48 protein-coding genes (1 of these 48 running past the window's edge) are annotated in these 57,671 nt (G+C 46.1%); 28 read left to right on the top strand and 20 right to left on the bottom strand.

Annotation, left to right across the window (positions count from 1 at the left end; genetic code table 11):
• Positions 1–480 precede the first annotated feature (480 nt).
• Entirely contained in the window at positions 481–2,706 is a 2,226-nt protein-coding gene (locus ACJJII_RS18550) for a S46 family peptidase (protein WP_444917274.1), read from the top strand.
• Between the two features lie 51 nt (positions 2,707–2,757).
• Here the strand turns inward: ACJJII_RS18550 and ACJJII_RS18545 are convergent, their stop codons facing one another.
• On the bottom strand, positions 2,758–3,381 hold the full coding sequence (locus ACJJII_RS18545; protein WP_444917273.1) for a DUF3299 domain-containing protein: 624 nt from the start codon (positions 3,379–3,381) through the stop codon (positions 2,758–2,760).
• Between the two features lie 86 nt (positions 3,382–3,467).
• On the opposite strand from ACJJII_RS18545, the gene ACJJII_RS18540 reads away from it, so the two are divergent.
• The 4 genes from ACJJII_RS18540 (at position 3,468) to ACJJII_RS18525 (ending at position 7,607) form a co-directional block, all read left to right on the top strand.
• Complete coding sequence (locus ACJJII_RS18540; protein WP_444908153.1) at positions 3,468–4,205, top strand: ABC transporter ATP-binding protein; 738 nt, start codon at positions 3,468–3,470, stop codon at positions 4,203–4,205.
• The gene (locus ACJJII_RS18535) at positions 4,195–5,403 is read left to right on the top strand and encodes an ABC transporter permease (RefSeq protein ID WP_444917272.1); all 1,209 of its coding nucleotides are present in this window, start codon (positions 4,195–4,197) and stop codon (positions 5,401–5,403) included. The genes ACJJII_RS18540 and ACJJII_RS18535 overlap by 11 nt, the downstream gene beginning before the upstream one ends.
• Before the next feature lie 257 nt (positions 5,404–5,660).
• Positions 5,661–6,965 carry a S8/S53 family peptidase gene (locus ACJJII_RS18530; RefSeq protein WP_444917271.1) on the top strand — a complete coding sequence of 435 codons (1,305 nt, stop codon included), beginning with the start codon at positions 5,661–5,663 and terminating at the stop codon, positions 6,963–6,965.
• A gap of 120 nt (positions 6,966–7,085) precedes the next feature.
• The gene (locus ACJJII_RS18525; RefSeq protein WP_444897474.1) at positions 7,086–7,607 is read left to right on the top strand and encodes a DUF4166 domain-containing protein; all 522 of its coding nucleotides are present in this window, start codon (positions 7,086–7,088) and stop codon (positions 7,605–7,607) included.
• 68 nt (positions 7,608–7,675) lie between these two features.
• Here the strand turns inward: ACJJII_RS18525 and biuH are convergent, their stop codons facing one another.
• Positions 7,676–8,398: a biuret amidohydrolase gene (biuH, locus tag ACJJII_RS18520; RefSeq protein WP_444917270.1), complete on the bottom strand. Its 723-nt coding sequence runs from the start codon at positions 8,396–8,398 to the stop codon at positions 7,676–7,678.
• Between the two features lie 603 nt (positions 8,399–9,001).
• Here biuH and ACJJII_RS18515 point away from each other — a divergent pair.
• The 3 genes from ACJJII_RS18515 (at position 9,002) to ACJJII_RS18505 (ending at position 11,931) form a co-directional block, all read left to right on the top strand.
• Positions 9,002–9,904 (top strand): prohibitin family protein, encoded by a 903-nt coding sequence (locus ACJJII_RS18515; protein ID WP_413662147.1) that lies wholly within the window; start codon positions 9,002–9,004, stop codon positions 9,902–9,904.
• 290 nt (positions 9,905–10,194) lie between these two features.
• Positions 10,195–10,986: a penicillin-binding transpeptidase domain-containing protein gene (locus tag ACJJII_RS18510; RefSeq protein WP_444917269.1), complete on the top strand. Its 792-nt coding sequence runs from the start codon at positions 10,195–10,197 to the stop codon at positions 10,984–10,986.
• 117 nt (positions 10,987–11,103) lie between these two features.
• Positions 11,104–11,931 (top strand): DUF2059 domain-containing protein, encoded by an 828-nt coding sequence (locus ACJJII_RS18505; protein WP_444917268.1) that lies wholly within the window; start codon positions 11,104–11,106, stop codon positions 11,929–11,931.
• A gap of 195 nt (positions 11,932–12,126) precedes the next feature.
• Here the strand turns inward: ACJJII_RS18505 and ACJJII_RS18500 are convergent, their stop codons facing one another.
• Positions 12,127–14,016: a potassium transporter Kup gene (locus tag ACJJII_RS18500; RefSeq protein WP_413662144.1), complete on the bottom strand. Its 1,890-nt coding sequence runs from the start codon at positions 14,014–14,016 to the stop codon at positions 12,127–12,129.
• A gap of 304 nt (positions 14,017–14,320) precedes the next feature.
• On the opposite strand from ACJJII_RS18500, the gene ACJJII_RS18495 reads away from it, so the two are divergent.
• A complete protein-coding gene (locus tag ACJJII_RS18495) occupies positions 14,321–15,961 on the top strand; it encodes an acetolactate synthase large subunit (protein ID WP_413662143.1) in 1,641 nt (546 codons plus the stop codon).
• Positions 15,962–16,013: 52 nt separating this feature from the next.
• Here the strand turns inward: ACJJII_RS18495 and ACJJII_RS18490 are convergent, their stop codons facing one another.
• The 4 genes from ACJJII_RS18490 to ACJJII_RS18475 form a co-directional block, all read right to left on the bottom strand.
• Positions 16,014–17,246 carry a TackOD1 domain-containing metal-binding protein gene (locus ACJJII_RS18490; RefSeq protein ID WP_413662142.1) on the bottom strand — a complete coding sequence of 411 codons (1,233 nt, stop codon included), beginning with the start codon at positions 17,244–17,246 and terminating at the stop codon, positions 16,014–16,016.
• Between the two features lie 304 nt (positions 17,247–17,550).
• Positions 17,551–18,576, bottom strand: a complete 1,026-nt coding sequence (locus ACJJII_RS18485) for an HlyD family secretion protein (protein ID WP_413662141.1) — start codon at positions 18,574–18,576, stop codon at positions 17,551–17,553.
• 5 nt (positions 18,577–18,581) lie between these two features.
• Positions 18,582–19,847 (bottom strand): glycosyltransferase family 2 protein, encoded by a 1,266-nt coding sequence (locus ACJJII_RS18480; protein ID WP_444894014.1) that lies wholly within the window; start codon positions 19,845–19,847, stop codon positions 18,582–18,584.
• Between the two features lie 447 nt (positions 19,848–20,294).
• Positions 20,295–20,546, bottom strand: coding sequence for a hypothetical protein (locus ACJJII_RS18475; protein WP_444894013.1), 252 nt, complete (start codon positions 20,544–20,546; stop codon positions 20,295–20,297).
• Positions 20,547–20,717: 171 nt separating this feature from the next.
• Between ACJJII_RS18475 and norR the strand changes: the two genes are divergently transcribed.
• Together norR and ACJJII_RS18465 are read left to right on the top strand one after the other, a co-directional pair.
• Positions 20,718–22,289 carry a nitric oxide reductase transcriptional regulator NorR gene (gene norR, locus ACJJII_RS18470; RefSeq protein WP_444917267.1) on the top strand — a complete coding sequence of 524 codons (1,572 nt, stop codon included), beginning with the start codon at positions 20,718–20,720 and terminating at the stop codon, positions 22,287–22,289.
• A 23-nt stretch (positions 22,290–22,312) separates the two neighbouring features.
• On the top strand, positions 22,313–22,585 hold the full coding sequence (locus ACJJII_RS18465) for a hypothetical protein (RefSeq protein ID WP_444917266.1): 273 nt from the start codon (positions 22,313–22,315) through the stop codon (positions 22,583–22,585).
• Between the two features lie 96 nt (positions 22,586–22,681).
• Here the strand turns inward: ACJJII_RS18465 and ACJJII_RS18460 are convergent, their stop codons facing one another.
• Together ACJJII_RS18460 and ACJJII_RS18455 are read right to left on the bottom strand one after the other, a co-directional pair.
• Complete coding sequence (locus ACJJII_RS18460; protein WP_444908167.1) at positions 22,682–23,008, bottom strand: energy transducer TonB; 327 nt, start codon at positions 23,006–23,008, stop codon at positions 22,682–22,684.
• 306 nt (positions 23,009–23,314) lie between these two features.
• On the bottom strand, positions 23,315–25,501 hold the full coding sequence (locus tag ACJJII_RS18455) for a heavy metal translocating P-type ATPase (RefSeq protein ID WP_444917265.1): 2,187 nt from the start codon (positions 25,499–25,501) through the stop codon (positions 23,315–23,317).
• 77 nt (positions 25,502–25,578) lie between these two features.
• Between ACJJII_RS18455 and cadR the strand changes: the two genes are divergently transcribed.
• The 3 genes from cadR (at position 25,579) to ACJJII_RS18440 (ending at position 27,380) form a co-directional block, all read left to right on the top strand.
• Positions 25,579–26,013, top strand: coding sequence for a Cd(II)/Pb(II)-responsive transcriptional regulator (gene cadR / locus ACJJII_RS18450; protein WP_444897465.1), 435 nt, complete (start codon positions 25,579–25,581; stop codon positions 26,011–26,013).
• Between the two features lie 21 nt (positions 26,014–26,034).
• A complete protein-coding gene (locus ACJJII_RS18445) occupies positions 26,035–26,871 on the top strand; it encodes a metallophosphoesterase (protein WP_444917264.1) in 837 nt (278 codons plus the stop codon).
• A 104-nt stretch (positions 26,872–26,975) separates the two neighbouring features.
• Positions 26,976–27,380 (top strand): acyl-CoA thioesterase, encoded by a 405-nt coding sequence (locus ACJJII_RS18440; RefSeq protein ID WP_444917263.1) that lies wholly within the window; start codon positions 26,976–26,978, stop codon positions 27,378–27,380.
• Between the two features lie 39 nt (positions 27,381–27,419).
• Here the strand turns inward: ACJJII_RS18440 and ACJJII_RS18435 are convergent, their stop codons facing one another.
• Positions 27,420–27,857 (bottom strand): cupin domain-containing protein, encoded by a 438-nt coding sequence (locus ACJJII_RS18435; RefSeq protein ID WP_444917262.1) that lies wholly within the window; start codon positions 27,855–27,857, stop codon positions 27,420–27,422.
• A gap of 11 nt (positions 27,858–27,868) precedes the next feature.
• Positions 27,869–29,044 carry a thiolase family protein gene (locus tag ACJJII_RS18430; protein WP_444908172.1) on the bottom strand — a complete coding sequence of 392 codons (1,176 nt, stop codon included), beginning with the start codon at positions 29,042–29,044 and terminating at the stop codon, positions 27,869–27,871.
• Between the two features lie 230 nt (positions 29,045–29,274).
• On the opposite strand from ACJJII_RS18430, the gene ACJJII_RS18425 reads away from it, so the two are divergent.
• The 6 genes from ACJJII_RS18425 to ACJJII_RS18400 all read left to right on the top strand — a co-directional run bounded on the left by ACJJII_RS18425 (position 29,275) and on the right by ACJJII_RS18400 (position 36,112).
• Positions 29,275–30,135 (top strand): LysR substrate-binding domain-containing protein, encoded by an 861-nt coding sequence (locus ACJJII_RS18425; protein WP_444913151.1) that lies wholly within the window; start codon positions 29,275–29,277, stop codon positions 30,133–30,135.
• 127 nt (positions 30,136–30,262) lie between these two features.
• Complete coding sequence (locus ACJJII_RS18420; RefSeq protein ID WP_444917261.1) at positions 30,263–31,198, top strand: alpha/beta fold hydrolase; 936 nt, start codon at positions 30,263–30,265, stop codon at positions 31,196–31,198.
• Positions 31,191–32,045 (top strand): alpha/beta hydrolase family protein, encoded by an 855-nt coding sequence (locus ACJJII_RS18415; RefSeq protein ID WP_444917260.1) that lies wholly within the window; start codon positions 31,191–31,193, stop codon positions 32,043–32,045. Before ACJJII_RS18420 ends, ACJJII_RS18415 begins: the two co-directional genes overlap by 8 nt.
• Before the next feature lie 273 nt (positions 32,046–32,318).
• Complete coding sequence (locus tag ACJJII_RS18410) at positions 32,319–33,149, top strand: IQM protein middle domain-containing protein (RefSeq protein WP_444917259.1); 831 nt, start codon at positions 32,319–32,321, stop codon at positions 33,147–33,149.
• A 250-nt stretch (positions 33,150–33,399) separates the two neighbouring features.
• Positions 33,400–34,704, top strand: a complete 1,305-nt coding sequence (locus tag ACJJII_RS18405) for a hypothetical protein (protein WP_444917258.1) — start codon at positions 33,400–33,402, stop codon at positions 34,702–34,704.
• A gap of 526 nt (positions 34,705–35,230) precedes the next feature.
• The gene (locus ACJJII_RS18400; protein ID WP_444913147.1) at positions 35,231–36,112 is read left to right on the top strand and encodes a DMT family transporter; all 882 of its coding nucleotides are present in this window, start codon (positions 35,231–35,233) and stop codon (positions 36,110–36,112) included.
• Positions 36,113–36,240: 128 nt separating this feature from the next.
• Here the strand turns inward: ACJJII_RS18400 and ACJJII_RS18395 are convergent, their stop codons facing one another.
• The 4 genes from ACJJII_RS18395 to ACJJII_RS18380 form a co-directional block, all read right to left on the bottom strand.
• Positions 36,241–37,197, bottom strand: coding sequence for a histone deacetylase family protein (locus tag ACJJII_RS18395; protein WP_444917257.1), 957 nt, complete (start codon positions 37,195–37,197; stop codon positions 36,241–36,243).
• A gap of 855 nt (positions 37,198–38,052) precedes the next feature.
• Positions 38,053–40,248 (bottom strand): hypothetical protein, encoded by a 2,196-nt coding sequence (locus tag ACJJII_RS18390; RefSeq protein ID WP_444917256.1) that lies wholly within the window; start codon positions 40,246–40,248, stop codon positions 38,053–38,055.
• A 712-nt stretch (positions 40,249–40,960) separates the two neighbouring features.
• The gene (gene csrA / locus ACJJII_RS18385) at positions 40,961–41,134 is read right to left on the bottom strand and encodes a carbon storage regulator CsrA (RefSeq protein ID WP_444897449.1); all 174 of its coding nucleotides are present in this window, start codon (positions 41,132–41,134) and stop codon (positions 40,961–40,963) included.
• An 840-nt stretch (positions 41,135–41,974) separates the two neighbouring features.
• The gene (locus tag ACJJII_RS18380; RefSeq protein ID WP_444917255.1) at positions 41,975–42,805 is read right to left on the bottom strand and encodes a sulfite exporter TauE/SafE family protein; all 831 of its coding nucleotides are present in this window, start codon (positions 42,803–42,805) and stop codon (positions 41,975–41,977) included.
• 627 nt (positions 42,806–43,432) lie between these two features.
• Here ACJJII_RS18380 and ACJJII_RS18375 point away from each other — a divergent pair.
• Both ACJJII_RS18375 and ACJJII_RS18370 read left to right on the top strand, forming a co-directional pair.
• Entirely contained in the window at positions 43,433–44,128 is a 696-nt protein-coding gene (locus ACJJII_RS18375) for a YopT-type cysteine protease domain-containing protein (RefSeq protein WP_413662119.1), read from the top strand.
• 852 nt (positions 44,129–44,980) lie between these two features.
• Positions 44,981–46,126 (top strand): hypothetical protein, encoded by a 1,146-nt coding sequence (locus tag ACJJII_RS18370; protein WP_444917254.1) that lies wholly within the window; start codon positions 44,981–44,983, stop codon positions 46,124–46,126.
• Positions 46,127–46,189: 63 nt separating this feature from the next.
• On the opposite strand, the gene ACJJII_RS18365 is transcribed toward ACJJII_RS18370, so the two are convergent.
• Positions 46,190–47,062 carry a glycosyltransferase family 2 protein gene (locus tag ACJJII_RS18365; RefSeq protein WP_444917253.1) on the bottom strand — a complete coding sequence of 291 codons (873 nt, stop codon included), beginning with the start codon at positions 47,060–47,062 and terminating at the stop codon, positions 46,190–46,192.
• A gap of 548 nt (positions 47,063–47,610) precedes the next feature.
• Between ACJJII_RS18365 and ACJJII_RS18360 the strand changes: the two genes are divergently transcribed.
• Together ACJJII_RS18360 and ACJJII_RS18355 are read left to right on the top strand one after the other, a co-directional pair.
• The gene (locus ACJJII_RS18360; RefSeq protein WP_444917252.1) at positions 47,611–48,456 is read left to right on the top strand and encodes an alpha/beta hydrolase family protein; all 846 of its coding nucleotides are present in this window, start codon (positions 47,611–47,613) and stop codon (positions 48,454–48,456) included.
• Positions 48,457–48,530: 74 nt separating this feature from the next.
• Positions 48,531–49,418, top strand: a complete 888-nt coding sequence (locus tag ACJJII_RS18355; protein ID WP_444917251.1) for an SMP-30/gluconolactonase/LRE family protein — start codon at positions 48,531–48,533, stop codon at positions 49,416–49,418.
• 59 nt (positions 49,419–49,477) lie between these two features.
• Here the strand turns inward: ACJJII_RS18355 and ACJJII_RS18350 are convergent, their stop codons facing one another.
• Together ACJJII_RS18350 and ACJJII_RS18345 are read right to left on the bottom strand one after the other, a co-directional pair.
• A complete protein-coding gene (locus tag ACJJII_RS18350) occupies positions 49,478–49,870 on the bottom strand; it encodes an allophanate hydrolase-related protein (RefSeq protein WP_444917250.1) in 393 nt (130 codons plus the stop codon).
• A gap of 34 nt (positions 49,871–49,904) precedes the next feature.
• On the bottom strand, positions 49,905–50,372 hold the full coding sequence (locus ACJJII_RS18345) for an allophanate hydrolase-related protein (RefSeq protein ID WP_444917249.1): 468 nt from the start codon (positions 50,370–50,372) through the stop codon (positions 49,905–49,907).
• Between the two features lie 148 nt (positions 50,373–50,520).
• On the opposite strand from ACJJII_RS18345, the gene ACJJII_RS18340 reads away from it, so the two are divergent.
• The 3 genes from ACJJII_RS18340 (at position 50,521) to ACJJII_RS18330 (ending at position 54,697) form a co-directional block, all read left to right on the top strand.
• Complete coding sequence (locus tag ACJJII_RS18340; RefSeq protein ID WP_444917248.1) at positions 50,521–51,087, top strand: DUF1993 domain-containing protein; 567 nt, start codon at positions 50,521–50,523, stop codon at positions 51,085–51,087.
• A 213-nt stretch (positions 51,088–51,300) separates the two neighbouring features.
• Positions 51,301–53,010, top strand: a complete 1,710-nt coding sequence (locus tag ACJJII_RS18335) for an alkaline phosphatase D family protein (protein WP_444917247.1) — start codon at positions 51,301–51,303, stop codon at positions 53,008–53,010.
• A gap of 253 nt (positions 53,011–53,263) precedes the next feature.
• Entirely contained in the window at positions 53,264–54,697 is a 1,434-nt protein-coding gene (locus tag ACJJII_RS18330) for an aldehyde dehydrogenase family protein (RefSeq protein WP_444917246.1), read from the top strand.
• 72 nt (positions 54,698–54,769) lie between these two features.
• On the opposite strand, the gene fghA is transcribed toward ACJJII_RS18330, so the two are convergent.
• Positions 54,770–55,621: an S-formylglutathione hydrolase gene (fghA, locus tag ACJJII_RS18325; RefSeq protein ID WP_444917245.1), complete on the bottom strand. Its 852-nt coding sequence runs from the start codon at positions 55,619–55,621 to the stop codon at positions 54,770–54,772.
• Positions 55,622–55,677: 56 nt separating this feature from the next.
• Positions 55,678–56,808, bottom strand: a complete 1,131-nt coding sequence (locus ACJJII_RS18320; protein ID WP_444917244.1) for an S-(hydroxymethyl)glutathione dehydrogenase/class III alcohol dehydrogenase — start codon at positions 56,806–56,808, stop codon at positions 55,678–55,680.
• 140 nt (positions 56,809–56,948) lie between these two features.
• Here ACJJII_RS18320 and ACJJII_RS18315 point away from each other — a divergent pair, with 140 nt between their 5' ends.
• Positions 56,949–57,671, top strand: partial view of a LysR family transcriptional regulator gene (locus ACJJII_RS18315; RefSeq protein WP_444917243.1) — the 5' portion only. Its footprint extends 147 nt past the window's final position; 723 of the gene's 870 nt are visible here — the first part of the coding sequence; its start codon is at positions 56,949–56,951; the stop codon falls past the right edge of the window.

Genomic DNA, 57,671 nt, shown 5'->3' with positions numbered 1-57,671 from the left:
TTGAGAATGGTCGGCCTAGGCAACCTCCAACATTGGGGTGAATCAAGCTTGAAGACCGAATTCATCGGGAGTTCTGACAGCTGGAGGGAACCTTGGTGAGGCGTATTGACCACTGCCTGGCGCAAGTAGATTATTCGGCGATGTTCTTTTTAGCAGCAAAACTGTTTATCGCAGATTTCTTTCTTGCTGTCGTCGTAATTCACATTTTGCTCAGATTTGATTGAATCAAAATGATACAGTGTATCAATTGTGTGTTTATGGTTTATCCCACTTGAGTGGAGGAGCCAGGGAAATAATGGCAATGATTGGCAGGATTTAGCTAGGGGTGCAGCTTCGTGCCGGCCTGCAGCTGGGGAGGGTGTGTTACTCTGTCAGCCTGCCGTGTTTATAAGTGAATTTTCGGTGTACCGGAAAAGACAGGGTTAGCGTTGGGAAGTACCCAAAATTAACCTGTTATTTTTTAAATATTGCTGAGTAAATATGAAAATAAATAATTCTATTGTTTACGGGGTTGCAACTGCTGCATTATTTGCTGGAGCGAGTTGCGCCAGCCTCGCCGCAGAGAAAGAGAGTGTTTCGACTGAAGGCATGTGGCAACCTCACCAGTTGCCTGAGTTGTCCAAAGAGCTTCGCACTCATGGCCTGGAGCTGGACCCAGCTAGCATGACCAAGCTTACCGAATTTCCAATGAACGCGGTGATCAGCCTGGGGGGATGTTCCGCTTCCTTTGTCTCTCCCACGGGATTGGTGATTACCAACCACCACTGCGCCTACGGTTCAATTTCATACAATTCAACTGAATCCAAGGATTTACTGGCTGAAGGTTTCCTGGCCGGAGATTTGTCTGAAGAGCTGCCTGCTGCACCGGGCTCCCGCGTCTACGTCACCGTTGCAATGAACGAAGTAACGGACAAGGTTAACGAACGCCTGACAGATGAGATGGATGGTGCTGCACGTTTTGCCGCTATCGAAGAAGCGGAGAAGGCGCTGGTTTCCGAGTGTGAAAAAGATCCGGGCCATCGCTGTGAGGTCTATAGCTACTACGGCGGTTTGAACTACTACCTGGTTAAGCAGCTAGAAATCCGCGATGTGCGCTTAGTTCATGCGCCAGCGTCTTCGATTGGCAAATTCGGCGGCGATATCGATAACTGGATGTGGCCTCGCCATACCGGCGATTACGCTTTCTACCGCGCCTATGTTGGCAAAGACGGTAAACCGGCTGATTATTCCAAAGATAATGTCCCTTACGAGCCCAAGCACTATTTGCCTGTAGCGGCAAAAGGGCCTAAAGAAGGTGATTTCGTGATGGTTGCCGGTTATCCGGGGCGTACAAACCGTTATCGCACTGCCCAGGAAGTGGAAAGCAACTTCAACTGGTATTACCCAAACATGCAGCGGGTACTGGGTGAATGGTCGGAAACGATTGGTGCGGCAACTGCCGACAATAAAGATGCAGAGTTAAAGTATGCAAGCCTCGTGGCAGGTTTGAATAATTACTCTAAAAACTTTACCGGTATGATGGAGGGTTACCAGCGCAGTGATCTATTGCAGCGTAAAGAAAAGCTGGAAAAAGATTTGCAAGCTTGGGTGGATTCAGACAAGGCCCGCGAGAAAAAATACCAGTCGACGATCGATGATCTTGAGGCGCTGGTTGTAGAAAAAGAATCAACCCGTGAACAGGACCTGGCCATCGATTATATGGATCGTTCAGCCATGCTGGGTGCCGCGAGCAAACTGTATCGATTGGCCAAAGAGAACGAAAAACCGGATGCTGAGCGCAAGCCGGGTTATCAGGAACGGGATCTAACCCGATTCAAAGAGGGCATGCGTCGTATAGAGCGCAGCTATCACCCATCAGTCGACAAACAGATCTGGCTTTACTTCCTGGACCGTTACCAGGCGCTCCCGAAGGAGCAGCGTATAGCCAGCTTTGATCGTTACTTGAATATCGGCAAAGGCAATACTGACCTAGAGGCAACTCTCGACAAAATGTATAAGGAAACAGAGCTTTCCAATGTCGAGGTACGTGAAGCGTGGATCGGTAAAAAGCCCGAAGACTTCAAAGAGAGCAAGGATCCGTTTATCCAGCTGGCAGTGGCCATGTACGATGATATGCTTGCCCGTGAAGAGCATGAGGAATCCATGAAAGGGCGCTTCGCTCAATTGCGCCCACAGTATATGGAGATGCTGATAGATTATTACCACTCCTTAGGTAAGCCGGTCTACCCGGATGCAAATAGCTCTCTTCGCGTGACTTATGGCCTGGTTAAAGGCTATGAGCCACCAGCTGGAACAATTAAAGAGGCAGCAGATGGTAATGACGGTAAACAAGGCTTTGTACCTTTTACAACATTGCGTGGTATTAAGGCAAAGTATACCGGCGAGGACCCCTTTGATGCTCCCAAGGCTTTGATGGAAGCGATCGATAAGAAGAACTATGGCCGCTACTATGAAAAGCAGCTGGATTCAGTACCGGTTAATTTCCTAAGTACCGTAGATATTACGGGCGGTAACTCAGGATCTCCGACAATGAATGGTCGCGGCGAGCTGGTGGGAGTCGTATTTGACGGAACATACGATAGCATCAATGCTGATTGGGACTTCACCGATAGCACCCGGGCGATTCATGTCGACATCGCTTACATTCTCTGGGTAATGGAGAATATCGACGGTGCCGGATACCTGGTTCGGGAGATGGGCCAATAGCCGGCAATCGATGAAGTAGTGTCCTCGGGTGAGCAGCGCTCGCCGGGGACATTATTCTGCGTAAGGTTGTATGTTATCCACTTCCATACTGTAAGCCGCAGTTCCGAACTCGCTTTCTATTTTCAATGTTCTCAGTTTCCCTTCTATAGAGAAAGGTTCGTACAGAGCGTCAACTTGAACTCCCTCAGAAAAACTGCCATGGATAACCTGATTTGGAGGTGGGGGCGGCAGGTGGATACAGGCTCCGAAGTAGGGAACAAAAAGGAAATTGGAAATTGTTAATTCGTCATTGAATTCAATTGGAACTATAAACCCAGCAATACGTATCTGTTGATTGTCGAACTCTGGTTTTATTCGGGTGGAAGTCAAAGCAGCTTGGTAACGGCTTTCATTTTCGCTCGTAGAGGCAATAGCTGATGTGTCAGGCATTGAGTCGGCAGTGGAGCCTTCAACAATATCATCTATGTATTCTGGTGGGTTGAGTAACGCATCCAGATCATCTTTTGGGATTAACTCTTCCCAGCTGACTTCACGATAATTGGTACTTACCTGTTTGACTTGAGTATCTTCAGCGACTGGCGCTGAAACTTGATTGGTTTCAACTGGGCTATCACAGCCAGCTACGAGTAGTACGATTGCCAGGGTGCAGGCTGATGAGAAGAGATATCTGTTCATGGCTGGGGTTTATTTATCGTATCAAATGATTTGATATATCATTATATATCTGTTTGCAAAAATCCATGCTGCAAATGAGGTGCAAGATGAATGCTTTCACTACGAAATTGAAACTAGCGGTTGAAGTGGAGCAGCTGCGCTTCGCCTATCGTACAGGTCCTTCGGTTTTAGAGGTCCCTTATTGGTCAGTGCCTGTCGGTGAGCAGGTATTTTTACGTGGCCGCTCCGGTAGTGGTAAATCAACACTGCTGAACCTCCTGGCCGGTATTCTGTCAACAAAAGTTGGAAGCCTTAAGGTTCTGGGTCAACCACTGGGTACACTGAGTGAGCGCAAGCGGGATCGCTTCAGGGCGAGACATATTGGCGTTGTATTTCAGCGCTTTAACCTAATTCCCTATTTGAGTGTGGAGGACAATATTCGTGTCGCTACCCACTTTTCTGGTTTCCGTGGCGATTTTCGCGGCAGGGTTAATGAGCTGCTAACGGGACTCTGTTTAGGAGAGGAAATTTTACCCAAGAAAGTGGCCAGCTTGAGTGTCGGACAGCAACAGAGGGTGGCAATCGTGCGGGCATTGATCAATGAACCGCAGTTATTGCTGGTTGATGAGCCTACATCTGCTTTGGACCCTGAAGCGAGAGATGCTTTTGTCCAGTTGTTGATGACTGCATGTCAGCAAAAGAAATGCACTCTGATCTTTGTCAGCCACGATAGCTCTTTGGAACGACACTTCCCTCTGGTTATGGATATGCGCGAAATAAATATTGCCTGGAAACTTAGGCCCGAGTGGGACACTGCACCGGAGGCTTTAGCCGATGTTTTTTAAACTTGCTTGGCAAAGCCTGATGCAGCGTAAGGGTAGTGTGTCACTGGCCGTATTGTCTGTAGCAATCAGTTTGATTCTAATGTTGGGGATCGAGCAGTTGCGAAGCCATACTAAAAACAGCTTTAGTCGAACTGTGTCAGGGGTAGACCTTATTGTTGGGGCGCCTACGGGACAATTGAATCTCTTGTTATACAGCGTATTCCATATTGGGAATGCCAGCAATCATATTTCATGGGATAGCTACCAGGAACTTACTCACTTACCCCAGGTACGTTGGGCGATACCCCTATCCCTGGGGGATTCGCACCAAGGTTACAGGGTGGTGGGAACCTCAACGGGATTTCTCGATCACTATCGGTATGGGAATAAGAGGCCATTGGAGCTATCAACCGGCCAGAATTTTATCGATACTTTTAGTGTCATATTGGGGGCGGAGGTCGCTCGGGAACTCAACTACCAACTTGATGACACTCTCACAATGGCGCACGGTTTGGTTGGAACGCGCTTCACAGAGCATGGTGAAAACCCCTTTATCGTTAGTGGCATACTCAAGCCTACTGGTACACCAGTAGATCGAGCACTCTATGTAAGCTTGGCGGGACTGGAAGCCGTTCATGGTGCTGATGCGGAGCACGATGATCTGGTGCCTAATAACATTACTGCCTTCTTACTCGGGCTTAATTCCCCTATAGCTACATTTCAGGTACAGAGAAAAATAAACGAATATTCGAAGGAGCCGCTGCTGGCAATATTGCCGGGCATTGCACTATCGGAGCTTTGGCAGATATCCGGTGGTATAGAAAAGGTATTATTTTTTGTCTCAGCTATGGTGGTTTTGGCTGCATTGCTTGGCTTATGTATCTTACTACTTTCCACGATGCGCGAGCGCAGACTGGAGATAGCACTACTGAGAACTGTAGGTTCTGGCCCTTTGTTTTTATTCCTATTGATCCAGACTGAGGCATTTTTGGTTTTACTTTTAGGTGCGACAATTGCTGTTTCTGGATTGATAATGGGAGGCTGGCTGGTTGAGCCAATTCTGACAGATAAATTTGGAATCTATTTGGACGGCGTTGTTATAGGCGAACATACGATTGTGCTTTTAGCTTTAGTACTGGTAAGCACATTAATTGTGGCTGCTATTCCCGCTATAAGTGCATGCCGCCAGTCTTTGGGGGATAGTGATCTTCTGCATTGACTAGAAGCTGAGGCCGAGCCAAATTCAGAGTAAGACTTTCTCTAGATTTTGATGTCAGAGGTAACCGAATATCTTTTATTTTATGGGCGATATTAGTTTTGTAATTTCTATATATATTTGCTTTGTTGCCTTTCCACACCATTCGTGATCCTATTTCCAGGCTGCGAGCTTTTCCTGTCACTGGGACTATTTTTATCCCGTGGCTTGTAGCAGCCTACAAACACTATCTAATAATTTTTCATGACAAGGAAATAGTTTTGAATAGGATAATACTAACAATCTTAATGTTGCTGGGTAGCCTCAATATATTTGCTTCAACCCCAGATATTGAGCAGGCCAGAGATTCCTTAGAGATTGTGAAAGAATTAACCCCCTGGCCTTGGGAAGAGCCGGTAACTCCAATTATTGAAGAGTATCTGGCAGCTGATTTTGATCAATATTCGGGAATGGCAAAATCCCACTATATGGTTGATGAGCTGCTGATGCACAAGTGGGGTCAGTCAATCACAGAATTTATTGTATTAGCCGAGCTTCTGTACACGTTTCAGCCAGAAGATTACCAGAATCAGTATAGGTCAGAATTTGATGCGGCTACTGCTGACCTGAATCTCTTCAGGTTGGCAATTAATGAGTTACTGCTTCCCCATGTACCCGGTTATAAACTGAAACAGCAAATTTTGACTAAACGCTTTGATGGCGAGGGTATGGTAATTGCTGTCTTTGATTTGTTTGATCCGACACGCTTACAAGAGCAGCGCGAACAGTATCCCAATATTGAAGCAGAAGTTGCATTTGGTGATCCCATTACTTTCCTTCATGGTAACACCGTAATTGATATCATTTTGGATATTGCTCCGAAGGCGACTATTGTACCCGTTAGTGCCGAGAGCAAAACTTATAATGATGCAATGGCCTATATGCGGTATCGAGATGACATTAGTGTGATCAATATGAGCCGTGCATTTCATATCACCAATGACCAACTCGACCCAGAGTTTGCAGAGCATCTTTCCGCTATTTTACAAAGTAAGATTTTTACCAAGTCACTGGGGAATACAGGTACAGATCTTGAGCATAACAACACCGATGTGAGAGAGCGCTTGGAGCTACCACCACTCGGCAGCTTCTTTACCTATGACCTGGATTTAATCAGGGCATTCCTTGCTCAGAACGAAGGGCAAGCCGGTGCTGAGAATTTGTTTTTTGCAATCAACCTCCAGCCATTCTCAAATGAGATCTCACTTACGGCGACGGTTCCGGGTTACAACCCCTTGGCTATTAGGCAGAGCTTTGCTATTGCCGGCGATGCAGTATATTCAGCTTCCAGTCAAAACTTTGAGTCTGGTAGCTCTTTTGCCGCGCCTCAACTAGCGGCTGTCAGTCTATTGCTCCTTGAAATGGCAGACTATTATGGCCTTAGCAGGGTAGAAGCTGCTCAAATAGTGAGCAAATCATTGAAAGATAATGCTCGCCGCAGTTGGTTAGGTGATCACAACACCGGGCTTGGGTTCGTTGACGCCCACCGGGCTATGAGCGCTATTCTGAGAGCGAATAGCAAATAAGCTTGATTTAGTCATCGAGTTGACTGAGAGTGCGCTGGCAGGTTGAATATTTACAGCCTGCCAGCTACCTGTATAGATGGTACTGTGGGTAAAGGACGTGAATAGGAATAGGAGTGAATATTGAACATACTTTCTGCTCATATGGGGTCCTCATTCAATGAATTATCTCCACTGTTGCAATTTGCACACACTGGGGTGAAGAGGTATGAGGGTTCTGTTGTAGTCAAACGAGGTGGAGTTATTGCGAATACTATTTGTTCAATATTTAGATTCCCGAAGGCGAGTTCAAGTTCGCAGTTAGTTGTAGATTGTGGACACTTTTCCGATCGGATGGATTGGGTGAGAGATTTCGATGGGTTCAAGATGAGTTCATCATTTTATTCAGAAAAAAACTACCTGGTAGAAAAGCTCGGCCCTCTAGAAATGCAGTTTACCGCTCATAGTGTCAACGGAGCCCTCGAATATCAGTTTTCGAAAACAAAGTTGTTTGGTATACCTCTGCCAAAATTTCTTTGGCCTAAAGTCACGGCTTATGAAACAGCAAGTGAAGGGCAATATCAATTCAGTGTCAGCGTACACATGTTTCTAGTAGGGTTCATCTTGTCATATGCTGGCGAGCTGAAAGTTAAGGAGCCTGCTTGATTTAAAGCGTAATTAGGGAAGAGCGACCTCTGTAACAAGCTCTACCCTAACTATCACACTTTATGTACTCACCTGTTCTTAGATGCTTCTGCTAAGCCCTTTAGGAGTTTCTCACTATCTGCATGAGCGCCAAAGACGCCCCCCTGCATAGTAATCATCTTGAGAGCCGACTCATGGTTGCCGATGTCGGTAGCCCCAGTGCAGTCTGATAGAAGCAGGCACTCGAATCCTCGATCATTTGCTTCCCTCATGGTGGTGTGTACGCATACGTCGGTTGTAACGCCCACGAGAATCAAGTTATCGATCCCTTTAAGCTTGAGTATGAGCCCGAAGTCTGTAGAAAAGAAGGTACCTTTGCCAGGCTTATCAATAATGACCTCACCAGCTTTGGGCGCTAGTTCAGGGATCACGTCCCAACCAGGTTCCCCTCTGACTAAAATACGTCCACATGGTCCCGGGTCGCCGATACCTGCAGCAATTTGTCGTGAGCGCCAGCGTTTGTTTGGAGGGAGGTCAGAAAGATCGGGGCGATGTCCCTCCCGGGTGTACATAATGTGGTAGTTTTCTGCCCGCATCGCATTCAATACTTGCTGGATGGGTTCGATGGGCTTGCGCATTGCCTCCAGGTCATATCCCATCTTGTCGACATAGCCGCCGGGGCTGCAAAAGTCCACCTGCATATCAATAACCACGAGAGCGGTGTTTTCTGGCCTGAGATCCCCATTATATGGCCACTTGTATGGGTTGGCCTCGACAGGGCCATTTTTGTCCGATGAATCTGAAGTGCTCATTGTCAAGGCCTCTAATTATTGATAGAGAAAGTGATTGCTAATGGATAATAGCGTTGATTGAGAGCTTGATTGAATGGCAAGGCTTTATCGGGCGCACAATTCTTGCTTAGGTGAGGCATAGCTGGATTTGCATAAGTAATAAGTGTTCATCTGGTAGTGGGTTTAGGCGTATCTCTCCTATATCTTTTATTCATGAAAGGCCAAAAATACTGTGACATGTATTTTTGTGTATACGATTCTCTTCAAGTATTTGATCAAATTTAAAAGGCGGTTTTTATTCGTATATCTAGCATATGAAATTGCGAATGCGATTTTATTGTGCGCTAAATATCTACAAACAAGATCGCGGTTGGATAGTTGAAGCTTACCTCTATATTTCGCTTCAAAGAGTTCGTTCCACTGATATGTGGAAGTGAAACGTTACACTTTTTTTATTGAAAAATTATCTATATTATCCTGCGATTCATTTTGAGTGAATTTTAGTGGAGCTTATTTGGTACTCCCTTCTGGTTTAGGAATGTAGGGATTAAAGAATGTCCGCTTATGTATTCATCTTTGAAGTTAAGAACCGTTTTTTGGCTGTAAGTAGTTAAAGGAAAGTTTGTGGAAAATCTTAAGAAGGGAATTTTCGCTGGTGTTGCATTACTGATTATCCCTATCACCATGGGGACCGTTTTCACAGTTGATGAGGGTCACGTAGGAATCGTAAAGCGATTTGGCAAGGCAGTCTCACAGGTTGATCCCGGAATTCATACGAAGGTCCCACTTATGGATAATGTGGTCGAAATCGAAGTGAGAACCCGGAAAAATGTTGAGACGATGAATGCCGCCACCGCAGAACAAATGCCATTAAAAGCAGTGACTGCGGTGAACTGGACGGTAACTCGCAGTGCGGCCATAGATTTGTATAAGCAATATGGCGGTTTGGAACAATTTGAACAGCGGATTCTTGACCCCAGGCTGAGAAGCGCCAGTAAAGCTGGTTTGGCTGAATTCAAGGCAGAGCAGATTATCCAGAACCGGAATGCAGCAATTCGACGGATTGAGGAACTCTTGGAGGAGGAAACCAAGGGGTTGCCTATGGAATTAGGAGATGTACAGATTGAGAGCATCAGCTTGCCTCCCAAGTACATCCAATCTATTGAAACCAAGCAGACAGAGTTGAACCTGGCGGCTGCCGAAAAGCACAAATTGGAACGTCAAAAGCTGGAAGCGCAACGTGAAGTGAATACTGCTAATGCGCGCCGTGATGCCACCAAAGCTAAAGCAGATGGTGAAGCCCATAAGATTCGTGTAGAGGCCGAGGCGGAAGCTTTTGCGATTCTGGAGAAAGGGGAAGCGGAAGCCGCAGCGATTAAAGCAAAAGCTGATGCGATTGCCAGAAACCATACCTTGGTTGAATATATCCGCGCGCAGCAATGGAATGGTCAAATGCCTTCAACTATTATGGGTGGCGATCAGCCAATTCTATGGGATATGGGGAATAACTCAGACCGCAGAAATTAAGATAGCCCAAAGCTAGAGCTTTGCTTGCTTTTTACACAAAAGGTTTGGTGCTTATCAATAGGAAGCACCAAGCCAAGTTTGTTCAGTTGGCAGTATTTCCTAAATTCTAAATGATGGTACAGTCATTACTTAATGAGGACTGTTTGTTAGTCTTGTAGTTACTTGACTTGCCAAGTAACTCCTCCCAATATCCGAAAGGTACTTTTCGGTGTGCTTATTACCCGGTATATCCTGATTAATTTTATTGATGTTCCTTGGGTATCACGCACTCTAAATCAAGGAGATTCCGGTTGAAACACTTTATATGGTTTATCACTGCTGCAATATTGGTTTTTGGTGTAAGCAACTCTGTGATTGCAGAAGATGGGGGCTCATGTAGCAAGTTATGTACTTTTGTGCTCAAGAATAGTCGGACCTCAGAATATACGATAATTAATAGGGAGAGGGCAGCCAAGCAGTTCACACCATTCTCTACTTTTAAGGTTCCCAATACCCTTATTGCACTTGACTTGGGTTTAGTTGAGAACCTGTTACAAGAGCTAACCTATAATCATGACAAATACCCGGCTAAAGCGTGGTGGCCTACAATCTGGTCAGAAAGGCCTTTGACAATTCGCGAAGCATTTCAAAATTCAGCGGTTCCGATCTATCAGCAATTAGCAACGGAGATTGGCGCTAAGAGAATGAATCAGTATTTGGCAGGCTTTAATTATGGTAATCAGGATGCTTCGTCTGGTATTGATACCTTTTGGCTCAATGAGAGTATCAAAATATCAGCGTTGGAGCAGATAGACTTCCTGGAGCGTTTATTTACTGGTCAATTACCTGTATCGCAGTCAGCTATAGATAAATTTAAAGAAGTGATGCTGGTAGAGGAGACTGATACCTATAAGTTATATGCAAAAACAGGAGGAGGGCCATTAGCTAAGAATAAGGCTTTAGGTTGGTATATTGGAATTGTAGAGTCCAATAACAATATTCATTATTTTGCGATTAACATAGATGGCAGAAGTTTTCGGGAGGTACAAAAGAAAAGAATTGAAATTGCCAGAAAAAAACTATCTGAGTTGGGGGTTATTTAGGCTCTTTATAGCGAAGCTGTGGTACGTCTGTTTTTGCAATGGTTAGGGCTTTTTGATTGATTGTTGTGAGTCAATCGGCATAATGACGATCAAATTCACTTTCATATGGGGCTTCCTATGGGAACTCAAGCTGTAAAAGTTATATTTGCTTTATTCATCAGCACCTTTTGCTCATTATGCCTGGCTGCCGATAAAGTAGCCAATCTGGATAAGCTTATGCTTGTATCGGGTTTCACCAAGCAGGTTGAGGGGTTTCCTGAGCTAGTAAAATCTGGATTTACGGAAGGCGTGCAGCAGGGTGCACCAATTCCTCAGGATAAACTGCAGAAGATTCTTGAAAGTGCAGATAATACAATTTTACCGTCCATCATTATGGATGAAGTGCGCTCGTCACTGAGTACTTCTCTGACCGATAAAGATGTTGAGGTCTTATTGGCTTGGTATGAGTCAGATATCGGTAAGAAAATTACCAAGGCTGAAGAGGAAGGAAGCTCTGAAGAGGCATTCCAGAATTTGATGGCTAATGCACAGCAGTTGATGGCTGACACAAAGCGCGTTGAAATGGCAACTCGTATTGATCAGCTTGTTGGTGCTACCGATATGGCGATGGAGATGCAGATCTCTACGGGTATTGCTGTCTATTCCGCAGTTATGGCAGTGATGGCTCCCGGCCAAGAGATCAATCTAGATGCTTATAAGGCACAAATGGAGGCAATGAAGCCCCAGATGCGTCAAAATGTTGAGCAATTTGTTACCCTATCTTTCGTGCAAACTTATCAAGGCTTCGACGATGCAAGCTTAGCGAAATATGAGGAGTTCTTGAGCCAACCAGAAGCTAAAAAATTCAATTCCTCTTCAATGGCAGGGCTTAATAAAGCTTTAACACAAGTAATCGGCCGTTGGTCCGGTGATATGGCTTCTATACTTAAAAACGAAGCGAACTGATTATGGGATAGGGAGCTCCTGAATATCTTTATACTTCTTAATTAGAGTATTTAGGGGGTTCTCGGCCTACCGCCTGCATCCATACTAGCTGTAAAGGAAGCAGGCGGTATGACCATCACACTTTTACCTTTCCGTTCTATACCCTAAAGTGAGTCTCATAGGCTTGTCAGTTATTTAATAAAATAGCTTGTCAATTCAAATCATTATATTCTCTTGCACTTCTACAGTCCGATTAGCTGGAATGCGGTAATAGTCGATAGCACTACTTGAATTCCTTACCATGGCGGCAAAGATCCGCTCTCGCCAATTTGCCATTTTGCTATAGCCGCCTTTAACAGGAAATATGTTATATCGGCAGGTAAAGAAAGAAGACTTACTTGGATCTATATCCAAAAGGTGCATTTTGTTGAGTTTATTTATGGCCCCTTCGACATCTGGGCGTTCCATATATCCATAACGTAATATTAGCCTGAAACATCCCTCTCTGATCTTGCTAATGATTGCTCGGTTCTTTGGGAGTACTTTTGGTGTGTTGGCCGACGTAACGGTTAGGAAAAGATTCTTTTCATGAAGGACACTATTGTGCTTCAAATTGTATATCAGGGCATGAGGTACAAAGAGTTGATTGGTTCCCACAAATATTGCAGTTCCAGGTACTCGTAATGGGGGATTATCAAAAAGTGAGTTTAAATAGGGCTCTAATTTAAAATTTTTCCCCTGTAAGTAACAATTTATCGCTTTTTTTCCATCTCTCCAAGTAATCATCAGCATCGCAATAAAGGCGGCTAAACTTATAGAGAACCACCCCCCGTGGCCTATCTTTGCCAGGTTTGAAGTAACAAAGGCAAAATCAATAAAAGCAAAGAATGAGCCGACAGCCAGGCAAATTATCAGATTGTATTTGAGGTAGTGACGATACACGATTGCTGCAATGCAGGAGGTAATCAACATTGCGCCACTCACTGATACACCATAAGCACTAGCCAGGTGGACTGAGCTTCCAAAGAGAATTGCCACCAGTATTACCGCTGTCATTAATAGGTAATTGACACCGGGCATATAGACTTGTCCCGCGAGTGCTGATGACGTGTGCCGGATGGCAAAACGGGGCATCAAGCCAAGTTGGATTCCTTGTTTTGTCAGGGAGAAGGTCCCCGAGATACAGGCCTGGGAAGCGATGCAGGTTGCTACAGTTGCAAGAATAATCATTGGGTAGAGCGACCAGTCCGGGTACATCCGGTAAAAGGGGTTGTCTACCGCAGAGGTGTCACTAATAAGTAGAGCGCCCTGTCCCATATAGTTCAACACCAGGGCGGGGAACACCAAACCTATCCAGGCAATTCTTATAGGCATACGTCCAAAATGCCCCATGTCGGTATATAGAGCCTCTCCTCCGGTAAACACCAGTAATACTGCACCTAATATCCAGAATGAAGCCATGCCATGGTTAGTGAGGAAGCTCAAAGCATGCAGCGGATTGACGGAATGGAGGATTACAGGGTTTTGGAGCACCCAGTAAAGGCCCGCGAGCAGCAAAACTAAGAACCAGATGGCGGTGATCGGGCCGAACAGTTTCCCCACGGTTTCGGTGCCGAAGCGTTGCACAAAAAACAATCCAAAGAGTATGCCGATAGAAATTGGCAGGATAAACGGTTTTAGAGTCTTGTTGACTATCTCCAGTCCTTCGACTGCGGAGAGAACGGAGATGGCTGGTGTGATAACGGCATCACCAAAAAATAGTGCCGCCCCACAGATCCCTCCGCCGATAATAAGCTTTCTTAATAATTCTCGCCCTTTTGTCGCTTCCAGGGCCAGTGTCATCAGCGCCATGATCCCACCTTCCCCTCGGTTGTCCAGGCGCATTACCAATATGACGTACTTAATAGTGACAATGAGGGTAAGTGCCCAGAAGACAGCAGAGACCCCACCAATAATGGTCTCGGTGTTATGGGGAATTCCAAACCGGGGGTGGAAAATCAGTTTAAAGGCGTAGAGTGGGCTAGTGCCGATATCACCAAATACAACCCCGAGAGCGGCAAGTGATAGAACCCAGTGTTTTCTTGCGCCTTCTGAGCGAGATTCCATTTGCAACTCTTATCATCCGGTGTCATACAAAGGCAGTGATTTAAGACTTATCAGGGAGTTTGCTGTCATCACTTGGATGGTGGATATCAGCGCGCAAGAAATTAATTTTCCCTGAGACTGATCTTAGCAATACATTGCTAAGGCACCATGTGAGCTACTGTGCAGGGTGCAAACTTACAAGCCGATAAAGTGAGATGTAAGAGAGGTATCCGCGTAATTGAGCAATCGTGACAGGCAGTTATAAAAACAGCTCTTTTGGCGGGGATCTTATTGTTAGTAAGGCGGGACTACAGGAGCCTCCCCAATGAAAGCATCGGACCTTTTTATTCGTGCCCTGGAGAAAGAGGGCGTTGAGTATATCTTCGCGATTCCTGGTGAGGAAAACCTGGATATGCTGGAGTCTTTGCGGGGCTCAAAGATAAAACTAATTGTCACGCGCCATGAACAGGGTGCCGGTTTTATGGCTGCCACCTATGGTCGGCTTACGGGCAAGCCAGGTGTCTGTATGTCTACTTTAGGTCCGGGGGCCACGAATCTGGTGACTGCCGCAGCTTATGCCCAGCTCGGTGGAATGCCGATGGTGATGGTCACCGGTCAAAAACCTATCAAAAGTTCCAAGCAAGGGCAGTTTCAGATTATTGATATTGTTGACATGATGCGCCCCCTGACCAAATTCACCAAGACAATCGTGGGGGGCGACTATGTGCCAGCTCATGTCCGTGAAGCCTTTCGGCAATCTGAAGAGGAGCGGCCGGGGGCAACCCACTTGGAATTTCCTGAAGATATTGCCCGTGAACACTCCACCATGCCGGTCTTGGAGCCCAGCTATAACCGCAGGCCAATTGCCGAAGAGAAGGCAGTGCGCAAAGCTGCAGAAGCGATTGAGGCATCCCGTAAACCTCTGCTGTTGGTGGGAGCAGGCGCAAACCGTAAATTAACCGCCAAAATGTTGCGCAAGTTTGTCGACAAGCTGGGTATTCCGGTGGTGACAACTCAGATGGGTAAGGGAGTAATTGATGAATCGGGACCGCACTTTATTGGCAATACCGCGCTATCCGACGGGGATTTTGTTCACCGGGCCATTGAGCAGGCCGACCTGATTATCAATGTGGGCCACGATGTTGTAGAAAAACCGCCTTTCTTTATGCGTCCCGGTGGCCCGGAAGTTGTACATATCAACTTCAATTCAGCGCAGGTGGATCCAGTCTACTTCCCGCAGATAGAGGTGGTTGGCGATATTGCCAACAGCTTGTGGCAGCTGGACCAGCACTTGGAACCCCAGGATCACTGGAGCTTTACCGATGCGCACCGTATCCGTGCCGCGCTTCAAAAGCACATCCAGGAGGGCTCAAATACCACCACTTTCCCAATTCGTCCGCAACGACTGGTAAAGGATCTCCGCGAAGTAATGCCGGAGAAGGGCATTATTGCGCTTGATAATGGCATGTTCAAAATCTGGTTCGCGCGGAATTATCCTGCTTTAGCCCCGAATACCGTGCTGCTCGACAACGCACTGGCAACGATGGGGGCGGGCTTGCCTTCGGCAATGGCTGCCAAGTTGGTGTGTCCAGACCGCCGTGTGGTCGCAATTTGTGGGGATGGGGGCTTTATGATGAACTCCCAGGAGATTGAAACGGCGGTTCGCTTAAAGCTTGACCTTATCGTACTTATTTTGCGCGATGATGCCTACGGAATGATCAAGTGGAAGCAGGCCATGATGGAGTTTGATAACTTTGGTCTGGATTTTGGTAACCCTGATTTTGTCGACTATGCAAAATCCTATGGTGCTCATGGCCACAGAATAACGGCCACGGATGAGTTTAAGCCGATGATAGAAAAATGTTGCAGGGCGGGTGGAGTCCATCTCGTGGATGTGCCCGTGGATTACAGCCACAACGACCGTATCCTGAATCATGAAATTCGCGAGTTGTCGAGTAAGTTGTAGGGGTAGCCGGCTCGGGTAAGGTAGTTGTAACAGGGAGGCGTTCGACTTTCTTTTAAACAAGCTCCTCGGGCCCAAGTACTTTAAAGTAGGGGCCAATATCCAGCCTTATGGAGGACATGGCAATCTTGATCATTTCTCTGCGATCTTCGAGTATGTCCTCCTTAGCTATTCCATGTAGAACCATATAATCTTCATATTTCCCGGTAATAAAGTCCTCTTTCCGTATACCTTCGTAAGCTCTACATAAAACTCCATGAAGGTTCTCTATGAATTGGCGGCGGCTCTGCATTGTTTGTCGGGGCCCATGCTCGACTTCGAGTTCATGAGCATGTTCATAGTTGATATTCACCAAGCAAAAATTTGTTTTGTTCTCTTTCCAGGCTCTTGCCGCCTGGTTGAGTTCTACGATCAGGGTGAAGGGTAGGTCAGCGAACATAGGGTTATGGTCAGTAAAATCGAGAAATGCATAGCCAGCTCTTAGGTAGCTACTGGCGCGTTCCGTAATGTCGTAGCTGTGAATGTCCCCGGTGCGTATGGATTCGCTGTCGGTATCTTTCTGGCAGTTGAGGCACAAAAAACCTATCTCCACTTCTGAGCTGGCATGGCCGCAAGCATTGCAAATAAGTAGTGTGCCGGGTTTGTCGTAGTCACTGCCGAAGTGTAAAAGCTCCTTTCGACATTTGGGGCAAATTAGGTCTTCACCTTCCCTGAAGTCAGCTTCGCGTCCCAGGTAGGCGCAGCTGAAATGGTGCAGATAGAAGTCTTCGGTAAGGTTAGAGGATCTGCATACCGCGCACTCTTCACGGACATTAAACTGGGAACCTCCACAGCCGTTACAGATATGGCGTCGATCGAAAAACTTGCCCTGTAGAAATCCTGATTCGATCAGTTTTTCACATTCCGTCACAACCGTCGGGCTATCGAGGATAATATTAAAATCAACAGTAGCTTTGGAGTTGGGGCTATAGTGCGGCGAGAGACTTACGCCAGATACAAATAATCGCGCTAGTATTTTGTCGCTATCTTTCTGAGTGGTGTGGAAATCCAGGTGGACTTGCGCGCGCCGATAGTGAAAGTCGTCAATAACCTGGCTCACAACGGGCATATCCTGCGCACTAAGCTTTGAGCAATCCAGATCTGCCTTCTCGCCGACTGTTCCAGTGAGATCAATAACCGGGAGTAGATACAAGCCACCACGCATATGCCATATATGCGTCAGGTCATCTACTGATGCTGGCTCCTCAATTAAAATAGCGTCTTTGGATTCACCGGTATGCGATGTCACCTTAGAGTCGCCGGGCCAGCGAAAAAAGCTATATTCGTCACTTAAAAAGGAGATGCTGATTCCTCCACACCTATATAACAGCTGGCGTTTGAAAGATTAACTGAGTGTTTTAGCTTATTTCATGCCAGTTATGCGTAACTGTGTAGCCTGTAGTGTATATGGCGTCCCTTTAACTGAATAGATTGTTGAGTATTTAAGAAAAGATAGGTGAAAAATTGGCAATAGGCAGGGATAGGTGCCCTACGTCCCTGGCGGGAATTAGGAATAATTGTATGACATAGAAGGTAGTCGTCATCTGGGGAAGTTAATTAATAAATTTATCAATAATGACATCAATCCAGTCAATCTTTAGGGTTATGGTAACTTTCTCGTTCACCGGAAATTTTGATGGGTCAAGTAAGACTATTTTCGCTAACTGATTACGCGATGTGGGCTTGAATGTATTTTGGAACTCCTGGGGTAGTGCGGCTGAGAGGGGGATCATTTCAACAAGTACCCCTTTGTCTTTAAAGCGTCCACCAGTAACCAATACCTCCATTCCAGGCTTGATCACGAATTGATATTGATTGGGTAGATAGGCTAGGACATAGGCTTCCCCGGTGTAGATAGACATAAGGGGCTCCCCAGCATCATAGACATTGCCGACATGGGGGACTGAAGCCCCAACTAGACCAGAAGTGGGGCTTTGAATAATACCGTTATTGTAATGCTCCTCCAGTTTTCTTAGCGCTTGTTCGGAGCGATAAATTGCCTCATCAACAGATCTACGTTTTCCTTCCAGGGTGGCGCTTTCAACTTGTAATTTTACCAGGGTCTCACTGGCCTCGAAGTTATCTTTCAATACATCTTGGTAACCGACTTCGCTGACTACTCCTCTATTTGCAAGTTTATTGATTCTATCTACGATTCGGCCAATTTGTACTTTACGCTCCTTGGCGGGAGTAAGTAGTTTTTTTGCAGTCTCTGCCAATAAAGTGAATTCAGCAGAAATCTGTATTAGGTTAGCTTGGCGGGTGGAGAGATCGGCTATTCGCTCCAGTAGCTCCATTGATTCAATCCTTAAGAGTAGCTCGCCCTCTCGAACAGCTTGCCCTTCATCTACGGCAACCTCTACCACTTTTACCAAGTAGCCCATTTCAATAACGCTTTGATCGCGTAGTACCAACCCATCGCTTCGCAGTAAAAACCAGTCGCCCCATATATATCGGATAACACCAATGCCAAATAAGATTAACAAAGCCAGATATATTCGTCGGCTGGCAGATCCCCGGGTTTTTCGCTGCTCGCTTTCGAAGCTATCTGGGCGTAGTCGTTTTCGCAGAGCCTTCATTCAAGCTACTCACGAACACGGTGTACTTTTAAAGGGGCGAAAGAATCTTTATAGGATGTTCTAAAAATCCACTCCTGCACATATGCGTAGAGTCGAACAACTCTCATGAAGTTTACATAAAAGATGCTGTAAGCTGGAATATAAGGCCAAAGGGGAAGTGATTTAACTTTTGGCGTCGCATAAGAGGCTAAAGCAAAGGTAATTGTATCGAGCGCAATTAATACAACCTGAGCCCCAGCCAAAATAAACCAGGCATTTTCGCCATAACGCACGAATAGCCAGATTAAATAGACTGGTAAAGCTATTGCGGCAATAACATTGAAAACCAGGAATTCATATTGATGAAAAAACTCTTTTAGCTGCATTCCTTGGCGGAACGGATTAATAAAATGCAGGTACTTGCGATAGCGAAGACGAATAGCATCCCGCTCCCACCTAAAGCGCTGGCGCATTAGAACGGTGATGCTGGTGGGAACATCGGTATAACAAATCGCCTCAGGTGCAAATTCCACTTTCCAACCGTAATCCCGCAAACGAAAGGTGATATCTAAGTCTTCTCCTCCGCCGGCATCAAAGCCGCCAATTTGATTCATTGCGGATACCCTAAAAGCACTGAAGGCACCGGAGGCACAACACATTTGGTCGAGCATTGCCAGTGAGTGTCGCCCCAAGCAAATACTGATTACATATTCAATGGCCTGGAATGAGCTGAGTATATTTTCTGTGGAGTTTCGGACAATTACATTACCTGAAACCACGCCAACCCTGGGATCTGCAAAGCCTTGCATCACGTATTTCATAGCGTGGCGATCGAAGGTGCAATCGCAATCAATTGAGGCGATAAAGTCGCCAGTTGAAAATCTCTGTCCTAAGTTGAGGGCTGAGGCCTTGCCTCCACGCAGTTCTGTTGCATGAGCGCCATCCAAGCGACCTTTATTTTGCAGGTAGTGAATATCGTCTCGGGTTTTATCTGTGGAGCCATCGCTGATTGCGATGACTTCATAGGGGATATAGCTCTGCTCCTGTAAGCGCTCGCCACACTTTTCAATAGAGTTTTCCTCATTGTGACCGGCGATGACTGCAGTGAGTCTGCCCAAGGATTCAATGTCCTCCTCGTACTCTGGTTTTGTGGCAAAAAAGAATACCGAGGTAAAAAACGACATTAAATATCTAGGGAATTCCAATACCACTACGATCCAAAACATCGTAAAGAGGGTGGCGTAGCTCTGAGTGGCAAAGAAAGTAATTCCATCATCGATCATTTCCCACATTTAGGTCTGCTCCTGAATAGGCGAATACAGGCCCCGGCTATTGCTGTTACTTATCTGTGATGTGGTAGTGATCTTATTTGGAGAACAGCGAGTGTCTTGCGGCACTTCGCTTGGGTGGACTAGGGGGCGAGCATGGAAGGCTGGTCTTACGCTTGGCTTCCAATCACTGGTAAGGGCTATCAGCTCACTACTTGTAAAGGCTAAGCCCAATTTTGATACCCCCTGACTTTGGCCCTTTATGCTATAGAGCCTGTAAAAGAGACCTTGGCTCAACCAGAGGGGCAGCCATAAGTCTCCCTAGAAGGAAATGCTATCTCTGAGACTGTCAGTATAGTCCACGGTGGTTTGAGGTGTCGGGCAATGCTGAACCCCAGAGCCAGCAGGGGCTCTGGGTTGATTTATTCGCTGCTATTAGGAAGGGGGAATTCGGAGGCGGCGGTTCAGCCTTTATCGAACCTCAAGGTCCAGGTTGTATTGAGCAACCACACGACCTATATAGCCCAGTTTTAGAAACGTCGCACTAATCACCATAAAGATATGTCCTGCGACTTGCGCGGGAATGGAAAACAGGTGTGATAGGGGGTAGCAAATAACAATTGTCAGAATCAGCAGGGGAACTGACAGAAGCAGCGTAAAGTTACCGGCTTTTAGCAGAAGCTTGAAACGCTCACGCAGTAAGGGGTTTTCCGTATTCAGCATATCGGCCTCAGGTTCAAACGGCGTCAATCTATCTTTAGCAACTGCTATGCCAAATATAAATACCAATAAAAACAAGGAGTTACGGATTATTCCTGGTATTTATGTGTCAAATTGACCTTTATCGTTGCTGTGTCATAATGACTCTAAAAGGTCTTTTGGACTGATTTGGCTATGGTAGATACCAACGCAACCTTACTGCTCGAAGTGGCTCTGGACCTGGCTAACAGCCTTAACAACAGCGATCGCTTTGAGCGCCTGCTGTCTACTATCCGCAAAGCGATCAAATGCGATGCCGTTGCCTTGCTTGGGCTCAACGGCGATACACTCACCCCTCTCGCAGTCCAAGGGCTTGCCCGACGGACCCTGGGGCGGCGATTCCTGATTGATGAGCATCCACGGCTTGCGCAGATCTGTGCTTCGGAACACCCAGTCCGCTTCCCATCTGACTGTCAGCTACCAGATCCCTTTGATGGTTTGCTGTTGGATAGGGAGGGGGATCTTCCCGTGCACTCCTGTATGGGTTTGCCTCTCTATTCAGATAACCACCTGATTGGTCTGGTAACAGTGGATAGCATGTCTGCGGATGCCTATGCCCGAATCAGTGATCGAACCCTTGAGCTGATAGCCGCGCTGTCTGCGGCCACTTTACGCACAGCTTTAGAGCTAAAAGCTCTGTCGCACTCCGCCGAGCATGCCGAGCAATTGGTGAAAGACCTAACCCAGCAGGCACTGGAGCGGGATGGAGGTGAATTAATTGGTGAGAGCGCGGAAATGCAGTCCCTGCGCAGTGAGATAGAGCTGGTGGCTGGGTCGGATTACAACGTGCTGATTCTCGGTGAAACAGGGGTGGGGAAAGAGCTGGTGGCCCGTACCGTCCACAGGTTGTCGACTCGCAAGGAGAAGCCCTTAGTCTATTTGAACTGCGCTTCCCTGACTGAAACCCTGGCGGAAGCTGAACTTTTTGGCCACTCAAAAGGGGCCTTCACCGGCGCAGATCGCGAGAGGCCCGGTAAATTTTTACTGGCGAACGGTGGCACTATTTTCCTGGATGAGGTTGGCGAGTTACCGCTTGTGGTGCAGAGCAAACTGTTGCGTGTATTGCAAAGTGGTGAGATTCAGCCGGTAGGCAAAGATACGGTGCAGCATGTAGATGTTCGTATTGTAGCGGCGACTAATAGGGATTTACGCAAGGGGATTGAAAACGGTACTTTCCGAGCTGATCTCTACCACCGCCTCTCTGTATATCCCCTTGAAGTCCCGCCTCTATGCCGGAGGGGTAATGATGTCCTGCTGTTGGCAGACTACTTCTTGGAGCGCTCCCGCAGGAAGCTGGGTTTTCGTCAGTTGCGTCTCAGTACAGAGGCCACCAATAAGCTACATCGATACGCTTGGCCGGGTAATGTTCGCGAGCTGGAACATATTATCAGCCGCGCAGCCCTTAGGGCCCGCAAAGGTAGCTCTCCAGAAGCTATTGTTGCCATTACTGCAGCACAAATTGAAATTCCCGATGACCTGGTTATTCAGAAGCCTCCGCAGAAACCGGTAGAGTCGCTGTCTGAGGCTATTGATTTAAGGGTGGAAACGGAAAGCTATCAGCGCGAACTTATTGGGCGTGCCCTGGCTGAGACCGATGGGAACTGGAGTAAAGCGGCCAAATTACTATCCGTAGACCGAGGGAACTTGGTGCGTCTAGCTAAAAGGTTGGGTGTTTACATCAAGAAAGAGGTTGTTCGAGGTAAGTAATCTATATGAAGCAAGGAGTTGCAATGTTGATTAGCGATAAAGGATTACGGCTTTCACTGGTTGTAGGGGTAATTTCCCTGACTATCGGCTTACTGGCATTTGCGTATAACTGGAAAATAATTGGTGGGGGTTGGCCATATTTCGGTACATTTTTATTTCCAGGCAATCTTGTATTGTCATTCTTCTCTGAAGAAATAGATTTCTGGCCAAAGTTTGCACTTCAGATGAGTGGCCAGTTTCTGGTTCCTTTTTTGCTGGCCCGTAGCTTTATTAGCTTTAGAGGCTGGTGGAATTGATAAGGGGTATTACGATTTGCATGTGATATTACTCCAAGCATTTGATAGAAGGCTAGAGCTGTAAATACTTATACTTGCGATCTTGTATAAAAATAACTAAATCGCTAGCCACAATAAATATGCAAAAAATGTTTCTTGGCTATCAGGTTGATTCTCGGCAATATTATAAATGACTTTGGTTCTAATGTTATTGAACTCTTCTGGAGTTGCTTCATATTTAAAGTGTTTTGCTGTCTGGATAGCAGATTCTTCAAAGAAACCCGAGGGCTTACTTTTAATAACTCGGGGGTCTACCGGATCGCCGTTTTTATTAATGTCATACTCAACAATTACGTAGCCTTCCATCTGCTTTTCCAGCGCTTCTTGTGGGTATATTGGCAGTGATTTGTAAACAGGAACAGGCCCGCCTTTCTCTCTTGCCATTTCCCTGTCTTCAATGCTGGATTTATAAAAGTCAATGTACTGGGGGCATTCGTCGTAAGAGCTGCAATTTTTGCTTGTTGGAGAGTCAGTACAACTGCAAAGAAGAAAAATAATAGATATCAGGGCTAATTTGTTCAAAACTTTTGATCTTCTTTACACTTATTGAAATGGCAAGTGTAACACCCTATAGATTTTCTCTGTAGCTGTTAAATAGCAAGTAATCTATCCGGTATCTAGCGGAGTTAACGGAAAGACTGTATTGCTGAATTAGTACGGTTAACTAGAAAAACCGTATATCAAACCGGCTCATTTCCTCATCACTCTCAACCCATTAAAAACCACGAGCAGGCTAGTCCCCATATCGGCAAAAACAGCCATCCACATGGTTGCCTCGCCGGCAAAAGCAAGCACTAGAAAGACCGCTTTTATGCCCAGCGCCAAGATAATGTTCTGCCAAAGAATGTGGGCAGTTGAACGAGATAGTTGGATAAAGGTGGCGATCTTGCCCAGATTGTCGTCCATCAGGGCCACATCAGCGGTTTCTATCGCTGTGTCGGTTCCCGTTGCTCCCATCGCAAACCCGATATCAGCACGGGCCAAGGCGGGGGCATCGTTAATGCCATCGCCAACCATGCCAACCTGGCCCTTTCCAGACAAGGCCTCCACCATGCGCAGCTTATCTTCCGGTAATAGGTTGCCTTCAGCCCGGTCTATGCCAACTTGTTTTGCAATAGCATCTACTGTGTGTTGGTTGTCCCCGGAAAGCATCAGTGTTTTCACGCCCAACTTGTGGAGGCTTTCAATGGCGTGCTGACTCGATTCCTTCACGGTATCGGCGACGGCAAATATTGCCAATATGGAGTTTCCCCGGGTCAGTATCACAACAGTTTTCCCTTCTTCCTCAAGGGCTCCCAATTCTCGCTCCAGATCGACGGAGCAAATGCCCAATTCTTCAATAAGTCGGTGGTTACCCAGGTAGCACTGATCCCCGTGAATCCTACCCCTGACACCGCGCCCGGCCAGGGCTTCAAAAGTATCCACTTCATGCAGACGTCCGTGGGGAATTTGAGCAAAATCCAATACGGCCTTGGATACCGGATGATCGGAGTGTTCGGCAAGGCTTGCCGCCAGAATTTGTACCTCTTCCGCGGGCATTGGCGCTAACACTTTAAAATCCGTGACGGTTGGCAGGCCATGGGTGATGGTTCCAGTTTTATCCAATGCCAACCAGCGAATGTGGCGCCCCTGCTCAAGGTAGGCCCCGCCTTTGACAAGGATTCCGTGGCGGGTGGCCGATGCCAAGCCGCTTACGATGGTGACAGGAGTTGCAATCACCAGTGCGCAGGGGCAGGCGATTACCAGTAACACGAGTGCGCGATAGATCCATTCCATCCAGCTGCCGGCAAAAAGCAGCGGCGGTATTACCGCAGTAGCCAGTGCCACTGCAAATACCAGGGGCGTATACCAGCGGGCGAATTGGTCGACAAAGCGCTGGGTTGGTGCGCGACTACCTTGTGCGGCTTCCACCGCATGAATGATTCGGGCGAGCAGATTATCGTTGGCAGCTGCCGTAGATTGGTATTCGAGTGCCCCGGATTCGTTGATACTGCCGGCGAAAAGTTCATCTCCAGGACCTTTGTCTACGGGAAGGCTCTCCCCGGTAATTGGGGCCTGGTTTACTGCTGAATTGCCGCGTATTACCTCCCCATCTAGAGCGATACGTTCGCCGGGGCGCACCCGGATGGTTGTGCCAACCGGAACAGTCTTGGCTGACATGGAAACCCACTCGCCATCTGGCCCCTGTACAGTGGCGGTTTCCGGGGCCAGGTCCATTAACTCCCGAATCGCATTGCGGGCACGATCCAGGGATTTGGCTTCAATTAATTCTGCCAGGGTGAATAACACCATCACCATTGCTGCTTCGGGCCAGTGACCGATAAGCAGGGCGCCGGTGACCGCGATGGACATCAGCGCGTTCATATTCAGGTTGCGATTACTGAGCGCGATCCAGCCCTTTTTGTAGGTCGTGAGTCCGCCGCCAGCGATAGCGGCCAGAGCCAGCATCATTACCAGCCAATTGTTTCCCCCCTGTAACCAGAATACGACCTCGGAGGCAATCGCCGCCAAACCGGCAGCGCCCAATAACCACCAGTTTGCATGGGTGGTAGGTGGCGCGGAATCGATGTCATCTTCGGTGGCCAGGCGTGCGTCCAGGTCAAGAGGGGTCAGAGTGTTGAGGATCTTGCTCTCCATACCGGGCGCGTGGCGCACCTGTAGGATTCGCTGCACCAGATTAAAGTCCAGCTGGTAAATTCCCTGTATGCCGGAGAGCTTGGCGCGTATCAACCCCTCCTCAGTGGGACAGTCCATCTTGCTGATGGAGAACAGGGACAGGTCACCTTTGTCACTGTTGTTATTGGTGTTTTGAATCGGCGTCATGGTTGTGGCTTGGGTTGCCCCGCTGCAGCCACAGCTGGAATCGCGCTTGACCATTATTCACTCTCGGATAGATCAGTCAGTGAGCCAGTATTACAATCCCTCTAGTAACTATAGAGTCAAGAGGGAGTGGCATGGCTTACAAGATTGGTGAAGCAGCCAGGAGAGTGGGCTGCAAAGTGGAAACGGTTCGTTACTACGAGCAGGCAGGGCTACTGCCAGAGCCCGCTCGCTCAGAGGGTAATTTCCGGCTCTACTCAGAGTCTCACCTGGAACAACTGCGTTTTATTCGCCACTGTCGTTCTCTGGATATCCCCCTCGAGGATATTCGCAACCTGTTGAGATTAAAAGAGGCTCCATCGCAAAGCTGCACTGATATAGATAGCGTGGTTGATGATCAAATTCAACGAGTCGAAAAACAACTGGAATCGCTCAAGCAGTTGCGAAAAAGCTTGGTAGATTTACGCAATCGATGTGAGGGTGGCCAGGCAATTAATGCCTGTGACATTATGCGGGAGCTGACAGATTGTAGCTGTCATGGCCATCCGGCAAATAATAATGAGTGTTAGTCGTAAATTTTGGGCCTTGTTTTGAGTAAGTGGCGTATAACTTTTATCGTATTATTTTGTATTGGTTTGTTGTTGGCCGTATGGGCATTTATCGTTGAGCCAGCAAGTTTCCGAATTAATGAAGATGATATTGTCGTAGATACCTGGCCAAAGGAATGTAACGGGCTAAGGGTTGCGATACTTGCTGACCTGCATGTAGGTTCCCCTTACAAGGGGCGGAAGAGCTTACAAAAGCTGGTTGAGGCTGTTAATAAAAGCCAACCCGACCTTATTCTCCTACCCGGTGACTTTGTTATTCAGGGGGTTGTTGGAGGTAAATTCGTTCCGCCGGAGGATGCAGCGGGAATTCTTAAAGAACTCAAGGCCCCGATGGGGGTGTTTGCCGTATTGGGAAATCATGATTGGTGGCTTGATGCAGCGCGGGTTGAGCAATCCCTTGAAAACCAGGGAATTTCAGTGCTTGAGGATAAGTCAGTAAGTCTGGTTAGTAGCGAATGTAAATTACGACTAGTGGGAATCAGTGATTTTTGGGAGGGGCCTCACGATGTTAAAAAAGCAATGCAAGGGATAGATGAAGGTGAGACGATATTGGCCTTCACTCATAATCCGGATATTTTCCCCGAACTGCCTGCGGAGCTGTCATTAACTATCGCCGGGCATACTCACGGGGGCCAGGTCTACTTGCCGTTTATTGGGCGGCCCATAGTACCTTCAAGTTACGGGCAGCGTTTTGCTATTGGGCATATTGTTGAAGGTGATAAACACCTCTATGTAAGCCCTGGGGTAGGGACCAGTATTTTGCCAGTACGTTTCCTGGTGCCACCAGAAGTAACTGTATTATCCATATTTGGTCCTTGAGGTTTGATCTCTCAATGATGGATTTGGGTAGGTGGTTTGGTAGGAATGGAGCGGGGACCTTCACATATAATTCCAGCCCAGATAAGAAATAACGGGTTGATACGATGATAACAGTCAAACGAAAAGTACTGTTCGGGGATTGTGATCCCGAGGGAATCGTATACACCCCAAGGTTCTCATCGTTTGCACTTGAGGCAACCCATGATGCAATGGCTGTTCTGCTTGAAGGGCCTGCTATCGCCAGAATGAAACAACTGGGTTTTCTTACACCTGTAAGAGCTTTTAACCTGGAATTTCTATCCCCTGTAACCTGGGATCAAGAATTAAATATCCATGTTTCTGTTGCGGATATTGGTAATCACTCTTTTACGTTTCAAACGAAAGGCTTTTTGGATAATGGGATACTAGCGTTCACCGCCAATGTTACCTATGTCACCCTGTCATCCCCTGAAAAGCTAAAGACCCCATTACCTGGCTATCTTAGAGAGGCCCTGCTGCGCGTCAGTTAGCTGCCAATTCATTGGCAAGTTATTAGAGTAGGGTGCTTCCTAATTATCTTTTTGAAAGACCGTTGTCGGAATTCCCTTAGCACCAGCGTAAAAAATGATAAGTGTCGCCGGCTTGTCGCCTTCATTGCGCCCAAAATGCCACATATCGGTGACTTCAACGTAGGCTTTCCCCTCATCCAAAGTTAGGCTTTTATCCTGGTCAACGAGGGTAACTCTTAAAGTGCCTTCGGCAACATAGACGCTATTAGGTACGGGGTGTTTGTGCACTGGTAGCCGTGCGCCTGGCTCGATTGTCACACGCACCACAGAGAGCTCTGGCTGCCCCTCTGGATATTGGGGTAGGGTATCTCCGGCCCAATCCTTGGTCGATTCTACCAGTGTGTCAAATTTTACCCCCTGCATATTTTCCTGTAGATAACCCACCAAGGGGAGCAGTAGCAATAATACTAGGGCAGCCATAGGCTTCCAGGTGTTCATGGGCTGATTCCTTATCGCTCTAAGTAAGCAGCCGTCGCCATACCGCCGGCAGTGCAGACACCAATAATTGCCCGATGGGCGTCGCGCCGGCCCAGTTCTAATAGGGTTGAACCCAGATAGCGGATGCCCGACATACCGTAGGGGTGGCCGAGCGCAATAGCACCGCCATTAACATTGGTAATGTCCCAAGGGGTTTTGAGTTCAGCCTGGTTGTATAGGGTGGTTACGGCAAAAGCCTCATGTAGCTCCCAAAGGTCAATCATATCCTGGGTGAGTTGGTGGCGCTTCATAAGGCGACTGACCGCTGGCGCTACCGCAATACTCATCTCTTTTGGCGCTACCGCTCCCAGCTGCATACCGCGAAACAGCCCCAGAATAGGCAGGTTTCTCTGCGCTGCCAGTTCAGCATCCATCATGACGACCGCTGCGGCCCCATCGGATAACTGGGACGCATTACCGGGAGTTATCGTCCCTCCTGTGTTCACCGGTTCCAGCGCAGACAGGGCTTCCATGGTTGTGCCGGGGCGGGGGCCTTCATCTTCTGACAAGGTGACTTTCAGGCGATTGGTTTCGCCACTCTCCTTATCTTTCACTGCCATTACCGTATCAAACGGCGTGATTTCCTCGGCAAACTTTCCGGCCTTTTGAGCTTCGGCAACACGCTTTTGTGATTCAACCACATAGCGATCCTGATCTTCACGACTGATGTTGTATTGATCGGCGACATAGTCGGCCGTTTGGATCATGGTCCACCAAACTGCCGGCACTTTCTTTTGTAAGGGCTCATAGACAAAATGGTTCAGGTTCAAGTTGAACTGCACCAGGCTGATACTCTCGACGCCACCGGCCACCCCAATTTGCATTTCGCCTGCGGCAATACGGTTGGCCACAATAGAAGCCGCATTGAGGCCAGAGCCGCAGTAGCGATTTATAGTAAAACCCGGCACTTGAGACCCAAAGCCGGCAAATAGTGCCGCGTTGCGCGCGACATTGTGCCCAGTAGCCCCCTCGGGTAAGCCGCACCCCAACACAACGTCTTCCACTTCCTGTGGCGTTAAACCCGCCTTATAAACCACCTCCCTCAGGACATGGGCAGCCATAGAAATACCGTGAGTTTCATTCAGCGCACCCCGCCTGGCTTTGGCGATGGCAGTTCGGCAATAGGCAACAACGGCGACATCTCTCATGGGTGTAGCTCACACGATCGGGGAGGGGATGTGTTTACATTAGATCAGATAGAGGGGCTTGCAGGAGGGAGGTGAGTTTGGAGCTGCTTTCAAGCGTAACCGCTCCAAGGGGAGGGGTTGTTTTGGGCTAGATTCTCCTCAATTTTGGCAGCTAACACGTTGAGGGAGCCTGTAGTACCCATGATAATCTGCCATTCACAAAATAATGGTATGGCATCACAGTATTCTTCATGCGGAAACTTCCCTCGACTAACTTGCTGGTAACCTTTGATGCGGCTGCTCGGCACTTAAGCTTCAAGGACGCTGCACAAGAGCTTCATGTAACACCTTCCGCTGTTGGGCACCAGATACGAACGCTGGAGGCGGAGTTGCAAACCAAGCTATTTATTCGTTTCAATCGAACTATTGAACTTACGGGTGTTGGTAGGGAATACCATCTGAAAATTGCCAAGGCACTGGAAGTGATTCGACGGGCAACTTTGGATTTACTTGCGCGGGATCAAAATAAAACACTTACCATCCACAGTATTCCATTTCTGACCAATACAGTACTCGCCCCAAATATCAAATCCTTTAAAGCGCTATACCCCACAGTGTGTATTAGTATCGAGTCTCAAATCGCCCGCGCTAGCATAGACCCTGGCGAGCTGCAGGTTGCTATACGTTATGACAAGGAGTCGAATGATGATTTGTGTTACCGGGAGATCTCAAGGGTGCGAATTTCACCGGTTTGCGCGCCGGGTTACTTGAAGAACGATCGAGCAAATCAGATCCAATTGTCTACAGATAAGCTGGGTTGGCAAAGATGGTCGGCAGATTGGGGCTTATCAGTTGAATTCAATGAGACGCTGACTTGTGATGGCTTACAACCCGTACTCGAGATGGCCGAGCAAGGGTTGGGAGTCGCAATGGGATACTTTCCCGCACTAACGCCTAAAGTCAGATCTGGAGAGCTTGAACTACTCTACCCTGAAAAATTCAGTGAGCTGGCTCCTTTGTATCTTGCCTTTAGCAAGTCATTGGAGGGTAACGAAATTATTGAAGGATTTGTTCGCTGGTTTATAGAAGTTGTCCATTCCCTAGAAGGTTAATCACCTAGCTTTATTTTCCCAGACAAGATTTTCTTGCCTGAGCCTAAGGAAAAACCCATTTGTCGCAGTGTTGTCACTTCCCTAGGATTATCTGATTGAGTATCTAAAGTAATCAGGTGGCCAGAGTATGATATCGGCAGTTATAGATGGCTTTGTGCCGAGTTTGCTTAAAAGTCAAACCCTTAAAGGGTACGCAGCTCACTCAAGAGATGGTATTCAGTTTATGGATTTGGGCTCTTGTGTGATTCGCTATCGAAAGATAGGGCGAGGCAGCCGTGTAATTGTTTTTGAAGCAGATCCGCCAGTTGTTATTGAGCATTATGACTATCTTGTAAGCCAAGTTCCAAGTGATTTCACCGTTGTAATATTTGAACCACCTGGCTTTGGTTTTTCCATTCCTTCAACGAGTCTTGATTATAACTTTGCATCTTTGGTTAGCCTTACCGAGGTGTTTTTACAAAACCTTGCCCTTGGATGTGTGACGCTTGTTGCTCCATGCGTACTCGGCTTTGGAGCAATTGCACTTGCGTACAAGCGCCCAGATTTGCTTGACCACATAGTGCTATCTCAAGTACCGAGCTGGGGAGAAATGTTGAGATGGAAGGAGGGGAGAGATCCACGAGGATTGCTGAGCAAGCCAATTTTAAGTCAGCTGTTGCTAAAAGCTCTGAAACGTAAGCGAACACTTGCCTGGTTTGAAGCTGCGCTAGGGAGGAGTGAGCTGATCACACCGTTTAATGAATTGGCCCAACAAGCCTACCAACATGGAGCAACTTTTAATCTGGCGTCAGCTTTTCAACGATTATTAGTCGGCGAATCTCCTTTGCAGGGTACTCTTTTCTCCAAACCCTTAACAGTGAGAGCCTTATTTCTTTGGGGGGAGCGGGACCTTTCTCATAGATGTACTTGTAAGCATTCAAGTTTGAATATGATCCCGGAGGCCTCTCTACTACGCATAGCAGAAGCTGGACATTTCCCTGAGCTGGAGGCTCCGGATGTGGTGCTGGGTCCTCTCATAAATTTTGTATTAGACCAAGACATGGAGGTCTCAAGTAATGATTGAAGAATGTCGAATAGTAACTCAGGATGGCCTATCTCTCGGGGCAACGCTATTTTCACCAAAAGGTCCGCCTAAAGCGGGGGTAATCATAAATTCGGCTACGGCGGTCAAGCAGGGCTATTATGCTGAATTTGCAAAATTCCTGGCTAAGAATGGCTACTTGGTAGTGACCTATGACTATCGTGGTATAGGTAAATCTGCGGTTGCCAATCAACGAGACTCACGACTATCTATGAGCGCGTGGGGAGAGTACGATTTGGCCGCTGTTATCGATTGGTCTACTAGCCAATACAAAACGCTAACCTGGCATTGCGTGGGGCATAGTGTAGGGGGCCAAATTATTGGCTTCGCAGATAACAATACCCAACTTGCTAGTGTCTACTGTGTATCCTCCCAAAGCGGGTATTGGGGTCACTGGGGATTGCGTCAGAGGCCCAAAATATTGTTTGCTTGGTTCGCTATGATACCGCTCTTATCAAATATTTTGGGGCAGGTTCCAGGCCTTTTCCTCGGAGGTGAAAGTTTACCCGCAGGTGTTGCCCGGCAGTGGGCCTACTGGGCGCGCCATAAAGATTATATTGTTGACCAGAGAGGTAGCCCCGTACGAGATGGCTTCTCCCGTCTAGAGTGCAATATGAAGTTTCTATACATAGATGATGATATAGATTTTGCTCCACTGCAGGCTGTGAAGGCTCTCAAGGCGTTCTATTGTAATGCAAATACTGAAATACAGATTGTGAATGCTAAAGCCGTGGATACAAAGCCAATAGGTCATTTTGGTTTCTTCAAGGCGCGCTACGAAGATAGTTTGTGGAGGGACACTTTAGGTTGGTTGAATGCTGCGGCTTGAGCATCTAGGGGGACCATTTCTATTTTGATTTGGAAGTCGCCCCACTCGTCATACTATTTACTCTTCTGTATCAGGTCCTGCTGGTTAGTCTTGGGTGTTCTTCTTAGAGTGGGTTTTGATGACTGAAAAACCTAAATTTGCGAAGGAAAATACAGTGCGTGCGGGACAATATAGGCAAAGATGCCGGCTGAAAGCTTATAAACACCTATTCACAGCGCGTTTTGAGACCACTGTATTCTCCCGTCCTTTTCAGTTACGAAAGAGTTGCCGTTAATGGTCGTTAAGAATCTAAAGAAAGTAATTGCCGTACTTTTGACTGCGCTCTATTGTGGCCAGCCCTCAAGCGGTATGGCTTATCGTGATAGGGCATTTATAGTTGAGAGCAGAAATGTAAATGAAACACCAGAATACTTAATGGAAATAGGTCTTTCCAATAGTGTATTGCCTAGACCAACTGACTGGTGGTCAGGTGAAAATACATGTAATTACCATGGGGTTAATGCGAGCAGATGTGCACCAGAAGGAATCTCCCAGTGGATTCTTACTATGAACGATACGAATAGGGCTAATGAAAGTAGCTCTAGTGTTGCGGTACATGGTAATTCAAAAATAAAAAACTACAGGCTTTTTGAACTTCATTCAAAATACAAGGGTGAAGATGTAAGGTGCCTTAAAAAATTTAAATATATGTGTCCTGCATATGTTATTTATTACACAGATGCCCAGCGAGAGGGGACGAAACTATCGGTGATGGACGGGAAGATTTATGACTCTACTGGTGAGCTTTTTGATACTAGGCGTGCACAACAGGCAGAAGATTATAATGGTAGAGCCGCTATCTATGTTATGGATAAGAATGGGAATATATATTCAAGTTACTTTTATCCAAAGCCAGTCTTTGCTCATTCGACGTTTCTGGCAGGAGATAATGTTGCAGCAGCGGGTGAGATCGTAGCGGAGGGTGGAAAGATAGTTTTCGTTAACACTTGTTCTGGTCATTATCGGCCTACTCCAGTTGCCATTGATCAACTTCGTGCCCAGTTATTGTTGCTAGGATATACGGATATAAGCTTTAGTACTTCGACTGAATGTAGATGGCGGTGAAGGTTGTTTAGCGTATAGTTTTATTTTTGTCTAACTATATTCGAGTATATCTGGAGTGCGGCGATGTGGGTTTTCTAGGCGATTTGCAAGTTTCTTAAGCTATGTTAGCCTTGTTTTTGGCGTTTACAGCTATGTTTTTTTGTGCATGTCTCGTGGTTATCTTGAATCGATTTTTATAGATGTTATGTGGCAATAGCGCTTTCTCGTTCTATACTATCGGCAGTGATCTCCCTACTGGGAAGAGCCTGCAATGAAAAAAGTAAAACCTTTTCGTAAGCTTGGGGCTCAGGAGGCACTTTTTGTAGAGTTGACCGAAAAGTCAAACGGTGCGGTTCAACTGGCTGTCTTTTTCAGGGCATGTAAGTCTCTCGGCGTCGAAGAATTGCTAAAGGGAATGGAATACCTCCATAACCTGCACCCAATGCTCCGTTCTCGTATAGAAAAAAATCATCATGCTTATTGGTTCTGTGATGTAGCTTTTAAGGCGATACCTTTTGAAATAAAGCATGGTGCATTGCCTTTAAATTATCAGGAAGAGTTCAAGCGATTAGGAAGTAAAGTTCTTAAGCTAGATAAGTATACTTATCGTTTCACGGTTTATGTGAATGAGGATGAAGAAGTAAAGTGGATTGCTTTTATGGTAAGCCATGCTGCCATGGATGGACGCTCCTTATTACTCTTGGTTAGAGATTTGGATCGGTACTTGAGAGGGGGGGCGGAAGATAAATTCTCTGCTTCGATAATGCAAAAATCGGTGGTGGATTATGTTAGTTCCATAAAGCATCTTAAAAAAAGAAAATCGGCAGTTGGTGACGAAAATGATGTTTCTTCAAAGTGGCCTGTAGAGCAGGCAGTAAACGCTTCCCTTCGAAAGGGATGTTCTATGTATCGTGTCCTCCCCAAAAAATTATGCTCCCATTTACACTTACTTTCAAAGCATGGGGATGTTCAGGTTACCTCTATTTATAATGCCATTGCTGTTATCGCTGCCCGGTCATTACCAGTTTTCCGCTCAACAACAGAGTTAATGTTACCTATAAATGCACAGTACTTGTGTAAACGCCAGATAGATCGAGATGTTATCGGGGAATGTACAACTGTATTAACTATATCCTTATCCTCAGATGAAACTAGTCTCGACTTGTTAGATCTTGCGCGTTTAATTCAAAGAAAAGTCTATTTGCAGTTGAGAAGTGGGCATTTTTTTAAACCTCCACTTGTGCCCGATTACAGCCTTGTTGAGATCGAACATTTGGCTAAAGATTCTAGTACTGCGAAAGATTACTTTCCATCTGGGATTTGCGTATCCAATGTAGGGGATATAGGTGAGTATACAGGCCCTTTGACGTTCTTTGACTTTGGTGTGGTTATGACCGTTCAAACACATGGAGAACACCCCATAATGCTAGTGACTTGTACAATAGATGGAGAAGGGGTGTTTGTTTTTGGATATTGCGAACCGCTAGTTAGCAAAGAAAGCGCTCTAAAGTATGTAGAAAAATATATGAAGATACTAAGAGAGTTTTCCGAGAGTAGTGATATTTATATAAGTTAGAGATCGGCAAGGCATAACGCGAGTTTAATAAATAGGGTGTAGGTACAATCTCCATATTCAAGTGAACGTCTATAGATTCTTACGCTCCACCGCCAATTTGAAGTAATTTAGGGCTAGCAACCATCCTTGTGCGATAAAGCCCATAGGGTTTGATATAAACCGCAAGGAGAAGTAATGAGATATTGGGTTGGGATTAGGTCTGGTGGAAAGGAAGTGCCGACAGTCGCTCACGCTGTATATCTGTTGAGGTAGAACTGGGGACAGGATTAATACTCTCGATCTAAAAGTGGTCAAAACTCAGCTTTCAAATTATGACGTTCATATTTTTTGCAACAGGGAAACTGACGCCAGCAGGCAAGGAATTGCTGCGTCAAAATCTTTGGCCAGCCCAATAGGAAATGAATCAATCGGAGGGCTAATGTTACATAGTGTTCTGCTCTGTAATGACCTGCCCGATGCATAAATGAAGGCATCATTATTGCCTCTCAGGCAGGTTTGACCTCTATTTGCCAAAGGTAGTGACAGTTTGCCATCCACTTATCAAAATCATTCCCTGGGTGTTGGGTTAGCTCTTCTCGGCGGAGTGCTGATGGGGTGTCTTGGTATTGCCGGTAAGCTGGGTTCTGGTGCAGGCCTTAGCCCATTTCTGCTATTGGCTGCACAGGTCATATTGCTTGCTCCATTGTCGGGTATGTTTCTTCTGATGCGACAAGGGGTGGCGGGGATAAGGCCGGTGAATCCCCAGATCCTTATTCTTCGCTCCATATCAGGTTTTGTCTATTTTGCTGCCTTCTATTGGGCGGTCAAGGGCATACCCATCGCAGATGCCCTGGTGCTGGAAAGCACGAATCCATTCTTTGCCATGTTGATGGCCCGAGTATTCCTCGGTCACCGGGTTAGTATCGCCACTATCTTTCTTGCGATACTGGCATTCCTGGGCGTATGCCTCATTTTGATCCAGCACAGTGTTCAGGGCATTTTCAATCCCTACTCACTCCTTGCGTTGCTGGCGGGAGTAGCGCGTGCAGCGGGTAGTATCACAACCGGTGTCGCAGGCCGGACCGAGCCACCTGAGCGCATCATGTTCTATTTCGCTGTTGGGATGTTGGTCTTTAGCTTATCTATTGTATTCTGGGAGGGGGCGAAGGTAGAGACATCGTCGCTATGGATTCTCGCGATTCCCGCACTGCTGTTTGTTCCACAGAATCTTGCTTACACGATCGCTAATCGTGTTGCACCTGCTTACCTCGTTGGGGCACTGTTTTACAGTGCGATCCTCGTCGGTGTGTTAGCTGATCGTTTTATGTTTGGCACAGAATTCGGTATCCGTGGTGTGATAGGCATGGGTATTACGGTTGCGGCTGGTCTCGGGTTGGCTTGGTTGCGGGCGAAAGAGCTCAAAGAGTAACTTGGTGCTCAGTACTCCAGCGTCAATCAAGTGCCTAAATACTCAAAAATCTATGGAAAAATTTGGTGGGTTAGGGAGCGGTTGTTTGCTAGGCCACTTTTCTCAATGACAGAGGCCTCTCCAGAGCTTCAATTTGTTACTTTTTTTGCCTGGTAAATCGCTAAGTCAGCTATTAGACGATAGGAGTTTTCGGAGTAGCCGCCACTGGTTACGGTGATCATAGGCACATCCAGCGATTGAATCTGGTCAACCAGCCATTGGTCCCTTTTTCTGGCCCCATCGATACTGACCTGGAGCCCCCCCAGATTGTCCTGGGCAATAATATCTGTGCCTGCATTGTAGATAACCAGTTTAGGCAGTGGGCTCTGCTTAATGAAGTCCGAAAATTCCGACTCCAACCGACTGAGGTAATCTTCAGTATCTGTTCCTTGCTTTAGGGGAACTAAAAATGGCCAGCGAGATTCCTGCTCATCGGAGTGCAAGCCGGGGTAGGCTTGCATATTGTACATATCAAAGATATGTATATTGGGGTCCTCCATGGCCCAATCAGCAAACCCATTCCCTCTATGGGCATCAAGGTCAATTACCCAGATATTGTCATCTGGTGAGAGCAGGTGCTGTTCGCGGGCACGATTAATAGCAATGGCTACATCGGCGAAAGCACAGAACCCTTCACCGTGACCAGCGAATGCGTGGTGATAGCCTCCACCGAGATTTAAGGTAGAGGATTTCTTACTCAAGGCTTCCTGTACCGCCAAGCAAGTGCCTTCAGCTGCAAAGCGCATTGGCTTCATGAAATATTTATTTAATACGCCTGCGGGCAGCAAGCGCAGTAGCGGCATCTCTATAACGCGAGCCAGTGTTTTCGATTGATGTAAGCTATCTAAATAGGGCTGCGTATGTACAGATAATAGCCAGTCTTGACTAAGAGGCTCTGAAACAACTTTTAACTCAATTTTCGCTTCTGACTCGGCATTAATCAGTGCCAATGCTTTCTCATATTTACAGCCATCAAAAGGGTGCAAGCTGGAAAGCAGCGGCAAGCTGATGTTGTAATTTGGCGAGTAGAATAGCGGTAGGCTCATGAGGTTATTTGGCTTCGAATTTGTAGCGCATAAGCTAACCCATCATTGGGGGTCCACATATCAATATGATTACCAAAAAAGCGTAACTGGAAGAGAATACGGTAAATAGGGCTCGCTGCCCAGTCACTGATCTTGATTCCACCTTTTCAGGGTGATGTGAATCCTGAGCCAGTCTCAAGTAGCCAGGCAACGACCGTCGAGCAATTCTGATCCTTCATATTGTAATGCTTCTGCTCGACCTTGAAGTTTTCCCAGGCTTCAATCATTTTTGTTTCATTCAGCTCATCGATAAGAATATTCTGATCCGCATCACCGCCCTCGAGGCGTCTATCAACTCGATAACCACTTGGAAAGGAGGGCTGTGCGATCGCGCGATTTTAAAGTCCTTTTTCCTTGATACTGAAGAGGGCCAGTAGCTGATATAGGTGTTATCAATAGTGATGGAAGCATGTCCGACATCCCCGGTCTTTTGCTTCCAGACATGAACAGTAATAGCCATTTCCTTATTGCTTAGCGACTTCTAAATTCAATACTCAATGAAGAAAGAGCGGTTCAGTTTTTGTAGTTCAGTGACTTATTTTATTTAGGTGGGAGGTTAGCATACTTGCATCTGGGTACGTAGTTTCAGGCAATTACACTGATCTGGTGCCGTATTATTCTGCCGATCCAGTAGTCATTGTGTGAAGGAACAATAGTTTTGAGTTTATATTCGACAAGGATTTGCCATCGATCGATAAATGGATGAATAGCACTTCTTTATCTTTGTAGCTTCTGGAGGTCTAACAGTTGTGTGATAAAAATAGAAAGCAAAAGCCTCTATTTTTATCACAGCTAGTTTTACTTTTTATGAATGAATCAATTGGCGCTATTTGAGTGGTAAATCATCGCTTGCCAAACGTTCTGCTTGCCGCCGCCGTAACTATCAATTGTAGGGTTCTTGATATATGACCAAGCGACTTTACCGTTGCCCATGAAGACAGGTTCGTCAAGTCCGCCCCAACCAAAATTCGTCAGCTTTACAGGGCCTTCCAATACATTTAGGTCTGCATCAATTTCCATAACATAGTAGGCTTTCGGAACAAGCATCCGCATTGCCCCATTTTTAGCGGAACTCCGGTTATAAGAAAGGTTGTCGGAAATACACTGAAATTGCGCATAGCCAAATAGGTAACGCCCATTTTTCAAGTCGATAAGTTGTGGATCACTGATTTGACAGTCGGGCTCTTCTACAAGCCATTTAAAGCCTTCCCCCTCGATACTTCCTTCACCATCCACTTTAGCAATACCAATGCGAGTCAGGGATGAGGATTCCAGAGCATCCCCACTGCGTAGCCCCTGTCTTGAAATGGTTGGATTATCGCTGTTTGACATGTAGGAAAAGAAGCAGTTCGTATCATCGGATGAGCATTGCTGGTCAAAAGGCCCTTCAGTGCTGGTATCAATGCCGTATTCGCTTTGCAGGAAGCGATTCATTTCCTCATCATCAATGTACTTGGGGGAGACGATGAGAGATAAGTTAGTATCTTCATCCACAGGGACTACAGTATGTCCACCTCCGTTAGAGAAAAATGCATTGTCGGAGGGGATCAGGTAATTGTAGTAACCTTCAAATCTACTGGTAGAAGAAATATCCTCCATTTTGATGGCAATAGTATTTAATCCGCGCGATTGATTATATTGACCACCATCGCTAGTGCAAATCGCTCCATATTTTTCGGTACCAGGATTATAAAATGCCCGGATATTCAAGACATGACCGTAGCCGCAAAGCCAATACCAGCCTCTGTTATTACTGCCACTCATATTTAAGGACCAGTTATCGCGATCAATAACAGTCATTCCAGCAGAATAGTGGGAGCCACCATAGCTGCTATCAAAAACCCGAGCAGTTACTGAGAAGGCGTAGCTGGTGCGGCCTTGGCTATCATTCTCGACATAGATAAGCTCTTGGGCTCCGGCGTGGCCACCACCGTGCATCTTGTTTACAACGTAGGCCGCAGGCTTCTCGCTAAGCGCTAAGTTATCCCACTCCATTAGCCAGATCTGATCATTATATTTATAGCCATTCTCGCGAATATACTCGACCATAGCGTTATAGTCGGCATCAGAGAGTTGATCGACAATGTAAGCCATCTCCTCTTGCATTTCGTTACCTTTAATTGTCTTAAAGGTCGGGGAATCGCCGAAGTCGGTCTCGGGGAAATTTTCTTTTAGCCCAGGTAGGAAGTCCTCGAACTTTAGTGTGGGATGGTCCGTAAAATAGCCAATGTATTGACTGTGATTGGTAGATATCATCAGGCCGATATCCCTTTCAATACGTCCGTCAATAGCACTGATATTATTTTCCATCTTCATCCAGTCGCTACCGTATTGCTCAACCAGATCCCCTTGAACATCATAGCGCTCGCTTGCCTGGTATTCAGTGTTACACAAGACCGCAACCCGTGAGCAATCAGCGCTAGCTGCGATACCATGGGCTTCGTAGCATTGTTTTAGAATTGTGGTATTGCCGGTTTGGTCGAAGCTTAGAGTTTCAGGATTATATTGCAGCTCATAAACAGTGCCATAAGTGGTTTCATCTTCTCCACTACCTTCGCTAAGGGTTTTGGAAACAAACATCCTGGGTCTATCAGTGTCGGTTGCGCAAGCTGTGGTGTAACTTCGCATGGGCACAGACTGTAGATTGTCATCCTGGTTACTATCTGTTCTGGCTATATAGTGTGGGAGTCCATGGACTTCTTCGGCATTGGTTTGGCCATTTGGCAATGTGATATCCCGGGAAGTAATCTGTGCAAACCCAAGATCTGCCGTTTCTATATCGCCAACAGTCACGGTGCCAGGTTCGTTGTCTGGAAGGGTCCCCGATCCGCTATCCCCAGAGCCGCTACCACTACCTGAACCGCCTCCGTCTCCAGAGCCTTGGCCCCCGCCATTGTCGCCAGATGATTGGGCTGGGTCCGAATCTGAAGAAGAGCCTCCACCTCCACCGCATGAAGCCAGTATGACTGTAAATGCCAGTGCCAAAGTTTTCTTGCTGAATAGCTTGCTCATAAGTTTGCCCGTAAATGTGCGATTGGAATCGATTGTTATCTGTGAAATTGTCGACAAAATCTCATTTTTGAGTTATTAGAATTGGGAGCGCCATTCTAGTTCTCTTGATCTACCTTTCTGTGGATTACTTAATAATTTCTCTAAAGGGGCATTATTTTGATAGGAAATCTGGTGAAGTCCCTCTGTTTGAGCATCTGAAGAAGCTTTACATGGAATCACTAGAATTTTTGTCGAAGGGCAAGTAGGGCGACTGTTATCTTAATTGGTATTGCTGACTCTATAGTTTTTACCAATAATTCTGGCTAGCGCTTTGATAAGGATTTCAAGAGTGAAAGGGTAGGGGGTTAATCTATTACCGGAATAAATTCCATTAAAGCTGATGCGGCTGGAGGTAAATGTATTAAACGGTTTGAACTAAGTTGCAGCGTGCGTAGGGGAGGAAGCATCGGCAATAGCTCGCGCTAAGATATCAGCATTTATTGAAGCAAATATAAGTTTGTTGTGCTGCTCCCACTATCTCACAAAGTCTTCGCAAAGCCTCAAAGAATTCCGATTCAGAAATGGTCAGTGCCTGGTTGATATAGTGGGCTGTGCCGAGATAGGCGCTGCGCTCTCGGCAACACGGTATTCTTGTCTGAGGTCTAAAAATCTCCAGCCCGTATGTATAAAATCTGAATAGTGGTTTGGTTGAGGCGGCGACTGATAAATAGCTTTAAGGTTTCTGTTTCTTCTTGATACGTATATAGATCTCTTCACGATGAATGGGTAGAGACTTGGGTGCATCTATACCTATCTTCACTTGACTGCCTTTTACTTCAATAACTGTTATTACAACATTTGTTCCAATTCTCAGGTTTTCACCAGTCCGGCGCTTTAAAATCAACATGCTCATTTCCTTCGGAAGCTAAATTATGTGCGGATTCCACACGAGGGGAAGCTGGAAAGTGGTGTGTGGAGGAGGGTTAGGAGGCGCACGAGAACGGTAGGCATAAAAGAAGAAAATACGGATGTAACGCTCCCAGAGCCTAATGAAACACCCTAAGCTCCTGAGTCTAGTCAACTTTATTGAAGACGAGCGGGTTTCTAGCGTATTATCCATACAGCCACTTTGATAGGTCTGATATCAACTTGGTTAGCTGGCCCCTGGTGTTGGCGCACCTTGGGTCAGCGCTTTTACTTTTCTCTTATGTCACTTTACCGTTCTCCTTTTGGGGGGGGAAGCTTTGATAAAAAATCTTGGAACGATTGATTCTGTTGGACTATTAGCCCTGTAGAAAACCCCTGAATTGCGAACCAAGTACTGATAAATATCTATCGATTTTACGCGGCTTTGACACTAAAACAAACTTAATAAAATCCAATAAGATTATTTTCGTGCCTATATTTTAATGGGCTTTCATTTTTTAAATTTCAATTTCCTGCTGGCAATTTGAACTTGGATCGAAGTATTTTCTAATTTGAAAATAGAGATTACTAATGGCTAAAAATTATCTTTGCCACTTTGAACGCATAATTTTTGGTTGGCATGTATTGGGGGGAAATACAAATCATTGTATTACTAATATCCTATAAGGATGTTTCAGTCGCGTAATCTGAAGGGCTGGCAAGAGTAATTCGACCGGGAGCCTTTAAGACCAGAATGTTTATTGCGAGCATCTGATAATAGATGCTTGGGAGGAATAGACTGTTTACTTCCAATCCGCTAAAAACAATCCAGAGGGTAGGTCTAGCCTAGTCCAGCTAAGAGATTGAAGTTTTGCCAGATAAAACGAACCCCGATAATACAAAGCAGTAAGGCAAAACACAGCTTTAAGCGCTTAGCAGATATTCGGTGAGCAACGCTGGCACCAAGCCTGGCAAAGAGCACGCTGGTAAGTACAATTCCCACAAAAGCCGGCCAGTAAATATAACCACTACTCCACTTTGGTAGTAACTGATTGTCCCACCCTTGCACGGCAAAGCTGATTGAACCAGAAATCGCGATTGGCAGACCAAAGGCAGCAGAGGTTCCGACAGCGAGCTGCATTTTTGTACCGAAGTGCGATAAGTAGGGAACCACCAAGGCCCCTCCACCAATACCAAAGATCGCTGCGAGCCAGCCGATTACTCCTCCGGAACAGATCAGGGGTGCTGCCCCGGGTAAGTGACTGCCATTTTCTTGTGAGGTTGCCGAGGTCAATCCACTTAAGCCCATACGCACGGACATAAATATGGCAAACACGCCAATCAATAGCTGCAACCAAGCACCAGGTAACAAGTCTGCTGTCACGCCGCCCAGCCAAGACCCCACAAGTATCCCTGGAGTCATAATCCAGAATAGGCGCCAGTCAACGGCACCTTTTGCGTTATGTGCCCAGACCGAGCTGACTGAAGTCACGATAATGGTCGCTAACGAGGTCCCCACCGCCATATGGGTCAGCACCTGGGGGGAGATACCCGTGGCAGAAAAAATCAACACCAAAGCAGGCACGATAATCAAGCCCCCACCAATCCCCAAGAGGCCTGCCGCTGTACCCGCGATGGCGCCGAGTAACAAGTAAACAAATAGCATTTCCATAGTGCAATAGTCTAGTCACTTTTGAAGCTAACCAAACACACTGAATCGAGCTGTTTGATACATTAAATTGCTTTTTATGATTTTTGGGATCCAGTTAACTGACGCATTCAAAAATGTATTCGAACGTCCATTAAAAAATGGAGGAAGGTGCATCGGTAGGATTCGCACCTGTCAAGTTTGAGCTCTAGACGGGGCTTATATTGGACTGTATAGGTGCGGTATTAAGCTGGCACTTGAGCTAGATCAGCAAGCTATTTACTTATTTTCAGGCCTCATTACCACTGATCGGTGTTTAGCCTAAAAGGTATCGAAATCACTGGTTTTTTTTGGCATTTGATGAAATTCACCTTACTTGTTTATTTGTGTGGTTAGACCTGAGAAAGCAAGGGAATCATAACTATCAGTATTTTACCAGGATCACAAAATATACTTGCCTGTCCGGACTTAAAGGAAATTGAAGTTTCCTTATCTGCATAATTCAAAATACGTTTCAGGCTAGAGCAAAGACGACTTATTGCACCAAATAATGGTTGCTTTAAGCATTGCAAAATTTACCTTTCATATTCTTTGCATGATTCACAAATAGAATCAGCAATGTAATATGTAATATTGTGGTAAGGACAAACTATGCCAAATGATGCTGGAGCCTCCAATTTTGGAGGTCAGAAAACTTGGAGTTTCAACCAGGGCAATTACAATAGTATGCTTAAAAAGCACCCAAATTCTAAGGGCGGAATTTGTGAAGCTCTAGCGGTAAGTTGGATTAGTAAGGGGCTTCAATCTGGTCTTCAGGATGCATTGTCTACAGGAGGAGACGTTGACAAAACGAAAGTGGCAGTAGTTGCTCAACGTTTTGCCTCCATGTATCGATTCAAATTTAAAGATGGAACTGAGGGAGATCCACTAAAGGGTTTCCAAATGATAAAAGAATCCCAAAAGTATTTGGAGTCTCAAGGCTTCAAGCATATAACTCATGTAGGGAAGGCCTCAAAACAAAAAGACAAGGTTGGAAATCCCCCTTTAAAAGAACAATTTTCCATTGTGTTTGACGGCATTGAAGCAGAACAATGCTTTACCCAGCAGACACAAACAATTTATAGCATGTTAAGGTTTTCTGGGGCTAAGTGGGCACATGCAACAGCATTCAGGATTGAGCCCACTGCAGATAAAACCACATATTATTTTGACCCTAATGCGGGTGAGTTCAAATTCTTAAAATTTGCACAGTTTCGAAAGTGGTATGAAAATTACCATAGCAGCAACAGATTATACCGGACATCCGCAACGATAGGGTTTCAGTTGTTGGCTCACAATGATCGCTAACTTGCACAAATGGTCTTTCCGTTAAAGCCTATTGATACAGAAAATAGTATTAAAAATAATAACCACCAATAGCTCAAGAAATATATATTTATACCTTGATAATCAGCGCCATCCCCATAAATGAAACCTAAAAGATAGTGAAGAGCACACATCTATTTAGCGGGCACTGAAGCGACTGGGGCGCGCTGAATATCAAGGTATGAGGCCATTGATGATCAGTAACCTCAATTTATGTTGCTACTACAATGAAAGTGATGAAAAGCATGAACGCTTGGCAATCAGTATTTGAGCAACAAGGTGTAGCTATCTCACGATTTTTATTGGCGCCACCTAGCCTTTATGGAGTTGGCATCAATATGGGGCTTCAGCCTGGCTTAGGGTAAGGCTAAAAACTTGTAACAGTAAAGCCTCACCATCTAAGGTTGAATATTGATCGCTCCCTTCATTATCTCTAAGTGAGGATAAGGCAATCTTAAAGAGTTGTAGGCCCACTTTCGCAGCTTGGTATACCAATTTTCTAGATGGTGAAAATTATCATCGGATAAGGCTTCGTTAGCTTTAAATTTAATAAATTAACTTGATTAAATATGCGTCTTGCGATAACTCTTTCAGGAATCTATGGGCGTGTAGTTTGCTTTAATTATTACTTAGATACGGATCCCAGGACAAACACATTTGTGTTAAGAGTTGTCGGCTGATAGTCACTGCTTGTATTAAATTTTTCTACGTCTTCTTTATGCTAAGTTACTAAAAGGAAACTCTTGAAGTAATTGGGGCCATAAGATGAGTTGACCAAATTTAAATGATATGTGATCGATTTAAGTGGCAAACCCTCCCTTTTAAGGTGATATCGTGGCTGATAAATCCAACTTTCTGTCCAGACTATTCACGCCGATAGAAGCGCCAGAGAGCTTTGTCCAGCAGCACTTAAAAGGTTATGGCAGTGTATCTACTCTGCTTATAAATGTTGTCACTAGAAGTGACCAGCGCGAAATTACTGATTGTCTAGACAAACTCTATGACTTAGTTGCATTGACTACCGCGCCTCACCCGAAACGCTTTTACTTAGAAAAGATAGAGGCGCTGAGGGAAGAGCTGACAGGTGTCGTTGGAAGGAAGGCCCTGTATAAGAGGTTGGAGGTTGAAAAGATCCCCTTCTACATACACTTTGATAGCACATCTGTATGCTTTATAGCAAATCATGACTTTTTTTCCGGTTACACTGGCCTGCTCTTTTCTAAATATGCCAATTGCTTGTTGAAGAAAGATCAGGAAAGGTCAGATGCATATTGCTCTTCAATAGTGCATATATATAAGGGTAATGGGCAATACTCAAATTTTCACCGAGTTATAGGGCTGGCTCAAGCTATATTTATAGGTTTAAGTCTGAGAATGTTTAATAGGAAGGAGAGCAAGCCAAATCCATTTCTCTTGGAGGAAAAGGGTTGTATAAAAGGAGATCTCGATGACATCGTATTGGTGTCAGCTAAAGTTGAATCTAGCGAGATATCTTTCGAAAATGTCTTGAAATCTTTTATAGATAATTTTGTCAGTACTTTCGAAAGGCAGCGAGCAAACATATTGATTACCCAAGAGTTTATTCACAACATTCCGGATCAGGGTGAAAGACTGGCCGGGGTAGGAAATACGGCGTCTGGTTTCTATTTTTCTCTAAATAAACTCTCTAGGTATCAAATATACCTATTGAAAAGGTACCACATTGCATATTATGCAATGGTACTCCTCAATATGTTAAAAGTAGAGAAACAAGTTACATCAAGTATCAACGAAGACTTTACATTTAGTTATTTGCCTGCTCGAGAGGTCGACTGTATCGCGACCTATTCAATCACAAGAGATGCACTGGTTTTTGTTATTAGTAAAGCTTCTGATGGTTATCATATTGAGGTTGCTGTTAATGAAGCTATTTTCTCTCTTGATAAGGTTGTTCTGTTTCTGAAATCTTTCTCTAGCGAGATTGAACTATCAGATATCTGATAGATGCTTGAAAAATGTATAATAATATTTAGGCGCGTTTAAGTTGGTCACTCAGGTCAATTGTTAGCTTGCAGTAGTTGTTAGCCCAAATCGTTTGAATTCGCGATTACTAAACTCATAATACCCGGAAATTCTCTTGCAGATATATTGATAGTTTGGGTTGCTCAAATCTTTAATTTTGTTCCTCTTGCCATTGATTGTCTCTGTTAAATTTATGTTGTCTTGGTGGTAGACAATGGCTTCTTTCATAAAAATTGGCTGAACTTTGAGCTCATTGATAACTCGATAAGCCAGGTCTATGTCATCGTAACCCCAGGTTCCATCGTATTTTTCATCGAAAAAACCAACTTTAATGACATCCTGCCTTTTAAACACCATATTACAGCCATAAAAGTGCCCCCAGGGGTGTTCTGTATTGGGTAATTGCTCTATTTTCCCTAGGCGCCTATCTTTACTGAGCCCATAATTTGATGGGCTATTAAATCTAGGGTATGCATCAAGGTACTTGCCGTCGCCGTCCATTTCTGCTGGGTCAATATCTTTAGAGTGAATAAATTCCCTTATCCCGGTCATGCAGATACTAGGCCCATAATCATTGATTATTTTTTGAATCTCTGCCAGATAGTTCGGGGCGGGGATACAATCACTATCTGTAAATACACACCACTCGTATTTAGCAATCTTTACCCCTAAGTTTCGCGCCGAGTTAAGTGCAAATGGGTCTGGTAATTGAGGTCTGAATAGTAAAGTTAAAGTAAGGTGGTTCTTAAACTGGTTGTAACATGACAGGATGTTGGGGTCTTGCGAGTTGTTATCTACAATAATGATTTCAAAATTTTCCTTTGGAAAGGTTTGTAAAGTGTAGCCTTGTAATAGGTTATACAGAAGGTCAGAATCGTTGTAGCATGGCATAATAATACTGAATCGATCGGACATGCACCTAAACTTCCTGTTGTCTATAGCTCAAAATCATTTTAAGTGAATCAGGTGGAATATAAGGTGAGCGATAAATCGAATCTCCTTAACTTGGCGACTGGATTGATCGGCTATCAAACCTTATCCTTGCATTTTAGAGTACTTAGAAGTTTTAGCACTTTTGATAGTGAATATGAGGATTATTGGCAGGGTATATCTTTGTGCAGCTCACGTGGACATTTGCAGGTGAAATAGTGGAAAGCTAGAGCAATAGTCTGCCATGTTATTTGACTTTTTGGTAAAGCTACCTCCTTTCAATTCATAAACTGGAACATCAAATCTAATTATATAGGGCTATATAATTAAGGCTTTTAACTTGCTCTAGTCTTTAGGGGGTGGTAAATGTCGAGAAGTGAATATTCAAGTCAATTTACTGCTCTTGGAAGGAGGAAATACCTGTTAGGGATCAACTTGTTAATTACCTCTCATGCGATAGACCGGAAGTATTGGGCGGAATTTTAACTTACCCAATAGTTTGTGTTGAATTACACGGGGGAACCTTTGAATAAATGATTGAGGCACAGCAAATCCCCACTAACGATGGGATAGTGCTTGGTGCAAGGCTATTCTCCCCTATTGAGGCGCCTAAAGCTGGCATCATTATTAATTCTGCTATGGCGGTTAAGCAGAGCTACTATCGGGATTTTGCTTGTTTCTTAGCTCGGAATGGCTATTTGGTTCTTACTTATGATTACCGAGGTATCGGTAAGTCCGCTATCGAGAATCAAAGGGACAAACGGCTGACCTTAAGAGCCTGGGGGGAGAGAGATTTGGCGGCAGTGATTGACTGGTGTAGCAAACGAGCTAAAAGCTTGGAGTGGCACTGCATTTGCCATAGTGTCGGTGGTCAAATTGTAGGTCTTGCATCAAATAATACCCGATTTGCGAGTGTGTATTGTGTTTCTTCTCAGAGTGGCTATTGGGGGCATTGGGATGCAAGGTATCAGCCAAAGCTGTTGTTTGGATGGTACTGCGCATTTCCTTTGCTATCGAATGTTTTGGGATGGGTGCCTGGAGTACTTTGGGGGGGAGAGAACCTACCTGCAGGAATAGCTCGTGAATGGGCTTACTGGGCTCGACATAAGGATTACGTTGTCGATCAGCATGGTCGGCCGATTCGTGAGGGATTCGAGCGCTTGCAGTGTGATATGAAGTTCCTGCTTATAGATGACGATAAGGACTTTGCACCAGAGAAGGCTGTCCATGCATTGCGAGATTTTTACTGTAATGCGAATACAGATATTGAGGTTATTCAAACCAGCTCTATTGGAAATACATCAATAGGCCACTTTGGGTTTTTCCGAAAGGAGTTCAAGGAGAGTCTTTGGCGAAACGTATTAGGTTGGCTGGACTAGTCCCTCCTGGCGTTGATACGCCCTCGTATCACAAATGATGCCTTTTTAACCAGCTCGAGTCTGTGGTCGTTAGCATGGAAAGACAAGTACTATGTAGAGACTTACAAGAACCAGAAGGGCCCGTTTGCCTGCCTGATGGCTACATTTATGTCACCGAAATGGCAGCTGGCCGGAACTGTATAAGCCGTATTGATTTGCGTGGGCAATACCAACAGATAGGGTATCCTGCTCGGCGACCTAATGGCATGGCAATCGATGGGTATGACAATTTATGGATTGCAGATGGAGGGGGTAAGCAGCTTGTTCGCATGGGGCTAAATGGTGATCTTATTGAAGCTTATGACGGACCAGAAGATCAGCCCTACTTATGGCCCAATGATCTGGTTTTTGGTGATAATGGCTTACTTTACATAACAGACTCCGGGATTGACCCGGATATTTTTGTTCAGGGGCAGGTGATTCGAGCTGATTGCCGATCTTGTCGCTACTATGGACAGGTATTAGAGATAGATCCTCGCAATGGAGATGTGTTGCGACAGCTTGATTCCGGATTGCGTTTTCCCAACGGTATTGCCATTGATGATCGGGGCCAGCTGTATGTAGGGGAGACTATTAGCGGTAATATCTACCGCTACGATCTCGCTTCGTTAACGCACCCCAAACGGGAGCTTTTCGGCAATGTAGTTGTTGGGGCGCCAGAGGGATTTGTAGGGCCAGATGGGATGGCTTTCGGTAGTGACGGGCGATTGTATTGTGCAGTGTTTGGCCAAGGTGATGTGACCGTTCTTGATGGTGAGGGAAGGGTGGCCGAACGTATACCCACCTGTGGTAAACGACCCACGAATATAGCCTTTTGCGAAGACTCGAGAGGTGGGGCGGTAGTAACAATTCTGGATGCAGGGTGCTTAGAGTGGGTGGGAATACCGTGCCGTGGTAGGCAGCTATACCGCCCAAGGATATAGACTAAGTGGATTGTCTACCTAATGATATTGTTTAGGGTTAAATAAAAGCAGCTTCAAAGTCAGTTTTTAGATTTCTGTTGTATATAGTTGCGCCATCCATGAAATCGGGAAATATCTTCTTGTTGCTGAGTTAAATAGTTTTCTCCTAATATCCCTAAAACTTGCACGCCATTTTCTAAGACTACTTTACCCAAAGTTAGTCCCGCCGCTTCTAAATTAAGCACTTCAATTAAGTTGGCCTTGGGTAAGGACCAGATTTCAACGTTGAACCATGTTCCACCTGTACGCACTCTCTGCATGGAAGGATATTCGCCTTTGATTGCCCACATCCGGTAAATGGCTTCTGTTTTAGCCTCCCTAACAAATGTTGCATTGTTTTGTATTAAGTTTTTATCTAACTCCAGGCCGCGCATCAATGGTCCATTTACCGCGACTTCTGTATGTGTACTCATTTCGATTGTCTAAATCAAATATTTGATATTAGTGCTACTGACCGGTTTTATTACTACTCATACCCATACTCTCCGCATAGGCTCGCCAGCCATGCCACTTGGATATATCTTTCTGGTTTTGGACAATATAGTTTTCACCCAGTATGCCTAATACCTGTGTTCCATCCGCTAAAGCAACTTTACCTAAAACCAATCCTTTGGCTTCCTCCTCTAATAGGTTGACCAAGTTGGCTTGCGGAATCGACCAGATCTCCAGTGTAATCCATGTGCCGCCGTTGAGAACTCTTTCCATTGCGGGGTATTTGTCTGCAACTGACCACATGCGATAGATCGACGCCGTTTTAGCCTCTCGTACAAAAGTGGCATGGTTTTTATGCATGTGTTTTTCGAGGGCGAATCCACGCATTAGCGTGCCATTAACTGCGACGTCAATAGATTCAGCATTCGCTAGTGACACCAATACCATTAAACTAGCAGCAATATATCTGAGTATCCTGAGCATTTATTTATCTCGAGTTGACGCCTTATGAATTTAGCTTAGACATGGAGGCAAGAAGACACTAAATGATGCTTGTGCCTCCCTTATTATTTTAGAATGGTACCAGAGATATATTTTGTCGCTTATCAATAAAAATTAGTGGAAATATATTATGAACCTGACAGATTTGTTGTTACCTACGTATATACAACTATTGGAAGCACTTTCTAGTTGGTTGGATAAGGCAAAAACAGAATTGCCAGAAGATGAGTCTGAAGCCCTCCTTAAAGCGAGGCTTGCTCCAGATATGTTTCCCTTATCATCCCAGGTTCGGTTTAGTTGCTTACAGGCGCAAGAGGCAATATTTCGATTGAAGCGGCGTGCGCTTCCAGATTTTCTGGAGCAATTGGCTCGTGAAGGGCAGGGAGCTGGTGAAAACCCCGGATCTATTCCCGAAGCTCAAGAGCGAATTCGAGAGGCACTGGCATTTTTAAGAAGCGTTACGCCAGAAACAGTGATGGTAGCAGTATGTGAGCCTGTGACGATTAAGCTCCCGAACGGGATGACTTTCGATATGACTAATGAGCAATATGCCAGGGACTGGGCGCTACCTCAATTTTATTTCCATATCAACACGGCCTATGCAATCTTGAGAGCTCAAGGTGTTTCCTTAGGTAAAGCCGACTATGTACAGCACGCCTTTGCTTATCTCAGGCCAGAGATGATTTCAGATTGCTAATGGTTAACAACGCTAAGTTTTCATGTTTATAGCCGATAGAGAGGGGGATTTTGCTTCCCTTAATCTGACTTTTGTGTATTAACTCCATAAGTATTAATTTTGAGAGAAAAAGAGATTACTAGCTAAAAAGTCAAACTTCTTTGTTGGTACGTTCTTCTATAGAATCCGCTCCCTTTCCGATTCTTCATACGTACGATAACAGGAAGTTTATATATGACCATCTCCCGCCGAACCTTTGTCCAGGCTATGGGGGTTGCACTTTTAACCCCCTTTACGGTCCGTTCTCTCGCGGACACTGATAGTGAAACCTATGCACGTTTTGTACTGGGCGGCACCACATTTGCTGATCAAATTGACAACGACGGAATTGTTTTTGATTTATCAGTAGCCTCGGGAGATCCCAGTCAAACTGGAGTGGTCCTTTGGACGCACATTAACCCTGACTCCTATATCGCGGGTCAGTCTCTGTATGTAGATGTCGCGCTGGATGAGGAGTTTACCCAGCCAATTCTAAGTGCTGAGATTAATGCTAGCGATATCACGGCAGACCGTGATTACACCGTTAACATTGACCTGGAAGGCTACTTATCTTCTGACCAACGTTACTATTATCGCTTCAAATACGGGACTATCAGTAGCCGTGTTGGGCGTTGTCACACACTGCCTACCGGTAGCCTAGAGAATCTAAAGATGGCTGTGGTTACCTGTCAGGATTACACCACCGGTTATTACAACGCCTACAACCATATCGCGGACGAAGATGTACATTGCGTACTGCATTTGGGTGACTTTATCTATGAATATGCCCAATACGAAGGCTTTGAAAGCTCGATAGTGCATTCACTCTCCCTGCCTTCTGGCGGCTCTGTTGCGATGGATCTTGAGGACTATCGTCATATTTACAGAGAGTATCGCAAGGACAAGAACCTGCAGCGAGCGATGGAAATGCACTCATTTATCATCACCTGGGATGATCATGAAACTGCAGACAATGCTTACTGGGATTACGAGCGGGATACTCTGGGTGTGCCATCTCATCCCTACCAGACCGGCGATAATAACCCTGACCAGCTGCGCCAGTTGCGTCGCGATGCTCAGCAGGCCTGGATCGAATATGTCCCTGCACGGGTAAAAGTCGATGAATCCGCAAGCCACGCTTTTGACTACTTACAGATTTATCGTTCTTTCCAGTTCGGTGACTTGGTTGATCTGTATATGACAGATAGCCGCACCTATAGAACCAAGGAGCCGTGCAAGGATGGTACAGCTTGGGAAAACTACTGGTGCACAGATTATGAAGAAGATACCCAAACCATGCTGGGTAAGACTCAGCGGGATTGGCTGATTGATGGAGTTGTTAACTCCAATGCCCGCTGGAAAGTGTGGGGCAACCAGACTTTGCTGGCACAATTGGCTGGTACTATTTTGGGGCGCTCGCTGGTGTACGCCAATTATGATGCCTGGGATGGTTACCAGTGGGAGCGGGAAAAGATCCTGTCATCTGTTAAGGACAGCAATGTCGATAACTTTGTAGTGCTGACAGGGGATCTCCACTCCAGTATCGCTTCATACCTGAAAGTTGATTTCAGCAAAATTAGCAACTGGGACTACGACAACCTGGTTGGCGTTGAGCTGATGACCCCTTCCATATCTTCTCCCAATATGAACGATACGATTGAGAAAGGTATTGATGTTGGCAGTGTGTTTACATCATTGCTAAATGGCGGGGTTCAGGTCAATAACCCACATATCAAAGATTTTGTTAGTAATATCTATGGATATGCAGTGATCGAATTCAATGTCAACGAACTGAACTGGACCGTATACAACATCGATAAGAAGAGTGATAACCCGGATACCGAAAAGGCGGTATATAAGAAGTTTAATTATGAGCCTGTTGGCATGTGGTTAACCGAAAAGTAGCTGGTTCCCAGTCAATATGAAGTTGTGGGGCGCTTGCCCCCAACTTCACAAGACTCCACTATTTCTATCCCTTCTTCATCATATCTAGCTTGTACGAGTAAGAAAGTCCTTCCCCGGTAGCAAAACTAATAAGCCAATGGACACGCATTTGATATATGCCTGCGGGTCATCTATACCCGACGATGGGCACAATGCTGTATCTGGCGTTGGGGCGCTCTTGATAGATCAAGACATCAAGTAAAAGGATATTACTTTGCTGCAAGAATCTTACCCTTACTACCTGGCCAATGAAGCAGTGCATGCCAACACCGATCTGGAAGTTACTGACAAGTATTCAGGGAAACTAGCTACCCGGGTTGCAATGGCTGATGCCAAGGTTATTGACAGTGCCATCGACTGGGCGCTTTTGGCTGAAAAATCGATGGCTAATTTGCCGTCTTACACCCGCCAGGAAGTTTTACAGCATTGTGTTGTACGTTTTCGTGAAAGGTTTGAAGAGCTGGCCGAAGCGTTGTGTATTGAAGCTGGTAAGCCGATTCATGATTCGCGGGGCGAGGTGCTGCGTCTAATCGATACATTTCATGTGGCCGCTGAAGAGGCAGTGCGTATCAATGGTGAGATTATCAATCTTGAGATATCCAAGCGCTCACGGGGCTACCGTGGATATATCAGGCGAGTACCGGTGGGCGCATGCTCATTTATATCGCCGTTCAATTTCCCTTTGAATCTTGCTGCTCACAAGGTGGCGCCTGCCATCGCTGCTGGATGCCCCTTTGTACTGAAACCTGCAAGCCGCACGCCCATAGGGGCATTGATTATCGCTGAAGTTCTGGCCGAAACACAGCTGCCGAAAGGTGCCTTTTCTGTATTGCCTTGCCATAGAGAGGGAGCAGAGCTGTTTACTGTGGATGATCGATTCAAACTGCTCAGCTTTACTGGCTCACCGGCGGTGGGCTGGGACCTAAAGGCCAGAGCGGGGCGAAAGAAAGTGGTTTTGGAGTTGGGAGGTAATGCAGCCTGCGTTATCGATCGGGATACAGATCTTGATGATGCTGTAGAGAGGCTGATTTTCGGTGCTTTCTATCAGTCGGGCCAAAGCTGTATCGGCGTCCAGAGGATCTATGGACATTGCAGTCTATATGAAGACCTGAAGCGACGTCTGGTTGAGCGTACCAAAAAGCTTAAGAAAGGCGATCCTCGATCAGAAGATACATTTATTGGCCCAATGATTTCTGAGGGAGAGGCTACCCGCTTGCATACCTGGGTGGAAGAGGGGATTCAAGCCGGGGGAACCCTGCTTTGTGGAGGTACACGAGATGGCGCCATGCTTGATCCAACGCTATTGGAAAACGTGCCCCATGACTGCTCCATTGTACAACAGGAGGCATTTGGCCCAGTTGCAATTCTGGAGCCTTTCGATAGCTTTGATGATGTTTTAGACAAGGTGAATGACAGTGCCTTTGGTCTGCAGGCTGGCATATTCACTCGTGACCTTTACAAAGCCCAGCAAGCCTGGGATACCTTGGAAGTGGGTGGTGTAGTTATTGGTGATGTACCCAGCTGGCGGGTAGATAATATGCCCTATGGTGGTGTTAAGGATTCGGGCCTTGGTCGGGAAGGGGTACGCTGGGCTATTGCGGATATGACCGAGGAGAGGCTGATGGTGGTGCGTGAGTTAAATAGCTAGAAAATTAATAGATCACCAGGCCCACAACTTTCCCTGCAGCTGTGGACTTGGAGTAATGTTTGACCTTACTTATTAGTTTGGGCATGTCTGGCTGAGATGCTGGGCATGAAACCGAAGATGATCCTCAATATAGCTGGCGATAAAGTAATAGCTGTGGTCATAACCAGAATGGCGGCGAAGTTGGAGCTGGTATTTGCTTGCTTTGGCAGCTTCTTCGAGCGTCTCGGGTTTCAGCTGTTCAACAAGAAAGCTATCGGCTTCCCCTTGATCCACCAACATCGGCACAGGCTTCTCGGCATTTTTGAGCAGTTCGCTGCTATCGTAGTCTCGCCAACTATCCCGATCTTTGCCTAAATAGGTTTCAAAGGCTTTTTGCCCCCACGGACACTGAGAAGGATTGCTAATGGGGCTGAAGGCTGATGCGGAAATATAACTTGCCGGATTGCGTAGGGCGATCATCAGTGCACCATGGCCCCCCATTGAATGTCCTGCAATGGCCCGCTGTGTTGTCACAGGGAAGGTGGTCTCGATAAGTGCCGGCAGTTCTTCCACCACATAATCATACATGTGGTAGTGGCGGCTCCAGGGCGCTTGGGTGGCGTTGATATAAAATCCAGCACCTTGCCCCAGATCATAGGCTTCATCATCGGCAACAGATTCTCCACGGGGACTGGTGTCGGGAGCAACGATGGCTATCCCTAGTTCGGAGGCAATCTGCGGGGCTCCTGCCTTTTGCATGAAATTCTCATCGGTACAGGTCAGACCTGACAGCCAGTAGAGCACCGGAACCTTGTGTATTTGTGAAGCTTGCGGTGGCAAATAAATAGCAAAACGCATTTTGCAGTTTAGTGACTGTGAGTCGTGAAGGTATTGCTTGTGCCAGCCGCCAAAACTCCGGTTGGCACTGATATTTTCAATAGACATGCTGGATAGCCCTAATTGGACCACCTCCAAGAGATGGCCCAATTGATCATTGCTGGTTATTGATCGAAGTGAATGACGGTGCGGATACTTTCGCCTTTATGTAACAGATCGAAAGATTTATTGATGTCATCCAGGCTCATGGTGTGGGTGATAAAGTCGTTGAGCTGGAATTCGCCATTCAGGTAGCGCTCTACGTAGTCTGGTAATTCGGAGCGTCCTTTAACGCCGCCGAATGCGGACCCGCGCCAGACTCGGCCTGTTACCAGCTGGAACGGACGGGTGGAGATCTCCTGGCCGGCACCAGCTACACCGATAATGACCGATTCACCCCAGCCCTTGTGGCAGCACTCCAGAGCGGAGCGCATCACATTGACGTTGCCAATGCATTCGAAGGAGTAATCCACACCGCCCTCGGTGAGTTCGACAATGACTTCTTGAATTGGCTTATCGTAGTTGTTGGGGTTGATGCAGTCCGTCGCCCCCAGTTTGCGGGATAATTCAAACTTGCTTTCATTGATATCGATGGCAATGATTCGTGAAGCTTTCGCCATGGTGGCGCCGATAATCGCCGAAAGGCCGATACCCCCAAGACCAAAAATCGCAACGGTATCGCCTTCTTGAACTTTGGCGGTGTTCATCACAGCGCCCATACCAGTAGTGACCCCACAACCCAGCAGGCAGACTTCCTCTAACGGCGCAGCCGGATTTACTTTTGCCAGTGAAATCTCTGGCAATACGGTGTACTCCGAAAATGTCGAGCAGCCCATATAGTGGTAGATAGGTTTGCCATCTTTATAGAAGCGCGTGGTGCCGTCAGGCATTAGGCCTTGGCCCTGAGTTTCACGGATCTTTTGGCAGAGGTTCGTCTTGCCGGACTTGCAGAATTTACACTCGCCACATTCTGGAGTGTACAGCGGGATAACATGATCACCCTCTTTGACACTGGTAACCCCTTCACCGACCTGCATGACAATACCTCCACCTTCATGACCCAAAATACAGGGGAATTTGCCTTCCGGGTCGTCGCCAGACAAGGTGAAAGCGTCGGTGTGACACACTCCTGACGCAATGACCCTGATCAATACTTCACCAGCCTTAGGCAGCATGACATCCACTTCTTCGACCGATAACGGTTGGCCAGGCCCCCAAGCGATGGCGGCCTTCGACTTGATAAATTGTTCAGACATAAGATTACTCTCTGTTAAATCATGTCATTCAGGGCCTGGAGTTGGTTGGCCCCGCTGTGACGACTGGGGAGCCATTATATTGATTGCAAAATTGATTATAATTGGGTGTTTTTGAAACTTACTTTTACATATTTGCAATAATGAAAGACTGGGAAGGTATTACAGAGTTTGTTTATGTCGCTGAAAGCGAGAGCTTTACCCTCGCAGCGCAGAGGCTGGCTATTTCCACCGCTAAAGTCAGCCGCCAGGTCAGTGCTTTGGAGAGCCGTTTGAATGTCAAACTGCTATATCGAACCACGCGCAAGGTGTCACTGACACAAGAAGGTACGCTGTTTTACCAGCATTGCCGGGGGGTGCTCGACGGGCTGGAAGCGGCGGAACGAGCAGTAACTCAATTACAGAGCCACCCACAGGGCAAAATCAAACTGACGGCACCGGTCACTTATGCTGAAAAGAAGGTTGCACCACTGATCAATGATTTTGTGATTCAAAACCCTAAGATTGAGGTCAATGCCTATTTCACCAATCGCCAGGTTGACCTTATAGATGAGGGTTACGATATCGCCATACGCCTGGGTAAGTTGCAGGACTCAACCTTGATGGCAAGAAAGTTGGCGGACCGGCGAATTCATCTGTGCGCCTCACCGGATTATCTTGAAGAGCATGGGACTCCACACTCCTTGTCAGAATTGAACAGGCACAACTGCCTGCTGGGTACACTGGATTACTGGCGATTCAATACCAGGGAAGGAGAAAAAAACCTTAGGGTCAAAGGTAGCCTTCGTTACAATAACGGCGGGGCGCTTTTAGATGCTGCGCTTAAAGGCCTGGGGGTTGTGCAGTTACCCGATTACTATGTCGAG

This window comes from Microbulbifer maximicatervae (SeqCode), assembly GCF_052467825.1.
The sequence above is the reverse complement of the archived record's forward strand: the minus strand, read 5'-3'. Positions and strand labels throughout refer to the sequence as shown.

Coding starts and splice junctions, on each gene's coding strand:
- ACJJII_RS18335 (WP_444917247.1), top strand. CDS start 51,301: ATGACCATCTCCCGCCGAACCTTTGTCCAGGCTATGGGGGTTGCACTT.
- ACJJII_RS18495 (WP_413662143.1), top strand. CDS start 14,321: ATGAAAGCATCGGACCTTTTTATTCGTGCCCTGGAGAAAGAGGGCGTT.
- ACJJII_RS18320 (WP_444917244.1), bottom strand. CDS start 56,808: ATGTCTGAACAATTTATCAAGTCGAAGGCCGCCATCGCTTGGGGGCCT.
- ACJJII_RS18545 (WP_444917273.1), bottom strand. CDS start 3,381: ATGAACAGATATCTCTTCTCATCAGCCTGCACCCTGGCAATCGTACTA.
- ACJJII_RS18350 (WP_444917250.1), bottom strand. CDS start 49,870: ATGAGTACACATACAGAAGTCGCGGTAAATGGACCATTGATGCGCGGC.
- ACJJII_RS18425 (WP_444913151.1), top strand. CDS start 29,275: ATGCGGAAACTTCCCTCGACTAACTTGCTGGTAACCTTTGATGCGGCT.
- ACJJII_RS18360 (WP_444917252.1), top strand. CDS start 47,611: ATGATTGAGGCACAGCAAATCCCCACTAACGATGGGATAGTGCTTGGT.
- ACJJII_RS18380 (WP_444917255.1), bottom strand. CDS start 42,805: ATGGAAATGCTATTTGTTTACTTGTTACTCGGCGCCATCGCGGGTACA.
- ACJJII_RS18430 (WP_444908172.1), bottom strand. CDS start 29,044: ATGAGAGATGTCGCCGTTGTTGCCTATTGCCGAACTGCCATCGCCAAA.
- ACJJII_RS18415 (WP_444917260.1), top strand. CDS start 31,191: ATGATTGAAGAATGTCGAATAGTAACTCAGGATGGCCTATCTCTCGGG.
- ACJJII_RS18375 (WP_413662119.1), top strand. CDS start 43,433: ATGCCAAATGATGCTGGAGCCTCCAATTTTGGAGGTCAGAAAACTTGG.
- ACJJII_RS18440 (WP_444917263.1), top strand. CDS start 26,976: ATGATAACAGTCAAACGAAAAGTACTGTTCGGGGATTGTGATCCCGAG.
- ACJJII_RS18540 (WP_444908153.1), top strand. CDS start 3,468: ATGAATGCTTTCACTACGAAATTGAAACTAGCGGTTGAAGTGGAGCAG.
- ACJJII_RS18345 (WP_444917249.1), bottom strand. CDS start 50,372: ATGCTCAGGATACTCAGATATATTGCTGCTAGTTTAATGGTATTGGTG.
- ACJJII_RS18455 (WP_444917265.1), bottom strand. CDS start 25,501: ATGGTCAAGCGCGATTCCAGCTGTGGCTGCAGCGGGGCAACCCAAGCC.
- ACJJII_RS18460 (WP_444908167.1), bottom strand. CDS start 23,008: ATGGCAAGAGAGAAAGGCGGGCCTGTTCCTGTTTACAAATCACTGCCA.
- ACJJII_RS18410 (WP_444917259.1), top strand. CDS start 32,319: ATGGTCGTTAAGAATCTAAAGAAAGTAATTGCCGTACTTTTGACTGCG.
- ACJJII_RS18550 (WP_444917274.1), top strand. CDS start 481: ATGAAAATAAATAATTCTATTGTTTACGGGGTTGCAACTGCTGCATTA.
- ACJJII_RS18500 (WP_413662144.1), bottom strand. CDS start 14,016: ATGGAATCTCGCTCAGAAGGCGCAAGAAAACACTGGGTTCTATCACTT.
- ACJJII_RS18485 (WP_413662141.1), bottom strand. CDS start 18,576: ATGAAGGCTCTGCGAAAACGACTACGCCCAGATAGCTTCGAAAGCGAG.
- norR (WP_444917267.1), top strand. CDS start 20,718: ATGGTAGATACCAACGCAACCTTACTGCTCGAAGTGGCTCTGGACCTG.
- biuH (WP_444917270.1), bottom strand. CDS start 8,398: ATGAGCACTTCAGATTCATCGGACAAAAATGGCCCTGTCGAGGCCAAC.
- ACJJII_RS18340 (WP_444917248.1), top strand. CDS start 50,521: ATGAACCTGACAGATTTGTTGTTACCTACGTATATACAACTATTGGAA.
- fghA (WP_444917245.1), bottom strand. CDS start 55,621: ATGTCTATTGAAAATATCAGTGCCAACCGGAGTTTTGGCGGCTGGCAC.
- ACJJII_RS18535 (WP_444917272.1), top strand. CDS start 4,195: ATGTTTTTTAAACTTGCTTGGCAAAGCCTGATGCAGCGTAAGGGTAGT.
- ACJJII_RS18405 (WP_444917258.1), top strand. CDS start 33,400: ATGAAAAAAGTAAAACCTTTTCGTAAGCTTGGGGCTCAGGAGGCACTT.
- ACJJII_RS18465 (WP_444917266.1), top strand. CDS start 22,313: ATGTTGATTAGCGATAAAGGATTACGGCTTTCACTGGTTGTAGGGGTA.
- ACJJII_RS18390 (WP_444917256.1), bottom strand. CDS start 40,248: ATGAGCAAGCTATTCAGCAAGAAAACTTTGGCACTGGCATTTACAGTC.
- ACJJII_RS18505 (WP_444917268.1), top strand. CDS start 11,104: ATGGGAACTCAAGCTGTAAAAGTTATATTTGCTTTATTCATCAGCACC.
- ACJJII_RS18435 (WP_444917262.1), bottom strand. CDS start 27,857: ATGAACACCTGGAAGCCTATGGCTGCCCTAGTATTATTGCTACTGCTC.
- ACJJII_RS18420 (WP_444917261.1), top strand. CDS start 30,263: ATGATATCGGCAGTTATAGATGGCTTTGTGCCGAGTTTGCTTAAAAGT.
- cadR (WP_444897465.1), top strand. CDS start 25,579: ATGGCTTACAAGATTGGTGAAGCAGCCAGGAGAGTGGGCTGCAAAGTG.
- ACJJII_RS18395 (WP_444917257.1), bottom strand. CDS start 37,197: ATGAGCCTACCGCTATTCTACTCGCCAAATTACAACATCAGCTTGCCG.
- ACJJII_RS18355 (WP_444917251.1), top strand. CDS start 48,531: ATGGAAAGACAAGTACTATGTAGAGACTTACAAGAACCAGAAGGGCCC.
- ACJJII_RS18365 (WP_444917253.1), bottom strand. CDS start 47,062: ATGTCCGATCGATTCAGTATTATTATGCCATGCTACAACGATTCTGAC.
- ACJJII_RS18475 (WP_444894013.1), bottom strand. CDS start 20,546: ATGCTGAATACGGAAAACCCCTTACTGCGTGAGCGTTTCAAGCTTCTG.
- ACJJII_RS18480 (WP_444894014.1), bottom strand. CDS start 19,847: ATGTGGGAAATGATCGATGATGGAATTACTTTCTTTGCCACTCAGAGC.
- csrA (WP_444897449.1), bottom strand. CDS start 41,134: ATGTTGATTTTAAAGCGCCGGACTGGTGAAAACCTGAGAATTGGAACA.